Origin of the sequence: Collinsella aerofaciens (genome assembly GCF_025289055.1) — a bacterium.
In the GTDB taxonomy this organism is placed as follows: Bacteria; Actinomycetota; Coriobacteriia; order Coriobacteriales; family Coriobacteriaceae; genus Collinsella.
The window spans coordinates 1-53456 of the sequence record NZ_JAESIQ010000021.1 but is presented as its reverse complement, the minus strand read 5'-3'; the positions used below and the strand labels follow the sequence as shown (position 1 = coordinate 53456).

Genomic DNA, 53456 nt, shown 5'->3' with positions numbered 1-53456 from the left:
CGATTCTAGGCGATGGCCCTCCCTTGCTTCTTACACCACGACTGTGCGCGCTACCCTCATTTTTGAGAATCCGAGATGCCGCGGAAATCTTATCCCAGCTCAAAGGCCATTTCTGGGATGTATTTTCCGTCGAGTGCCTCATCGGGAAACTGCATCCCATTTCAAGCGTCGATTCTGGGACGCATTTTCCCCTTAGATCCTCAACCGGAAACCGCACCCCACTTTGAGCGCAAATTCCGGGACGCATTTTCCGCTTGAGCCTCATTGGGAAACGGCGTCCCACTTTGAGGGCTGATTGTGGGATGCATTTTCCGGTTTTGCTCTCATTGGGAAAATGCATCCCGTTTCTTGACCGAATAATGGGACGCAATTTCCCGTTGGAGCGCCTTTGGGAAAGTGTGTCCCACTTCGACCGCCCAGAGTGGGATGCACTTTCCGCAAAGCACCTCAACGGGAAACTACGTCCCATTCCAAAGGCAAATTCCGGGACGCATTTTTCGAAAGCCTGCCCATCCGGAAAGCCCGTCCCACTTTGGACGCATCCGGGCACGGAACCATCGACCTATCAGGCCTCCCATCAATAAAGAGGCGTCCTCCCGGACGGCGGGGCACGAAGTTCATCGCGAGTTCCGCACGCAAAGAAGGCCACTTAATGTGGCCTTCGTCTTGCGCAGGACTGTAGAGCAGGGAACTTCGTGCCCCGACGCCCGGGAGGACGTTTCATTTAGAAAGATGGACCGACCGCCGTCAGCGATGGGAGCTACTCCCCCAGCACGGCCTTTTTGGCGGCTGCAGCCATGTTGTCCAGATCTTCCTTGGTGGGGTGATCCTTTGCGGCGACCCAGTTATCGAGCAGCATCTTAAAGCGGACATTGTCGGGATCTTGCTCGAGCATGGCCTCGTAGCGCTGCTTGACCGCGGGGCCCATCTTGCCCTGGCACATCGCCCAGCCCGCAAGCTCGGCATCCCCAGCCAAATTGGAAGTTACGCGGTCGATAATCTGCTGGTAATAGCTCTGATCGGCCCCAAAGCCGCAGGTGCCAAACAGGAAGACGCGCTTGCCGTGCAAAGCGGAGAGCAACGCCGCGACCGAAGGCGTGCACGCGCCCTTGTCGCACCAAAAACCGACGAGCACCGTGTCGGCCGCGCAGGCGCCCTGCGCCTCGAGCGCAACCTGATCTGCATCCGCATCGTCGCTCAACGCCGCGGCATGGACAAACTCAACACCCGCAGCCTGCAGAGTGCGCTTGATCGCGCCCGAAACCATCCTGGTATTACCGCTCTTGCTGTTAACCACCAAAGAGCACGTCATAGTCACGTTGCCTCGTTTCCCCCAAAACTAAAGCCACTAATGCAATTTATTAGATGAATATCTTAGTACTAACGTGACAGATGTAAACCACCGTCTGTCGATTGATTAATTTGCCCCACTGGCTTGCTCACTGGGCAAACTGGCTGCGGTAGAGCTCGGCGTAGAAGCCGTCTGCCGCCAGCAGCTCGTCGTGCGTGCCGCGCTCGATAATCTCGCCGTCGCGCATCACCAGAATGCAGTCGGCGTTGCGGATGGTGCTCAGGCGGTGCGCCACGACAAAGCTTGTGCGGCCAGCCATGAGCTTGTCGAACGCCGCCTGCACCTGCAGCTCGGTGCGTGTGTCGATACTCGAGGTCGCCTCGTCCAGCAGCAGAATCGCCGGGTCGGTGAGCATGACGCGTGCGATGCACAGCAGCTGCTTTTGGCCCTGGCTAAACGTGCCGCCGTCCTCGCCGATGACCGTATCGTAGCCGCTTGGCAGCTGCACGATAAACTTGTGCGCGTGCGCGCGCTTGGCAGCTTCGATAACCTGCTCGCGCGTGGCGTCGGGACAGCCGTAGGCGATGTTTTCCGCCACCGTGCCCTCGAACAGCCAAGTGTCCTGCAACACCATGCCAAAGGCGCGGCGCAGGCTTGCGCGCGTGTAGTCACGCGAAGAACGACCATCGACCGTAATGCGACCGGCATCGATATCGTAAAAACGCAGCAGCAAATTGATGAGCGTTGTCTTTCCGCAGCCCGTGGGGCCGACCAGGGCAAAACGCATGCCGGGCTTGGCCTCGATGCAGATATCCTGCAGCAGCTTGCGGTCGGGCACATAGCTAAAGTCCACATGCTCAAACGAAACCTCGCCCTTCGGGGCGGCGAGCTCAATGGCATCCACAGCGTCGGGCTCCTGCTCGCGTGCATCGAGCAACGCGAACATGCGGCGCGCCGAGGCATACGCCGTCTGGATTTGCGTAATGACGTTGGTGACCTCGTTGAATGGCTTGGTGTACTGGTTAGCATAGGACAGAAAGATTTGCACGCCGCCCACCGTAAGCGCCGCAGGCACGCCCGTGATCACGCCCGCGCAGCCGATCACGGCAACCACGGCGTAGATGATGTTGTTGATAAAGCGCGTACCGGGGTTGGAGAGCGAGCCCATAAACTGCGCGCGCTCGCCCGCCGTATAGAGCTCGGCGTTAAGGGCATCAAAGCGCTGTTGAGCGTGCGGGCCGTAGGCGAAGGCGTCCACGAGCTTTTGCTCACCCACATACTCCTCGATATGACCGCCGAGTTGGCCCTGGATGCGCTGTTGAGCAGTGAAGCTCTTATTGGAAAGCTTGGCGATGGCACCGGCCGCAAAGATGGAAAGCGGCGTAACGAGCACCACCACGAGCGTCATGGTCAGGTTGATGGAGAGCATAAATGCGAGCGTGCCCACGATGGTGATGACGCCGGTAAAGAGCTGCGTAAAGCCCTGCAGCAGGCCATCGCCCACCTGGTCGACATCGTTGACCACGCGGCTCATGAGGTCGCCGTGGGCATGGCCGTCAATAAAGCTGAGCGGCATGCGGCTGAGCTTGTCGCTCGCCTCCACGCGCATGTCGCGCACCGTTTCGTAGGATAGACGGTTGACGCAGTAGCCCTGCAGCCACTGGAAGGCTGCCGCGCCCACCACGACGATTGCGAGCTTGGTAACAAGCGGCAGCAGCGACCCGAAGTCCACCTGCCCGGCGGCAACGATGAGGTCGATGCCCTCGCCGATGAGGATGGGCGTATAGAGTTGCAAGACCACCGAGATGGCGGCGCTCACAAACGACGCCGTAAACGAAATGCGATGCGGACGGACGTAGCCCAGCAGACGGCGGGTCACCGCGCCCACGGGGTAGCGCTCGGGGTCGCCGGGCTGACGCGGGCCGTCGCCCAGGTCGTTAAGGTTATCGTTGCCGGACACGTTGGCCGTCATCGTGGCGACCGAACCGGAAGAAGTATACGGATTCATTTAGCAGCCCTCCTTTGCGCAAGTGGATGCCGGGGCAGCCGGGGCGGACGCGGGCGTCGTGCTCCCCTGCTGACCCTCGAGCTCCTCGCGACGAAGCTGCGACTGGCAAATCTCGCGATAGAGTTGGCAGCTTGCGTACAGCTCTTCGTGCGTACCCAGGCCCGCGACCGAGCCGTGGTCGAGCACGCAGATCATGTCGGCATCGCGCACGGTCGAGACGCGCTGGCTCACGATCACCGTGGTTAGCGGGAGTCCGCCCGCGGCGGCACCGCGTACGCTGCGCTCGCGGATGGCGTGGCGAAGCGCTGCATCGGTCTTAAAGTCGAGCGCCGAGGCGGAGTCATCCATAATCAGAATCTGCGGCGAGCCCACCAGGGCACGCGCAATGGTCAGGCGCTGGCGCTGGCCACCGCTGAAGTTCTTGCCGCCCGCCTCGACCGGGGCGCCGAGCCCCTGCGGCTTGTTGCGCACGAACTCACTCGCTTGCGCCATGTCGAGTGCCGCCCAGAGTTCCTCGTCGGTTGCCGCCTCATCACGCCAGGTCAGGTTGCTGCGGATGGTGCCGCTCACCAGCGACGCGCGCTGTGGGACGGTCGCGACCACACGGCGCAGCTGGTCGAGCGGCCAGGCGCGCACGTCGGCGCCCATCACGCTCACGCTGCCGGTGCTCGCATCGTACAGGCGCGGGATAAGCGAGACGAGCGTCGACTTACCGCTGCCCGTGCCGCCGATAATGCCGAGCGTTTTGCCCAGCGGCAGCTCCAGGGTCACGTCATTGACGGCGTTGGCGGCGCCCGCGCCAAAGGAGAAGCTCGCATGGCTCAAGCTCAGCGCGGGGACCGGAACAGCGCCACCCGCCAGTGCGCCCGGCTCGGGCAGCGCAACCGGCTGGTTGCCCTCGTCGGTAATGCTCGGCACGCAATTGAGCACCTCGTTGAGACGCGACGCACTGGCGCTCGCCTTGGTAAAGACCACGACCAGGTTGGCGACATACACGATGGAGGTCAGGGTCTGCGTCATGTAGTTGACGAATGCCATGACCTGGCCCTGCGTGAGCTCGCCCACGTTGACCTGGATGCCGCCCACCCACAGGATGGCGCACACGCCCAGGTTCATCACCAAAAACGTGACGGGGTTGAGGATCGACGAGAGCTTGCCCACCGCGATTGCGACACGCGCCTGGTCATCGGCCGCCTGGGCAAAACGCTCACGTTCGTGACCCTCGCGCACAAACGCCCGGACCACGCGGGCGCCCGAAAGCCCCTCGCGGCAAATGAGCGCGATGCGGTCGAGCTTTGCCTGCAGCTGCTTGTAGTACGGGATGCAGCGCGCCATGACAAACCAAAACACCAGGCCGATGGCGGGCGTGCAAATCAAAAAGATGATGCCGAGCTTAAGGTCGATGGCAAGGGCCGCGACCATGGAACCCACCGCCAAGAAGGGCCAGCGGATGAGCATGCGCACGCCCAGCGCCACAGCAAGCTGCACCTGGTTGACGTCGTTGGTAATGCGCGTGATGAGCGACGGCGTGCCAAAGCGGTCAAGTTCGGCATAGCTCAGCTTGTTGATGTGCTGGCAGAGTGCGCCGCGAATGTCAGTACCCATGCCCTGCGAGGTGAGCGCCGCCATCTTTTGGCAGACGAGCGTAAACGAGATGCCGATCACGGCCATGGCGGCGAGCAATATACCGTAGTGGACGACAGCGTTCACATCGTGCACGCCGATGCCCCTATCAATCATCTGGGCAATCACCAGCGGCGTAAGCAGGTCAAAGATTACTTCGATCAACTTGCACGCAGGACCAATCACCATATACCGGCGATACTTACCACCAAAACGCCTGAGCAGCTCAATCATGTATAGGCGCTCCCTATCATCATCCACATTCAATTCGAACCATGATAGTACCGCCACCCCAAAAGAAGCGTAAACAACTCGTCATTTCTAACGGGATTCAGTTTTCAGAGGGGTATACGCGCACACCCAGCCAGTGTCGGGTCAACTAGCATGGTATATTTACATTAGTGCTACCAAGTTAGTCGCCGACCCTTGAAATGAGGTGCCGAGATGAACGACATTCTCGCAAGAAGAGCAAGACGAGCAACTGTGGGCATCGCCCTTTCCGCGGCACTTGTCGCGGGAATCGCCCCCGTAACGGCAATCGCGGCAGAAACGAGCTCCCCCATCGATGCAGTTGCCTTGCAGACGGAAGATGCGGCCGCCGCAAAAGAAAAGGCGTACGCGGCCATGCAGGAAGCGCTCAAAAACCTCGAAGCCGCAAAAGACGCCGCAAGTTCCGAGAAACTTGCGGGAATCGATGCTGACATTGCCGCTCTTCAAGAGATCTACGACAAGCTGGTGGCGGAAGCCGCCAAATGCAGGGGACCCCTTCCCGCCATGCAAGCGAACGTCGATGCAGCCCAAGCCAGATACGATGAGGCCCGCAACCGGACAAGCGGCCTTCAGGCAAAATTAGATAAGGTGCTTAAGGACCTCGGCGACGAGGAGCCTAGCAAAGCTATTAGCGAAACCATTAAGCAGTTGCGTTCGGAGATCATGGCGGCAAAACGGCAAGAAGAGTTTTGTGAAGAGGAGCTTGACCAAGTTCGGCATAGGCTCGAGAGCCAGGAAAGAGTGATTAATAACCTTGAAAGTGATGCGGAGAATGTCAAAGCCCATATCGACGAGGACATAGCCAAGCGAGATGCGCTCCTCGGCGATTTGGAAAAGGCACAAGCGGCCTATAACGACGCCTGCAAGGCATACGAAGAGGCAAAAGCCGCAGCAGATAAGGCCACCTCGCCCGAGATAACGAAACCCGCCGAGACGACAAAACCCTCCAGCTCAGTGCAACCGGCCGAGACGGCGCAGCCCGCCAGCTCGCCCGCGACCGGCAAAGACGCTCCATCGAGCTCCACCAAGCAAGCAAATACGACCACCGGCAAGCTCGCAAACACAGGCGACACAGCGCCGAGCGCAATCGCACTCGCAGCAGTCGCCGCCGCAGGCCTCGGAATAACCGCCACAGCCACACGCCGCATCAGGAACTCAAAATAGCTGCCAGAGCATACCACCTTCGCCAATCCACAAACCCAGAGAGAAAAGAGGCCCGTTTCCCCAACCCAGGGAAACGGGCCTCTTTAACTGCAAAAATTCAAGCAACAGCACCGCCGCCTCTTGAACCACATAGCCATCAATGCCCAGACAACACCAGCAAGCCGCATTCCACAAGGGATAGATTTAAATTAGATAAACGCGCCTTTACGGATGATTTTTGGACGACGGGGCCCGGTCGGCGGCGAGGTGTTTGGTAGTCGAGCGATCCCGCAGGCGAAGCCGAGGACCAGCGAGACACCAAACACCTCGCCGCCGGCCGGGCCATGTCGCGGCACCAAAAAACGCCCGTGCGCTCGATGGATTCGGATGCCCGACAGAGGCTCCTTATGGCTGCTTCCTTCCGGACCTGACCAGATTCGGAACATGTCGTCATCCGAACCCATCGAACGCGCTAGGCGCTCGGTATATCTTACCTGCTCCCGCCCGCCAGAGCAAGGTAGCTAATTTGGGACGGAGCTTTTTTGACTACTTTTGCAGCCCGATTGCCAGAGCAGCCAATGAGTAGTCAAAATAGTCCCATCCCAAAATGACCGGCTTGGTGCCGCACCACAGAAAGGACCCATCTACTACGTTTAGGCCACAGGGGTCGACCATAGCCGACTTTTTCGAAAATCGGCAAGCTTTCTACCTGCGGTTTTGTTTTGTAAATTCCGGGATGGTCGAGAGTGGCCGGTTTAACGTAGTAGATGGCCACGTTTCGTGGCAAACGGTCCGATCCAAGACCCAAGGCAGCCAACCTCGAATGGCCATTCTCGAAGTTGCGGTGGAATACGGACTGAATTGGCCCCTTTAAGGCAAAAACGCTCCGTATTTCACCGCAACTTATCGAGGGGATGGGTTTTAGATACGGCCAAGGTCGTAGGATCGAGCGGCCGCTTCGCCGGCGCAGATGAGGTTGGTTGTGGCTTCTTGCGGATCGAGTGCCTGTTCCAGGCCCATGGGCTTGCGGCAGATCGGAAGCACCAAGTCGATGCCCTGCACACACACCGCATCCAGGTTGTCAGCGCGACCGCCCACGACAGCGATCACCGGTTTGCCACACCGCTTGGCACGGCGCGCCACGCCCACCGGCGCCTTACCGGCGGCGGATTGCTCATCCATATTGCCCTCGCCTGTAATGACCAGGTCGACATCGCGCACGCGCTCGTCAAATCCCACGAGATCGAGCACCGTCTCCACGCCCGAACGCAGCTCCGCGCCGAGCGCCAACAGCGCGGCACCCAGGCCGCCGGCGGCACCGGCACCGGGCACACCGAGCACCGAACCAAATGTCCGCACACCCTCGGACGCGCGCAACAACCCTTGGGTCCGCGCCTCGAAAATCGCCGTATCGAGCAAGCGACCATAGCCGACCATCCAGCTGTCACACCTGCTCAGCGCCTCGGCATCATCCGCCGGCAGACCCTTCTGTCCGCCGAACACCGCAAGCGCGCCGCGGCGCCCTACGAGCGGATTCTCGACATCGGAGAGTACAACGATGCGAGCGCCATCCAAAGCCTGCAGCGCCGGCTCCAAATCAACGCTCGCCACCCGCTCAAGGCCAGCAAGACCGGGGGCGACATCGCAGCCCCGATCATCGACCACACGCGCGCCCAGCGCCTGCAGCATGCCGGCGCCACCGTCGTTGGTGGCACTGCCGCCCAAGCCAATATAGATAGTCTTTGCACCCGCGCGAACCGCATGAAGCATCAGTTCGCCCACGCCATAGGTTGTGGCCGCCAACGCCGCCGACTCCGTGCAAGGCGAATACCCGATGCCGGCCGCCTCGGCCATCTCAATTACAGCCGACTCGTGCTCGCCGTCCACCAGCATCCGGGCAGACACGCGGTCGCCCACGGGGCCTGCGACATCGCAGGTTGAGAGCTCGCCACCGCATGCGGCGATGGCATCGAGCGTTCCCTCGCCACCATCTGCCAGCGGCAATGCACGCACCTCGGCATCGGGCCAAACGCGGCGCACGCCTTCGGCAACCGCCGCCTCCGCCTGCGCGCTCGAAACGCTGCCCTTAAAGGAGTCGATCGCCAGCAACACGCGGCGGGGCCGGCGGCACGCAGGGCCAAAGTCAACCGCCGTGCCAGCATCCTCACCGGCACCTGCAAGCGCTGCGGCGTGAGCGGCGTGAGCTTCAAGATCGGCCCCACAGCCGCAATCAGCACCGCCCGCTCCGCGCAGACCGCCAAAATAGCTACTCAGCAGCTCGCGGCATTCATCTTCCAGGACCCCAGCCGTCATGTTAAACCGATGGTTCAGGCGCGAGTCGGCATTCAAATCGTATAGGGATCCCAACGCGCCCGCCTTGGCATCGGCCGCGCCATACACGCAGCGCCCCACGCGCGCGTTAACCATAAGACCCGCGCACATGCAGCAGGGCTCGAGCGTTACATAGATCGTACAGTCGGAAAGGCGCCAGCGACCGAGCGACCGAGCGGCAGCGCACAAGGCCGCGAACTCGGCATGAGCCGAAGGATCCTGGTCGAGCTCGCGACGATTATGCGCCCGCGCGACAATCTCGCCGTCGCGCACCACTACGGCTCCGATGGGCACCTCGCCCACCGCCGCGGCGGCTCGCGCCTCGGCCAGCGCCTCGCGCATGAACTTCTCGTCGATTTCGGTGATCGTCATCGTTCGCCTTCCCTGTTGCAAATTCAAAACGATGCTATCATTACGACTCACGGAGAGATGGCAGAGCGGTTGAATGCGGCGGTCTTGAAAACCGTTGAGCGCGAGAGCGTTCCGGGGGTTCGAATCCCCCTCTCTCCGCCACTTTAGTGATTCACCGGTGTCATGGTCCGCTCAAACAGCGCATCGACCACGTCGGCTATCTCGGGTCGACGCTCAAGATCGTGGCCCGATTCCCACCATATCGTGAAAAGTCGAATAATACCGCCGGCAACAAACTCAGACGTCGTCTCGAGTGACACGGGGGCCAGGGCATCCTCGGCAAGCACGTTCATCACACGCTCGCGGATGGAGCGGGCAATGCGGTCGCAAATAACATTGGTCAACATGCCCGACATGCTGCTTGCCAAAATGTTATCCATGAGCTGCTCGTGCGCAAGAATCAAATCCATGGCATCGTCCAAAATCGCGTGCCGAAGCGCGCGCACGTCCTCGGCAGACACTGCGCCGGCCTCATCGGGCTGTTTTTGCGGCAAGCCCGACATGAGCTCATCGATATAAAAGGCAAAGTAATCGTTTTTGTCGCGAAAGTGCTTGTAGAACGTCGTACGGCGAATCATGGCGCGGTCGCACAGCATGGCAACCGTCAGGTCCTCAAAACGATGCTCCTCGAGAAGCTCGGTGAAGGCATCGAACAGGGCGCGGTAGGTTTTCTTAATGCGAAGGTCCACTGGTATCGCCATCCTCAGGGCAAAGACAACACTCGTCAATCTGTCGCATATCGTACACCTGTACCTCGCGCGCTTTGCCCCGGTGCCGGCCCCGCCGAAAACACAACGCTTACCGGAAAGTTCGGCACGGCAAAACGTTGCGGGTATACTAGTAGCGTTATACCAACGGCAGCTGGCGCATGCCGCCGCGGCCATTCGAAACGGAGACATCATGCTTCCCGTCATCATCGGCATCGTTGTTGTCATTGTGATTGCCTGCGCCATCGCCGGCATCTACAACAACATGGTCACCAAGCGTAACCGCATCGATAACGCCTGGCAGAACATCGATACGCAGCTGCAGCGCCGCAACGACCTGATCCCCAACCTGGTCGAGACCGTCAAGGGCTACGCCAAGCACGAGCAGGAGACGCTCTCCGCCGTGATCAGCGCGCGTAACACCGCCGTCAAGGCCACCACGCCCGAGGCCAAGATGGAAGCCGACAACGTGCTGACCGGTGCGCTGCGCCAGCTCTTCGCCGTGGCCGAGGCCTATCCCGATCTTAAGGCAAACACCAACTTTACGCAGCTGCAGGCATCGCTCGAGGATACCGAAAACAAGATTAGCTATGCACGCCAGAGCTACAACGACTGCGTGCTCAGCTACAACAACGCCATTCAGACGTTCCCGGCTGTCATCTTTGCTGGCATCTTCCAGTTTAAGGAGCGCCAGGGCTTCGAGGCCGCCGAAGCAGCCCGCCAGGCCCCGACCGTCAAGTTCTAATAGTTTGACAGCGCATCCTTAATCGGCCAAATGTATAAACTGCCCCGTCGAATGCATACTTCGACGGGGCAGTTTCCTTTTCGCGAAGGTCCCCCTCTAAGCGCCGTGCATTTTTAGGAGTATTCAACATAACCGAGAGCTTCGGGTGCCACGATAAATGCCAAAGACCGCGAATATCCCTGCAAATCAACCGCTGTCAGCCCATAACCCCGCCCATCATCCGTAGAAAACATCGAGAAATCCCGATTTTTTGCCCGAGGTCGGTATGCAGGGGCCTTCGATTGCAGAATACTCGCAAAAATGCACGTCGCCACCGCCCCCACATGGCGCGAAGCAAAACAAAAGGGCGACCTTCCTTTCCGGCGCACTCCGCAGGACGCAAGAAGCCCTCGCCGCACGAAGTGCGCAGCGAGGGCTTCTTGCATGTCCGAGGACGCGCCGGGAGGGAACTTGCTCTCTGCCCGGATAGGTAAGACAAATTACGCGACGGTGTAAACCCAGTTGTGCTTGTCCTCAACAGCACCAGACTGGATGCCGGTCAGGGTCTCGCGGAGCTTCTTCATCACAGGACCGATCTCGGTGTAGCCAGCCGGGAAGGTCACGGTCTCGTCGGCGCCGTAAACCTTGTTGTCGATCTCGCCAACCGGGGAGATGACGGCAGCGGTGCCGCACAGGCCGCACTCAACAAAGGTGCCGGCCTTGACCTCGGCCCACTCGACGGGACGCTGATCGACGGTCATGCCCAGGTCCTGAGCAACCTGAACGAGCGAACGGCGGGTGATGGAGGGCAGGATGGAGTCGGTGTGCGACTGCGGAACGACGAGGGTGCCGTCCTCCTTCACGAACAGGACGTTGGCGCCGCCGGTCTCCTCGACATAGGTGCGGGACTCGGAGTCGAGATACAGGTTCTCGGCATAGCCCTCGCGATGGGCCTCCATCGTGGGCTTGAGGGACATGGCGTAGTTCAGGCCGGCCTTGATGTTGCCGGTGCCGTGCGGTGCGGCGCGGTCGTACTCGGAAACGCGCAGCTTGACGGGCTTGAGGCCACCCTTAAAGTACGGACCGACCGGGGTCACGAGAATGCGGAACGTGTACTCAGGAGCGGGAGCCACGCCGATCACGTCACCGGAACCGATCATAAACGGACGCACGTACAGGGTCGCGCCGGAACCGAAGGGCGGAACCCAGGCGGCGTTGGCAGAAACGACCTGCTTGACGGCCTCAACGAACTTGTCCTTGGGGAACGGGGGCATCTCGAGGCGCTGGGCAGAGTTGTACATACGCTCGGCGTTCATGTCGGGACGGAAGCAGACGATGCTGCCGTCCTCGGCGGTGTAGGCCTTCAGGCCCTCAAAGACCTCCTGGCAGTAATGGAAGATGCCGCCGCACTCGGAGACGTGCAGGGTGTGGTCGGTGGTCAGGCCGCCCTCGTCCCACTCGCCATCCTTCCAATGGGCCTCGTAGCTGTAATCGGTCTTCATGTAGCCAAAGCCGAGGCTACCCCAATCGATATCCTTCTTCTCGACAGTCATATGCCGCTCCTTACATACACAGTTGCAAACTCGCGAACCCGCACGCAAGGACCGAGGCCGACCGCGTCGCAACGTCACACGCCCGGAGCGTAGAGCCGGACGGGACACGCAAACGGCATCAAAGCCGATGGCACGTCGATTCGCATGCACGAGATTGTACTCCGCACGCGCGTCGGATAAAACGTTTTTTCTTTAACTAACTAAAGTATTTTCATTTGACCGAAGCTAAAGAGGCCCGCCACCGTAAGCGGTGACGGGCCTCAACTGTACGGTCTGCGCGCTGGCTCGAGCTAGGCGTTCTATTTACCCAGCTTGGCCTTAACCAGACCGACCACGGTCGGGATGATCGACACGGCAACGATGCCGATAATCAGCAGCTCAAAGTGCTCCTGCACAAAGGGAATGCCGCCAAAGAAGTAGCCCAGCAGCGTAAAGACCGTCGACCAGGTAATGCCGCCCAGCACGTTAAAGACGACAAAGTTGCGCCAGTGCATGCCGCCCATGCCAGCGATAAAGGGCACAAAGGTGCGGATAAACGGGAAGAAGCGACCCAGGAAGATGGCCAGGTGACCCCACTTGTCCAAGAAGTCCTCGGACTTTTTGATGCGCTCGGGCGTCATGGCCTTGACCTTGCCCGAAGCGATGATCTTGCGGCCAAAGAAGTGACCGATCATAAAGTTGCACTGATCGCCCAAAATGGCAGCGGCCCATGCGGTGGCCAGAAGCGCCACGATGTTAAAGCCGCCGTTGTGGGCAAAGAAACCCGAGGCGAACAGCAGCGAATCACCGGGAAGGAACGGGAAGAACACCACGCCCGTCTCGATAAAGATGATCAGGAACACGCAGCCGTAGGCCATAAGCGGGCCGGCGGCGATCCAGCTGGCGATCGCGGTGCGCGGGTCCTTAAGCAGCTCGGCGATAAAATTGATGAAACCCATGAAGTAAAACCTCTCAGTTGTGGGCGCGGATACGTCCAAGTTGACCAGTATACGGTTGCGGTGCCCCCTCGTGCGCAACCCCACAAAAGCATGACTCCATTACCAGCAAGTTTGCATAACTGACACTTGTAGCGCAAAGCCGCCAAGATTGTCCTTTTTAATCCCTAGCGAATCGCTATACTTTATTGAATCGCATTGCCATGGCGCTAAGGGAGGGCGGCCGGTGAGCTTTATCAATACCATTCGCGAGGACATCAAGACCGTCCAGGCGCAGGACCCCGCCGCGCAAAACGGTCTGGTCATCTTCCTTTCCTATCCTGGCCTGCACGCCAAGTGGAACCACGTGCCCGAGCACTGGCTGTGGGAGCACGGTCATCGCTCGCTCGCCCGCGTGCTCTCGCAAATCACCCGCCACATCACCGGCGTCGAGATTCACCCTGCCGCGCAGATTGGCAAGCACTTCTTTATCGATCACGCCATGGGCGTCGTCATCGGCGAGACCACCATTGTGGGCGACAACTGCGTGCTCTATCAGGGCGTCACGCTCGGCGGTACCGGCAACGAGACCGGCAAACGCCACCCCACCCTGGGCAACAACGTCACCGTGGGCACGGGTGCCAAGGTGCTCGGCAACATCCGCATCGGCAACAACGTCAAAATCGGCGGCAACTCGGTCGTCGTTAAGGACGTCCCCGACAACTGCACCGTCGTGGGCGTGCCGGGACGCATCATCAAGCGCAACGGCTGCCGCGTGTTCGAGGAGAGCTTCGATGCCAAGCAGCATCGCGAGTACATGCCCGACGACGCCGCCGAGCAGTCCGCGCTCAACCGCCAGGGCATCACCGAGAACGCCCGCCGCGTCAAGGAACTCGAGCGAGAGGTGGCCGAGCTCAAAGCCCTCGTCGCCAAGCTCGTGGACGAACGCTAGAGGCGGACGACCACCGACAACATTGACGCCAACGCAAAGGCGCGCCAGAGGATTCACCCCCGGCGCGCCTTATTTGTGATGTGACATGCGGGACTGTCCCTTTGTCACATTATGCGAACTGACTCAGATAGAGGTCGGCATAAGCGCCCTCGGCTGCGAGCAGCTCCTTATGCGTGCCCTGCTCGATAATGTTGCCGTGGTCCATGACCAAGATCAGGTCGGCGTCCACGATCGTCGACAGGCGATGCGCGATCACAAAGCTCGTGCGCCCGCGCATAAGCGCGTCCATGGCACGGCCGATGGCAAGCTCGGTACGCGTGTCCACGCTTGAGGTCGCCTCGTCCAGGATGAGAATCGCCGGGTTGTTGAGCAGCACGCGCGCGATGGTCAGCAACTGGCGCTGGCCTTGACTAATGCTCTCGGCATCGTTGGCCACGCGCGTGTCGTAGCCCTGCGGCATGGTGCGCACGAAGAAGTCGACCCGCGCGGCGCGCGCAGCCGCCACAATTTCGTCGTGCGTTGCCTCGGGGCAGCCGTAGGCGATGTTTTCGGCAATCGTGCCGTCGAACAGCCAGGCGTCCTGCAGCACCATGCCAAACTGCTGACGTAGCTCGCCACGGTTCATAAGGCGCGTATCCACGCCGTCGAGCGTAATGCGCCCGCCGTCGATCTCGTAGAAGCGCATGAGCAGGTTGATGAGCGTGGTCTTGCCCGCGCCCGTGGTTCCCACCACGGCAATCTTCTGGCCCGGCTCGGCGGTAAACGACACGTCGCGCATAAGCGGCTTTTCGGGCGTGTAGCCAAAGCGCACGTGCTCAAAGGCGACGCGGCCCTCCACGCGACCCGGTAGCCTGGCAGCCTCGCCCGGCTGCGGATCCACCTCCATCTCGGGCTCATCGAGCAGGTCGAACACGCGCTCCGCACTCGCCAGCGCGCTCTGCAGCGAGTTGAAGGTAAACGACAGCTGCGTCATGGGCTCAGATGCCTCGTAGATAAACTGGAAGAACGCCTGGAACACGCCGACAGTCATGTGGCCGGCAACCAGCATGCTGCAGCCCACAATCGCAATCACGATCTGTGCCAAGCGGCCGATAAAGCGCACCGCGGGGCCGACGGCGTTAATCATGAAGTCGGCCTTGGCACTCACACGTGCCAGCTCGCCCGAGGCCTCGTGCACCTCGGCAGAGCTCTGGCGCTCGCGGTTAAACGCGCGAATCACCAGACGGCCCGAGTAGCCTTCCTCGACCGCGCTCGTAATCTTGGACACCCACTCTTGGCGCTCACCGGTTACGTCATGCGTGCGGCGCGAGACCACCTTGGTCACCAGCAGCGACAACGCCGTAAAGAACAAAAAGACCAGCGTAAGTGGCACGCTAAACACGAACATCACGCTCACGGCGCCCACCACGGTGCCAATCGACACCAGCAGCTGCAGCAAGCCGCGCTGCATGCTCTCGGACATCTTGTCCAAGTCGTTGGTCGCACGGCTGACGACCTCACCGGGACGATGCGCGTCAAAAAAGGCAAGCGGCAGACGGTTGAGCTTTTGTGCGATGCGGTTGCGTAGGCACAGGTTGAGGCGCTCGGCAACGCTCGACATCAAAAAGCTCTGGAGCGCGTAGAACGAGGCGGCGGCCGTCCAAATCATAAAGTAGATGAAGATGGTCCTGCCGCAGTTCTCCCAGGTGATGTTGAAGGTGGCGTTGTTGGCAAACGCCACCTGAATGTGGCCCCACAGCTCATCGATCACGCGGGCGCTATATGCCGGCGCGGCGGTGTTAAAGATGGCATAGAACACAATGCTCGCGAACACGATATAGAAGCGCCAATGGTCGCCGGCAGCCTCGCTCCACAGGCGGCGCACCGTCGCCCAGGTGTCGCGGGGTTTCTCGTCCTCGTCCTCGTCGTCCACGTCGCGCATACGCTCTGCCTCGGCGCGGGCGCGCTCGTCCTCGGCACGTTCGTTTTCCTCGTAGAGCGCTTGGCGGCGAGCCTCGCACTCGGCTGCAGCCTTGGCGGCGTCATCCAGCTCGGGTGCCACGGCAGCCTGCTCGACCGCTTCCTCGACCGCGCCCGCAGCGGCGGCATCGACAAGGCCGCCCTGTTTCTTGAGCTCCTTGGTCATGCTACTCACCTCCCTTCATTTGCGATTCCGCGATGGCGCGGTACACCTCGCAGGTTTCCATAAGCTCGCCATGCGTGCCCAAGCCCACGACCTCGCCGTCCTTGAGCACAACGATCTGGTCGGCATGCAAAATAGTCGAGATGCGCTGCGCGATGATGAGCACCGCGGCGTCGCGCGTCTCGTCCTGCAGCGCATGGCGCAGGGCCGCATCGGTCTTAAAGTCCAGGGCCGAAAAACTATCGTCGAAGATATACAGGTCGGCGCGCTTCATGAGCGCGCGAGCAATGGCCAGGCGCTGGCGCTGGCCGCCCGAAAAGTTCGTACCGCCCTGGGCAACCGGGGTATCGAGCCCCTGCGGTTGGTCGAGTACAAAGGTGCTCTGGGCAACCTCAAGCGCGTGAAGCATGTCGCCCTCGGTCGCGCCTTCGTTACCAAAGCGAAGGTTGCTCGCCACCGTGCCCGAGAACAGCCACGCCTTCTGCGGCACATAGGCGATGCATCCACGGATCTCATCTTGCGGAAGCTCGCGCAGATCGACGCCGACCAATCGAATGGCGCCCTTCGTGGCATCGTGAAAACGCAGCAAAAGCTTTGCCACCGTCGACTTGCCCGAACCCGTCGAGCCGACGATTGCGGTCGTCTGACCGCGACGACAGGCAAAGCTCAGGTCGCACAGGGTGTCCTCGTCGGCATCGTCAAAGCGAAACGACATATGATCGAACACGGCAACAGCATCCGCATCGTCCTCGGAGGCAGGCGCCCCGTCACCCAGCGTGCGCTCGCCATCGACGATGCTCGGCTCAATCTCCAGCACTTGCTGCGCACGGCTTAGGCATGCCGCGGCGCGTGGCAGCGTTAGCACCACCATCTGCGCCATCATCACAAAGAACAGGATCAGGATTGCATACTCCAGCACCGCAGAGATGCTCGCAATCTGCATCGCATGGGCGCCCACGCGGTTGCCGCCCACCCACAGCACCGCCACCTCGGCGATGTTCATCAAAAAGAAGCTGGAGCTGTCGAGGCCCACAAACAGGTGGTTGACCTTGATGGCGTTGGCGGCGTAATCGCTAAACACCTCGTCTAGGCGTTGCTCCTCATGGCGTTCCTTGTTAAACGCACGGATGACGCGCACGCCCACAATGTTTTCGCGCAGCACCACGTTCATGCGGTCGATAAAGCTCTGCAAGCGCATAAAGATCGGAGCCGCGTTGGCAACCGTAAAGACCGCCGCCACCAGCACAATCGCAACGACTACGCCCAGAAGCGTGCCCATGGCAGGATCGATAAACCAGGCGAAGATGATGCCTGCCACAGCCAAAAACGGCACGGGCAGCACCAGCTGAATCGTCTGCAGAATCGCCTGCTGAATCACGTTGATGTCGTTGAGCGAGCGCGTGATCATCGATCCGGTGCCAAAGCGCTCAAAATCGCTGGCCGCGAGTTCGAGCGACTTGTCGTACACGGCATTGCGGATATCGCAAGCCACGTTGGCGGCCAGGCGCGCCGAAAGATAGCAGCCCAGCACCGTGCCGCCGCTAGCCATGCTGGTCGCGATAAACATGTATAGGCCGTTGCGTAAAATGTAGTCGACATCGCCCGTGGTAATACCGGTGTTGACCATGTTCGCCAGCATCGTGGGAACCAACAGCGTACCGACGTTATCCACCAGCAGCACCAGCAGCGTCACTGCGACAAGCCCTCGATATGGCTTCATAAACCTCATTAACAGTCGCACGACTCCCCCTCACCTTGATTCTCGGCCTGGCTCTCGGCAGCGATATGCTGCTTAAAGGCATCGCACTCATCGCCGAGCGCATGGGAAAATTTTCCGATTAGGCGCATGATTTCGCGCTGCTCACACGGCTCAAGCGCGCCAAAGGCTCGCTGCTCGGCCTTGAGTGCCGGCAGCGCATAACGCTCGGCAAATCGCCTGCCCTCTTCGGTCAGGCTCACAACCTTGTTCTTACGACTGCCTTCGGCAAACTCCAACGTTGCGAAGCCCCGCGCCGTCAAGGTTTTAATTGCCGAGTTGATGGTCTGCTTGCTGTAGAACCATTCGCTTGTCAGACGGCTTACGGCAATACTGCCGCCCGCCGTGCTGGTATCGACGAGCATCCAGTAAGCGCAGTCCGAAAGGCCGCAGGCACGCGAGAACTCCGAATAGATATGGTCGAGTCCATTGAGCAACCGGTCGAAGTCGACCAGTTTAACCGCACCATTCATCTATCCCACCATTCGATTGTCCGATTTTTGACCAATTTTATGTCTCTAGATTAGTCCGAGTTTTGACTATCGTCAACAGCCTCTCCGCAAATGCGTGCACTTTTATGGCCTATCGGCAGAAAAAGACCGCCGGCGCGGGGGCGGCGCCAGCGGTCACGTGAAAATCGGGTTTTATTGCCTGTTAAGCGGCGACGGCCTCATAGACCGTAGCGCCCGAGAAGCTGTCATGCAGGCTCTTGCCGGCAATCCACGGCAGCTCGACGACCTCGCAGACCGTGTTGACCAACTCAGAACAGTCAGTAAAGTGGCCCTTGTCGTTGAGGGCCTCGCAATCCTGAACACGCCAATAGCCATCGGTGTGCGTGATGTAGTACTCGTGATCGTTGATCGACACGAAAGCGCGCGTCTTGGAACGCAGCAGCTTCAGAAATCCTTCGAAATCGGTCTCGACGACATCTCCAGCCTGGAACATGATGTTACCTCCTGGCCCGGCGCCACCACGGCGCATTGATAAACGTTGGTACTCCTTTAGTAAAACCTTTATCAGAGGTTATGCGTTCGTCATTTAGGCAAGTGGTAAAAAACCGCAGGGTAGACGGGATAAAACGTTTAACCATCCCATTTGTTTGTCACATTCTGAAGGTACTTTTATGCAAACCTACTTTCCCAATTGGAATCTATCCTTTTGGCCGGGCAATTGACCGTCTATCGTTTGAGCCCGACGGGTATGAACGGGGCATCTGCAACGCCACCGCAAGGAGACACCATGGAGACTATCGAAGCACTCATTCACCGCCGCAGCTGCCGCAACTACAGCGATCGTCCCGTCGAGGCCGAAAAGCTTGCACGTATTATCGAAGCCGGCCAATATGCACCGAGCGGCATGGGCCGCCAGCCGGTGACGTTTGTCGCCGTCACCGACCCCGCGACCGTCGAGCGTCTCTCGCAGCTCAACGCGCAAGTCATGGGCAGCAACAGCGACCCCTTCTATGGCGCCAAGACCGTTGTGGTGGTGCTGGTTGACCGCAGCGTGCCCACACATCTGGAAGACGGCTCGCTCGCCATGGGCAACCTGCTCAACGCCGCCTATGCACTGGGTGTCGATTCGTGCTGGATTCACCGCGCGCATGAGGTCTTTGACTCGCCCGAGGGCCTGGAGCTGCTGGCCAGCTGGGGCCTGCCCGCCGACGGCAGCCTGCGCGGTGTCGGTAACTGCATTCTTGGCTACGCCGAGGACACGCTACCCGAGGCAAAGCCGCGCCGCGACAACGTGGTATACGTCAAGTAGCGCAGGAGTGTCCCAAACTGCCGGCACAGACGATATGAGCAGGACATAAAAACATTGAGAGCCCCTGCTGCATGAAAGACCGCGGATTAGGCCGACAATGGTGAGTGTCTAATCCAACCGTGGCGGCCACGCCGCATTCATGGAAGGGGCTCCCATGCTCGATACTACCACCTTCATCGGCCTCGACGTCCACGCCCGCTCGATAAAGGCCGTCTCCCTCGACGTCATGACCGGGGAGGTACGTGCCGCGACCTTCGGCTACGACGCCGGCGCCGTCGCGGAGTGGGTCCGTTCCGTGGACCCCAGGGCCAGGTGCGTGTACGAGTCCGGGGTCACGGGCTTCGACCTGCAGAAGAGGCTTTCCGGCCTGGGGGTCGACTGCGTGGTCGGCGCCGTCTCGAAGATGATCAAGCCCAGCGCGGACAGGCGCAGGAAGAACGACCGCAACGACGCCGAGTTCCTCGCCCGCATGCTGTCGGTCGGCAACGTGGTCGAGGTGTGGGTCCCCGACGACGAGTGCGAGGCCGCCCGCGACCTGACCAGGGCGCTCGAGGACGCGAGGGACGACCTCTCGCGCTCGAAGCAGCGGCTCTCCAAGTTCCTGCTCAGGCACGGGCTCGTCTTCGTCGAGAGGACGCCCACCGGCCGCAGGAAGGGCAACTGGACCCGGGCGCACTGGTCCTGGATCGAGTCGATAAGGTTCGCGGAGAGGGCCGACAACGACGTGCTCGCCTACTACGTCGACGCGGTCAGGCGGGCGGCGGAGGAGAAGGCGAGGCTCGAGGGGCTCGTCGAGGCCGAGGCCCGCAAGCCCAGGTGGAGGAAGAGGGTCGACTCCCTCCGCTGCCTCAAGGGCGTAGACACCGCGTCCGCCGCCGACCTCGTGTTCGAGGCCGGCGAGTTCTCGAGGTTCAGGAATGCCCGCTCGTTCGCGGCGTGGGTCGGCCTGACGCCCTCCGAGCACTCCAGCGGGGAGAGCGACCGCAGGGGCGCGATCACCAAGGCTGGCAACAAGCACCTGAGGAAGACGCTGGTTGAGGCCGCGTGGCACTACCTGACGTGCTCGGGGCGGCCGAAGGGCCTCGCCAAGGGCCAGGCCCCGGACCGGGGCGCCCGGAGGCATGCCGCCAAGGGCGTGCGGAGGCTGGTCGAGAGGCGGGAGGCGCTGCTCGCGCGCGGGGTCCACGGCAACAAGGCGAACGTGGCCACGGCGCGCGAGCTCGCCTGCTGGGTATGGGCGGTCGGCCTCATGGCCGAGGAGGCGTAGGGGGGGGCGGTCCCCCGCACATAAGCCAGTCACCCCGGAAGCGGTTCGATCCGAAGCCGTTGAGGCGAACCTCAGGTCCCTTTTCTGCGAGCGCCCAGGGCGCCACACGCGTGCACAGACTGTCGGTTCGACGTAGAAGCCTCAGCCGTAGCAACGGATTGCCCAGCGAGAGATCGCCGCGGGCGGATATTAAACTGCAAAGACGAGCGTCGGTAAGACACGCCGAGGTCGCCGCGGACGGGCTGATATAGGGAGAGGGCCTGACCCCATATCGTTGGGGCCAGGCCCGATTTTGCCTCTTGACAATGTCCTGCTCATATTAAAAGGAACGTCCCCTTCTGCCGGCAAGCTATGTTGATATTTGAGTTGTCGTCGTTTCGTTCGTCTGGGCCGTTTCGGCTTCGCTGCCTTGTTCGTCTTCGTCCTTTTGCGCATCGGCGATGGTGGAGGCCGCCGCGACGATACCGCGCTGGGGCGCAACGCCCGTCTGGGTCTGAGCGCCCTCGATAACTTCTGTGCCTGCATGCGCGAGCTCGGGCGATTTAAACACTGCGTCCAAGTTGGCGCCACCGCCGGCGTAGCCGAGCGCGGCGAGTGCGATGACGATCACTGCAACGACGGCCACGATCGGCACATAACGATGCCAACCAGCCGGGTTGAGCCCGCTGCGGCGAGCCGCCCCGCGACTGATGTAACCAAGCGTGCCGTCGTGCTTGAGCTTTGAGCCCACCACGCGTTTGCGGCCCCACAGCGAGGACTCTGCCTGCATTGCCAAGCGGGCGCTTGCCGAAGGATAGCCGTATTTAGTGCGCTTGAACGAGCCATCAAACCCCGAGGCGTGTTTACCCCACGTCACCGATGTCGTGCGTCGGTTGACCGGCGCGGCACTCCGCCTTCTGCGGCTCGGTTTTGAAGTCTCAGCCATATACCCTCGCACGCCGTAACCAAATCGAAACAATAACGCTTTGGACTGTAGCACACGCGTCGCGCGCGGTCACGGGCGCCTCGCTCAACGGTCATCGTCCTTCAGCAAGCGCCACAGCGTTGTACGGCTTATGTCCAGTACCTCCGCCGCACGGGTTCGGTTGCCGTGGAGATGGTCTACAACCAGATGCGCGATATCTCGCTCGGTATCGGCCAGCGGTCGCAGGATATACAGGTCGCTTTCGAGCGTCGGGGCGCCAAAGGTTGCGGTCTTAATCACGTCCTCTTGGGCGAGCACTTCCTCCGCCACAGCGCGGTCCACCGTGCCCGTCCCCACCAATATATACAGTCGTTCCGAGACCTCGCGGAGCTGCAGATAATTGCGCGGCCAGCGGTAAGCATCGAGCGTCTTCGTCGCCGCGGCAGACAGCGTGGGCGCTGCCGTCCCAAATGCATCAGCGAGATATTCCAAATAGCGCGCAACCTTCGTCGACGCGGCTCCCTGCTCGGCGATTGCCGGCGCCACGCTCACCGCACAGGCGAAGCGCTCGGTCACAAAGGCGGCTTGATCACTTTCGCCGCCGCCCGGGATGTCATTCGCCGTCAGCACCACATGGCAGCGCGTCGCCAACGCGGTGTCGGTCATCGTGGAGACCAGCTCGCGGAGGCGCTGGGGGCCAACCGCGTTCCAGCCCTCAATGCAAAGGGTCAGCCCCGTTTGGAACAGCGGCGATTCGGCGCTTTTGAGCACATGGCGCCAACCGCGCTCGGTGAGCTCATCGAGCGCAACGGAAACAAAGGGCTGACCGGCAAAAGGACCGTCCAGATAGAGGCGCTTGGCGATCTCGACCTGGCCCGCTCCCAGCTCACCCTCGAGCATAAGGGGCACACCGCGCGCGTAACTCTCTGCAACCGGCGCAGCCACCGAGGTCGCCCCCTCAACGATGCCGTACGCACTCGATTCGTAGCGGGCCTCAACCTCGTCGGCGTTGAGCCACTCGATACCCGCATGCGCCGCGGCGCCGCGCACCTTGCGGACCACGACGACCCAAAGGCCCCCGCCCTCTTTGTCGGTGGGGCGAACGGTCAGGCTCAGGCGCGCACCCGCACGCCCCATAACCAGACGCGCACCGTCTCCTATACGGTCGAGGCGCTCAGCGACAAAAACCGCCACATCCCGCTCAAGCGCCGCGTCATTCATGGTCGAGATCGCGACGTCCCCACGCGCATCGATTGCCAATGCCGATGCCCCGGCAGCAGCCAGGGCATCGGTCAAGATGTTCAGCTTGGCATCGCTATCCATGATTTGCCCCCGTCCTCGGCGCCACGCCGCCGGCGACGGCCGCGCGGGCGAGTGTTTCAAAATTGAACGATATTGCTCACCAAACACTATAGGGCAGAAGCCGCCGTCCTGCGAGTATATGAGTTGCCCCGCATCGCCATCCTGGCGGGGCGATAAGAGCTCTTCGGGACCTATCAACCTGCGGACAAGCCATACCCGCAAGAGCTCCTATCGCTCCACCGCGGACATGCGCTCGCCAGCACGCAGCACGCAAATATGCTACTCTCTACCAGATTCCCAGCACGTGCTGCATTCCCAAACTCATGCACGCAATGCCAATCCAGCAGCAAAAGCCCAATGCGATGGGCTTGCCGCCCTTTTTGACCAGCTCGACGATATCGGTATTAAAGCCAATAGCAGCCATGGCCATCACGATAAAGAACTTCGACAGCTCCTTGATGGGCGCCGTAATGGATGCAGGAAGCTGAAGCACCGTGGTGATCACGCTCGCCAGCACAAAGAACAGCACGAACATGGGAAACGCGCGTTTAAGCGAGAACGTGCTTTTGGCGTCGCCGCCGGCCTTGCGCGCCAGATGCATCTGCCAGCATGCGAGAACCAACGTAATGGGAATAATGGCCAGCGTCCTGGTGAGCTTGACCACCGTGGCGCTTTCGAGCACATTGGCGCCGGGATGCATACTGTCCCAGGCGCTCGCCGCAGCCGTTACCGACGAGGTGTCGTTGATGGCAGTGCCGGCAAACAAGCCAAAGCCCTCGTTGGTCAGCCCGAGCATGCCGCCGAGCGTCGGAAACACGAGCGCCGCGATAACGTTAAACAGGAAGATGACCGAAATAGCCTGGGCAATCTCGCGATCGTCGGCATCGATGACGGGCGCGGTCGCGGCGATGGCAGAACCGCCGCAAATCGACGAACCCACGCCCACAAGCGTCGCGATCTTGCCCGGCACGTTCATAACGCGGCAGAGCACGAAGGCAATGACGAGCGAGGTCGAGATCGTTGCCACGATAATCGGCAGCGACTGAGCGCCTTTGGACAGAATCTGCGAGAGGTTCATGCCAAAGCCAAGCAGGATTACCGCGTACTGCAAGACTTTTTTAGACGTATAGGTGACACCGGCGGCGAGCTGTTCGCGACGATTCTTGGGAAAGACGAGCGCCAGAACCATACCAAAGAGGATGGCAAACACCGGCCCGCCGACCACCTCAACCTGTTTGCCGAGCAACGTCGCGGGGATGGCGATGATCAGGCAGAACAAGACACCCTTCCAGCGCTCGCGTACGATATTCGCCAATTGCATATGGGATTCCTTCTTTCTATTTCACGTTTGCGACGGCTTATGATACGGCAATATTGAGCACAGCCCTGCGCAAACAAAGGCTAAGATGCCGCAATAGTTCTCGGACGACAGCCGAATTACCCACCACGGAGAGCTGATTCGCGGCATAATTAACAGCTGATATATGAGTGTGATAGAACGGTTGCGAGGCACTATGGAAGAATCGATGCACGTCGGCGAGCAGGAAACGAGCCTGCAGGACCAGTCCTACCACACCATTCGACGCAAAATCGTCTACCTGGACTACAAGCCGGGCGAAAAGCTGGGCGTCAAGCAGCTTTGCGACGACCTGGATATGGGGCGCACCCCTGTGCGCGAGGCACTGGTGCGTCTGGCGCAAGAGGGCCTGGTGCGCACCGTGCCCCAAAGCGGCACCTACGTCTCACCCATCAACCTCACCCTTGCCGAAAGCGCCTGCTACATTCGCGAGCACCTGGAAAAGCAGGTGATCGTGGAGTGCTGCGCCCGTGCCACCTCGGCAGGCATCGAGCAGCTCGACCGAGCCATCGCGCTGCAGGAAAAGACCATGGCCGAAGAGGATCGCATCGGCTTCTTTTTAAGCGACAACCTCATGCACCGCATGATCTTTAGCATCGCGTGCCGCAGCACCGTGTGGTCGTGGCTCGAAGAGACCAATGCCGACCTGGAGCGCTTCCGCTGGCTGCGCGCCGCCACGCAGACGCTCGACAATCAGGAGATTGTTAACGAGCACAAGCAAATCCGCCGCGCCATCGCCGGCCGCGACCCCATCGAGGCGAGCTTTTTGGTCAGCAAGCACCTGCATATGATGTTCCGCAACCAAACCGAGGTCCTGGACCAGTTCCCCGAGTACTTCGAGACCAGCAAGCTCCGCTAACCTGCCAAAACCACCACAAAGGGGACAGGCACCTTTGTGGTGGTTTTTCCGCACAACTAAGGCCCGGCTCCGTCTGATGACGCGGAACCGGGCCTTAGTTGTTAGGATGGCGGAACCAACTATTCCACGGTCACGCTCTTAGCGAGGTTACGGGGCTGGTCGACGTCGCAGCCGCGCAGGATGGCGACCTCACGGGCGAGCAGCTGCAGCGGGACGCTCGCCGTAATGGGACTGAACACGTCGCGGACGGCCGGCACGCGGATGATACAGTCAGCGATCTTGTTGATCTCCTCGTCGCCCTCGGTGGCAACGACGATGACCTTGGCACCGCGCGCCTTGCACTCCATAAGGTTCGACACGGTCTTGTCGTAGGTGGCGCTCTTGGTGGCCACGGCGATGACGGGGAAACCCGGATCGATCAGCGCGATGGGACCGTGCTTCATCTCGCCGGCAGCATACGCCTCGGCATGCAGGTAGCTGACTTCCTTGAGCTTGAGTGCGCCCTCGTAGGAGATGGCAGCGCCCATACCGCGGCCCACGAACAGCGCCGACTGCGCGTCCTTGCACAGCAGGGCGGCCTCGTGCACGGCCTCGGTCTGGGTATCCAAAATCCACTGGATCTGCTCGGCCGTATCGGAAAGTTCGCGGAACAGCATGCGCGCCTGCTTGGTGGTCAGACGGTACTTAACCTGCGCCAGCAGCAGAGCAAGCAGCGTCAGGCTCACAACCTGGCCGATGAAGCTCTTGGTCGAGGCGACCGCGATCTCCTTGTTGGCCTTGGTATAGATGACGCCGTCGCTCTCGCGCGCCACGGGGCTGCCCACTACGTTGGTGATGCCAAAGACCTTGGCGCCCTTGATGCGCGCATCGCGAATGGCGGCGAGGGTATCGGCCGTCTCGCCCGACTGGGACACGGCAACGACGAGCGTCGTCGGCGTGATGATGGGGTTGCGATAGCGGAACTCGCTGGCAGCCTCAACCTCGGTGGGAATGCGAGCCCAGCCCTCAATAAGGTTCTTTGCGATGAGGCCGGCATGATAGCTGGTGCCGCAGGCGATCACGTAGACACGGTCGATGTCGTTGAGCTCCTCGAGGGACAGGCCCAACTCATCGATGTCGAGCTCGCCGGCGGGGGTCATACGGCCAACCAGCGTGTCGCGCACGACGCGCGGCTGCTCGTGGATCTCCTTGAGCATAAAGTCGGGATAGCCGCCCTTTTCGGCCATGTCCAGATCCCAATCGATATGGGTGACCTTGGGCTCGATGGCATTGCCGGCCTCGTCGGTGTACTCGACGCCCGCAGGCGTAAGCTTGGCAAACTGACCGTCCTCGAGCACCACGACATCGCGGGTGGCGTCGATGAGCGCGATGACGTCGGAGGCAACGTAGGAGCCGGTCTCGCCCACGCCGACCACAATCGGGGAGTCCTTGCGGGCAACGGCGATTACGCCAGGCTCGTCGGCGCACACGGCGGCCAGGCCGTAGGCGCCCACCACGTGGGTGCAGGCCTCGCGCACAGAGGCCATCAGGTCGTGCGTCTCGGCATAGGCTTCTTCGATCAGATGAGCGAAGACCTCCGTATCGGTCTCGCTCTTAAAGTGATGGCCGCGGCCCTCCAGCTCCTCGCGCAGTTCGGCGAAGTTCTCGATAATGCCGTTGTGGACGATGGCGATGCGACCATCGCAGCTGGTGTGGGGATGAGCGTTAACGACGGAAGGCTTGCCGTGGGTGGCCCAACGGGTGTGGCCGATACCGCAGGTAGCGTCGCTATCGATATTGGAAAGCTCGCTCTCCAGACCCGCGACCTTACCCACGCGGCGGATAACGTCGAGATGCGCCGCGGCGCCCTCGCCCACCTCAAGCGCGACGCCCGAGGAGTCATAGCCGCGATACTCCATGCGCTTAAGGCCTGTGACCAGGATGTTCTTTGCAATATCAGAGCCGGTGTAGCCGACAATTCCGCACATAGGATAAATCCCTTCGTCCGCGTGACTGCAAAACGTCCACGCACATGGGCGCTGAGACGCATAACGTTCGAGTATTGTACTCACGCAAGCGCAAGCTGATATACCAGAAGTGGTACCTCAACTTGGATACCACTCGATACACACACGTCCAGCCGGTCCAAACCACCACAATGGGGACAGGCACCTTTGTGGTGGCCTGGGCTCCAGCGTTTACCCAGATAAAACCTGCCAAAATAAACCTGTCCCTAATTGGCAGGTTTTGACACCCTAGGGGCGGGCGATGCTACAATCTGGCTTGTACTTGAAACGCATCAAAGGGGCCGCTATGGCAAAGGTAAAAATCAGCGACGTCGCGCGCGAGGCCGGGGTTTCGTTGGGCACGGTTTCCAACGCGCTCAACCATCCCGAAAAGCTGCGCCCCGAGACCCTCAAGCTCATTAACGAGACCATCAATCGCCTTGGCTACCTGCCCAACCAAAGCGCTCGTCAGCTCGCGGGCGGCGCCACCAAGTCCTTTGGCTTGGTGCTCCCCCGTCTCGACCACGGTTTTTCGCTCCAAATTGCCAGCGGCGCCCATAACGAGGCCCGCAAGCACGGTTACGACCTACTCATCGCCAACGCCGATAACGACGATATTCTCCAGGACCATTACCTGCGCTACTTTATGGGCACGCAAATGTCCGGCGTCATGGTTCAGCCCATGGCATCCCCCGACTGGCACCCCGCTATGACCAAGATGCCCGTGCCGATCGTCCATCTGGACATCCATTGCTCCGAGCCCGGTTACTACGTAGCGGCCGACAACGAGGCACAGGGGCGCATTATCGCCGAGCTCGCCATCGCCCGCGGCGCGCATCATATTGTCGTCGTCGGCCGAGCAGCATTTATGCAGCTCACCCTGCGCGTACTTGGCATTCACAAGGCCCTCGCCCTGCATCCCGATATCAAAATTGAGGTCATTGACGCCGGAGAGTGGAATACCGCAGCCGACGGCTACAGCATTGGCGCTCAGATTGCCGGGCGCCCTGCCGACGAACGCCCCGATTTTGTCGTCGGCCTAACCGACGTGTTAGCCTCGGGCGTTATCTCGGCATTGGTCGACAAAGGCATCTCCGTCCCCGAGCAGGTTCGCGTGGCCGGATGCGACGGCAACCCACTCGCTTGGAGCGGATCGGTCCCGCTCACTACGGTAGCGCCCCCGGGCTACGAGATTGGCCGCAAGGGCGTTCAATTGCTCATGGAGCAAATCGAGAACAAGACCCCGGCAAAGACCAAGCACGTCCACATCGGCTCTGCAGCGCGCACCGTCACCGCGGTCACGACCATCGAGGACATCAACCGCCAAGAACTCGTGCGGCCGTTCCTGCTGGAACGCGCCAGCACCCAGGCAAGCAGCCAGACCGACGCCACGGCCATCAACCTCGGTGCATATCTATAGCCTTTTCAGCTCACCTCAAACTCCGCTAAGCAGAAGGGCCCGGCAAGCAAAACGCTTGTCGGGCCCTTCTGTCTCTATCGTTTCAGCAGGGAAAATCATCGAGTCGTCCAAACGAAGCGAGCGGACCTCGAGTGCCGCAGGTTGTCGCGAAAGCGTAGCGCTGCGTACTTCATGTACGCAAGCGATGACTTAAGCGGCAAGATACGGCGCTCGAGACCCGCACAGCGTTCAACGAGTCCGCCGTTCGTCAGGACGACGGAACACCATTAGCGGCAGACAACGTCCACGGGCACGTTCAGGATCTTGGCGACCTTGAGAATCGTGTCGGTCTGGCTGCCTAGGCAGGCGGCCATGTGGTGAGTCGGGCCGGTCTCGTTCCAGCGATCCATGAACTCGCGGGCGCCGATCGAGAACTTCATGCGCATATTGGTGTCGCCGAAGGTAAAGATCGGACCGTTAACGTTCTCGCCCTCGGCAACCACGAACTTAAAGTTGCCGTCGCCGTCCTGAGTGATACCAAGGAAGGTGATGGTGCCGTGGCCGGGATAGAACTGGGTGAGGTAGCCGCCACCGGTCTTGCCGTGGAACACGGGAACAACCTTGAGCGTCGGCTTCTTGGCGGTCGAGATGTCGGCATCGCCGGAGCCGGAGTGGCCGATGATGACAATGTCCTCGGGAAAGTCGATGGAATACATCTCGGAAAGCTGGCCGGTGCCAGAGATGGTCTTGAGGATGCTCATGGCGATGGCGACCTTCATATCGCCCTCGACCGCGCAGCTCGTGCCCTGCTTGATGAGCATGGAGAACGCCGGGATGAGCATGGAGTCGAGCACGCCGGCCTGGCCCTTGGCATAGCCGTCGTAGTGGCTGGCGACCAGACCGATCTCCTCGTCCTTAACCCACTGCTCAAAGGCGACGACGTACTTGGCCATCTCCTGGATAGGCTCGTCGGTGACCTTGGCGCCGCCCTCGACGTCGAAGGTGTCGAGAATCTCGGCGGCCTTAGCGTCCACGGCAGCCTGGTCATCGATGTTGTCGGCGATAGCCCACATCTTCTCCCAATCGAACTGCTTGGTGTAGAGACCCAGACGGTTGTAGAGGTTGGTCTCGTCGATGTAGAGGTCCATCATGCCCGGATACGGACGGCCGATCTGGGCGATATTGGTGCGACGCAGACGACGGCGCACCTGGGCGGCACGGCACCACTGCTCGAGCTGCTCGGCCACGGCCGGGTCGCCGCCCTCGACAACACCGGTCACCACGGCGTGACGCTTGCCGGCACGGTTAAGGTCGGCTACGACCTCACCGGGAGCACCGCAGGCGTACAGATCGCCCAGCCACGTGGGGATATCGGTGTTGGCGTAGTCGGGCTGGGCCTTCTTTTGCACGTTGACCACGACGACGGGCACGTCCAGGTCGCGTACGACCGGCAGCACGTTGTAGCTCGTGGCATAGGTGAGCATCTGCAGGATGACCAAGTCGACATCCTCGGCGCGGAACTTGTCGCCCGCGACCTGAGCCTGTTCCTTGGTGGTCACCATACCGCCGTCGATAAGCTCGACGGTCGTAGGCAGCGTGGCCTTAAAGTCCTCGTACTGCTGCTCAAAGTTGGGAACGAGCTGCGGGAACTGCGGAAGATAGGCACCGAGGGCGATAGAAAAGACGCCAACCTTGGCCTTGGTGTTAACGAGCATGATTTCCTCCAATGAGAAAAGTTGATGATTGCAAGCAAGCGGACGCGGCGGTTATCAGATCAGCGCAACAGACATGTTTCTACCGCGTCCGCCTGCAGTTGCGCAGAGGGTGGGGCGAGGGTATGGGACTAAGCCTTCGCCCCAGAGGTTGCCGCGACAAGGCGGCGGGATAAAGCAAATTACTCGGCGTCGTCGAACGCGTTGTAGCGCTCGCCATGGAAGGCCCAGATAGCGGCGGCAAAGCCAATCAGGCACAGCAGCGACAGAACCAGGAAGGCGGCCTTGTAGCCGGCCACGGCGATGAACGTGGCAGTGAAGGAGCCGGCGACGGCGCACAGGAAACGCGAGGAGAACACGATGGCGCCGTTAGCAGTGGTGCGCAGCAGCGTCGGGAAGCACTCCTGCATCCAGACCTTCAGGATGCCCTCGAAGGCAAAGGCGGCACCGATGCAGTAGAGCAGCTGCGTGGCAACGTAGGTGACCGTCGAAGCACCAAAGAGCGGGAACATGAGGAAGCCGAGCAAGTAGAGTGCGGCACCCATGTAGAACAGCGGCATACGCTTGTCGGTATCGACAAACTTCATAAAGACGAAGTCGAGGATGGCGCGAATCGGGTAGCAGATCAGGCCGATGGTAGACACGACGGAGATAGGCAGCGACACGACGTTGGCGCCGATCCACGTGGAGAACTGACCGAGAGAGTTGGCTGGGATGTTGGTACCAATGTAGAAGATGGCAAGGGCGATGAACGGCTTGGCGTAGGGGCTCTTGAACAGGTCGGAAATCTTACCCTGGGCCTGCTCGCTCACCTTGCCTGCCAGACGGTCCTCGTGCGCCTTAATCCAAACCGGAGACTCCGGGATGGTCTGGCGGGCGATAAGCACCAGGATGGAGACAACGGCAAGCTGGGTGAACATGATCTGGCCGCCCAGGTAACCCCAGTCACCGACAACGGCGCCAATGCCCTGGGCAACGACAATACCGACAACCCACAGGATGTCCGAGAACAGCAGCATCTTGCCGCGTTTGTCATCGGGCGCCTCCTCGGCGATGGTCGCCAGTGAAACCGGCAGGTCGGCGCCGACACCCAGACCCATCAGAATCTCGCCCAACAGCAGCAGCGGGAAGGTCTGAGCAAAGATCATAGTGACGGCACCGATGATGAGCATGCCCATGGTGACCGAGAAGACCGGCTTGCGGCCAAAGCGGTCGCCCAGGCTGCCGCCCAGGATGGAACCGATGGCGATGCAGAAGGTGAGCGCCGCGGAAATCAGACCGAACTGACCGTTATCGAGGCCAAAGGTCTGCTGGTAAATGACCAGCGCCGTACCAGAAGAGATGATCGCGCACGAATCGATGTAGGATGCCATGCCCGAGACGACGGCTACCCACCAAGGGTTCACGTGGCGGTTGCGAGTGTTTCCCATTCTATTTCCCCTTACAATGTTTCCAAGCTGCCCAAACAGCAGCGATAAGACGGCGGTTTCCACGAGCTCCCCAGCAACCGGAACCGCCGGCTTTTCTTACCTACTAATCAACAAATGCTTCGTTGATCTTGATGCCAAAGTCACGGCAGGTATCCTTGAGGCCCTTGTCGCTAATCTTGTTGAGGAAGTCATCCGAACCGCCGTTGGCAGCACGCGCGGCCAGGTAAATCTCGGCGGCCTTCTCGACGGTGTGCGCCAGGCCAAAGGTCGTGTCGAAGTCAGGACCAGCGGCGAACAGGCCGTGGTGCGCCCAGACGATGGTGTCGTAGGTCTTCATGAGCTCGGAGCTTGCCTCGGCGATGGCCGGGCCACCTGGGACCATCCAGGGCACAACGCCCACGCCGGTCGGGAAAACGACGACGCATTCGGTCATCATCTGCCACAGGATACGGGTAAAAGCGCGGTCCTCCAGCGGCACCACGAAGGACATCTCGATGATGCCGGGGGTATGAGCGTGGTAAATCACACGGTCGGCGCCATCGGTACGGGCGGCGGCGACGCAGTGGTTCATGTAATGGCTCTCGAACTCACTGGTCGGGCGGGCGCCGTTGGCAAGACCCCACACAACGCGGAAGGCGTCGCCGGTCTCGTTGATCTCGACGATGCCGATGTTGGCATGCGGATCCTCCAGGACATTACGCATATACTTGCCCGAGCCGGTGCTCACGAAGTACTGGCCGGCAAGATTCTCGCCACGCACGCCCATCTTGACCCACTCGCGAGGCTCCTCAAAGAACGGTTTGGCCTCGGCGACCTCGTCGTCGGTCATGCGGTAGGTAAGGTTGCCGCCGTTGCGCTCATGCCAGCCCTGCCTAAAGCCGTCATCGCACAAGCGGCAGAAGCCCTTGATAAACGCCAGATCTTCCATTGCCATTGTCTGTCTCCTCTCCGGGACCCGCAGGTCCAATTGAAAAACGTGAAAAGCCGATTGACGGCGGCGCGGAGCATGGTGTCATGTAGGGCCTCCGCGCCGTATGTCATCGGAGAGAGCCACTCGTGCCCGGCAGGAGTCACTTGCCGCACGCGGGGCTGGGGGTAGGTGAAAGGTGAGTCGGGGGGGGGCAAGCCCCACTCTCGGTTAGGCCTGGACGCCCTTGGGGTCAATGCGCTTGACATCGAAGGAGCGGGCAACGCAGGCGCGGGCATCGGCCAGGTCGGCAAAATCGCCGCCGGCGATCATCTGCACGATAAAGTTGCCGATGCAGGTACCCTCGATGGGGCCGGCGAACACGGGGAGCCCGCAGGTGTCGGCCGTCATCTGGTTGAGGTAGTAATCCTGGCAACCGCCGCCCACGATGTTGATGCTCGTGTAGTCGTGACCCGAAAGCTCGCGCAGGCCCTCGATGGCCTTAGCATACGAACGGGACAGGCTGCAGTAGTTGGTGCGCATGATCTCGCCCACGGTGCGCGGAACCGGTTCGCCACCCTCGGCGCAGGCCTGCTTAATCTCCTGGATCATGGAGTCGGGAGCCAGGAAACGATCGTCATCGACATCGACATAGGCCTCGAAGGGCTCGGCCTCGCGACAGAGCGCACGGAGCTCGTCAAAGCCGACCTTGTGATCCATGAGCGCCTTGTGCGAGGTCTTGCCCTCGACATAGTCGACGCCGTTGATCTCGCGGCGAACGGACTGGTTCATCCACAAGCCCATGATGTTCTTGAGGAAGCGGTAGCGCTTGAGGTAGCCGCCCTCGTTGGTAAAGTTCTGCTTGCGGGCGAGCTCGTTGGTGATGGCGTGCTGGTTCTCAACGCCCAGCAGGCTCCACGTACCGCTCGAGATATAGACGGCGTTGTCATCCTTGGCGGGAACGGCCAGGAAGGCGGAGCCGGTGTCGTGCGTAGCGGGCAGCACGACAGTCGCGGAATAGCCGATCTTCTCGGAGATGTCGGCCGTAAGCTCGCCGAGCACGGCACCAGGCATCGTCGGCTCCAAGAAGATGCCCTGGGGAATACCAAAGCGCGAGAGGATCTCGGTGTCCCACGTGCACTTCTCGGCGTCGAGCATGCCGGTGGTGCTCGCGTTGGTGTACTCGTTGGCCTTAATGCCGGTCAGACGCCAGTTGAGATAATCCGGAATCATCAGGAAGGTTCGGGCTGCCTCGAGTTGCTCGGGATGCTCGTTCTTAAGGGCGAGCAGCTGGTAGAGCGTATTGAAAGGCTGACGTTGAATACCGGTACGGGCATAGACCTCGGCCGGATCCATAATTTGGTCGGCAACTTCGTAGATGCCGTCAGTGCGGGCATCACGGTAGGCGACCGTGTCACCGACGATCTTGTTATGCTCATCGAGCAGCACGAAGTCAACGCCCCAGGTATCAATACCGATGGTGGCCGGAGCCTGTCCGGTCTGATCCTTGACGGCACGCAGGCCTGCGACAACATGGTCGAACAGAGCCTCAACGTCCCAGCAGTCGTGATCGCCTATGCGCTTCTGCTCGTTATCGAAGCGGTAAACCTCCTGGTAGGACATCTTGCCCTCCTCGACCCAGCCAGCAAGGACGCGACCGCTCGAAGCACCGATATCGACTGCTGCGTAATGCTTGGACTCGATGCGACTCTCCATGTGCTCTCCCTTTTTGAAGCGATTCATTTACGGTTTTCATTATTATTTGAACCGTTTCAATTTCAATATGAGTCATATCCAGTCCGGTGAGCGGTTGTTTTCAATCGGTAAACGGTAGTCTTTTTTGGTTTGAACCCTATAGATACAAAGATGCGGCCACCCGTGTTAAGCGGATGGCCGCATCTTTAAAATGCTATTGAAATGGCTTACATGCAGACGCTAGCGCACGGCCTTGACCGCCGCCGTAAGGTCGAACAGCGTATCGAGCACGGCCTCGCAGCCATCCACCACGTCCTGCGGCAGCGGCACGATATCGGGGACGGCAAAGACGTGGCAGCCGGCCGTAATGCCCGAGACGCAGCCGTTGCGCGAATCCTCGACCACGGCACATTCCTCGGGAGCAAAGCCCGCGCGCTCGCAGGCGAGCAGGTACATCTCGGGGTCAGGCTTGCCGTGCACGACGTCCTCGCCACACGTTACCGTTTCAAACTTGTCAAAGAGGCCAACCATCTTAAGGTTGCGCTCGGCCGTAACGAGGCGCGACGACGTCGCTAGACCAACGTGATAGCCTGCAGCCAGCAGCTCGTCTAGGCACTCGGCGGCGCCGGCCTTAAGCTCCAGTTCGGTCTTGACCATCTCATCGCGAATCTCCTTGTGGCGGGCATAGACCGCCTCGGTGGTTTCGTGGCTGCCGTAATGCTTATCAAGGATGTCCATGACATCGGGTAGGGTGCGACCGATAAACTGATGGATCAGCGCTTCATCAATCGCGACCCCCAGCTCGGCAGCGCCCGCCTTCCATGCCTTAATGCCCAAACGCTCGGTATCGACCAGCGTTCCGTCCATGTCAAAAATTACAGCCTTGATCATATCGGCCCCCTCACCGGATTGCATTACTGACACTCTACCGCACTTTACAAACTTGTATATAACGTATATAGCATATTGTGCCTTCGTTACATAGATAGAAGTCTTATGACAAGCAGCCCGATAGGATTATAGTTTTCGACCGAGCACATATTGGTAAGGAACGTTTCATGCTTTCAAACATCACCGCACCTGCAGAGGAGCTTCAGGACAAACTCGCAGCGCTCGAACAGCTGCTTTTGGCATATGGACGCGTCGCCATCGGCTTTTCCGGCGGCGTCGACAGCAGCTTTTTAGCCGCGGTCTGCGCCCGCATCATGCCTGCCAGCACGCTTCTCGTTCACCTCACCACGCCGCTCATCGGCACGCCTGAACAGGCTTCGTTTGAGCGCTCCGTTGACGGGCAAGCCAATGAGGAGCCGCACTTTAAGCTCCCCGTGCTCAATCTTTCGGTCGATCAGTTGCAGCTCCCCCAAGTAGCCTGCAACGATGCTAATCGCTGCTACCACTGCAAGCACGCCGGCTTTACCGCTATCGTCAACCACGCCAAGTCGCTCGGCTTTCCCACCGTCATCGATGGCAGCAATGCAAGCGATCGCGGCGACTACCGCCCTGGCATGCGCGCGGCAGAAGAGCTCGGCGTACGCTCCCCTCTTATGGAGGTTGGATTTACCAAGGATGAGGAGCGCGAGTTGCTGCGCGCATGGGGCTATCCCGTTTGGAACCTGCCGGCGGGAGCCTGTCTTGCCACGCGCGTCCCCACGGGCGAGGAGCTTACGCGCGAGAAGGTCGATTTAATCCGCGTCTGCGAGGACTACCTGCACGATCTTGGTCTGACGCAGGTTCGCGCGCGCTTGGTCGGCGGCTGCATGCATATCGAGGCCGCGCCCGCAGATGTCGCCAAGATTGCCGCCCTCGGCGGTACCGCCGTCGATGCCGAAGGCAAGACCCCGCTGCCCGCCGCCATCGAGTCCGCGCTGCGAGAGCTGGGCTGCGGCCATATCTCCCCCAAGGTCACCCCCTACATCCACGGCAACATGAACCTTTAGGTTACGCCGTTTTACAAACGGCGTAACTGCTCGGCGCTGCGCGGGCTCCGGGCACGGCAATCTGACGTTCAACTTCACGGGCGCGACCAAAAGGTCAGCGCCCGCTTGTTTCACATCACCTTACCGCACCCGAAGCCCGCTCGCTCGCATATGCTCAACCTGGACTGCGTTAACTGACCTGCCAAAAAGGGACAGGTTTATTTTGGCGGGTTTTATCTGGGGAAACGCAAAATAGCCCCACATACACAACCACCGCAGCTCCATATGAGGCAAATGAATCAGTAGCGTCTATCCCAAATCTTGAGTATTTGTTCGACAGAACGGCCCCTGCCGGCTCCTGCTAGACTGGTAGATTCCCAACCGTCCATCCAGGAGCCGCAATGTCGCGCAAGTCCGCCTACAAGCAAGTACTTTCCATCGGCGCCGCCGTGGTGCTGGGGTTTGCGCTGTTCACAGGGTCGCTCGACGGAGCGCCCAAGTTGTTGTCGCCGCAAAGTGATGAACAGGCGGCAGCTCTGGCCGAAAAACAAAACGAAAGTCCCAGCCGCACCGACGACGAGGCGGACCTGGTCGATCGGCTCGAATCAGGAACGGCGAGCTCCCCGGACCCTCAAAACAGCCAGGACTCTGGCGATGGCTCCGATTCCGCCACAACCGACACCGGCGACGGCGCTTCCGCGGACAGCGCCGCCACCCCCATCGACGAGGTCGAAAACCCCGACCTCAACCGCGCCCGCGGTGTTTATCTCAGCAGCATTCCCGACTACGCCGGCAACCCCTACGTTGCCCTGCGCGCCGACAGCACGCACCCGCTCGGCACACCATCATTCACGCTCGATGAATACGAGCGCGCTACAGAAGAGGGTTGCTTTAAGAAGTTCTCCAAGCTTGACAGCCTGGGCCGCACCCGCAAAGCGCTCGCCTGCGTGGGCCCCGAATCACTCGGTCAAGGCGAGCGCGGCGATATCTCGCGTATCCATCCCGCTGGATGGCGCCAGCAGCGCTACGACTTTATTCCGGGCCAGAGCCTCTACAACCGCTGCCATCTCATCGCCTGGTCGCTCTGCGGCGAAAACGCCAACCGCAAGAATCTCCTCACCGGCACGCGTTATCTCAACGAGACAGGCATGCTGCCGTTTGAGGAGCAGATTCTCGGCTACATCCTCGAGACGGGCAACCACGTGCTCTATCGCGTCACACCCATGTATAACGAAGAGGAACTTGTCTGCCGCGGCGTGCGCCTTGAGGCGCAATCGGTCGAGGACCACGGCAAGACCCTCTGCTTCCACGTGTACTGCTACAACCTGCAGCCGCACGTGCAGATCGACTACGCCACCGGCCGCAACCAGGCATCCGGAGACTAGTGCCGACCGCACCGCCCGTAACCCAAAAATGATTCGTTTTCCTCCATCCCCATGGGATCAAAAAAGGCCGCCCAGGATTACCCAGGGCGGCCTTTTCGTCAGCGTCCACATTGCAGGCAAAACCACACGCTACTTGGCGCGGCCCTCCTCATAGCGCTCGACCAGCTTGGCCTGAACATCGTAGGGAACCTGCTCGTAGCCAGCGGGCTTCATGGTAAAGTCACCCGTGCCGCGCGTGATAGAGCGCAGGCGCGTCGAATAATCCGTCAGCTCTGCCAGCGGCGCCTGGGCAATGACCACGGTGTCGCCGCGCTCATCGGTCTCCATACCCGTCACGCGACCGCGCGATGCCGAGATGTCGCCCATCACAGCGCCGGCGTAGCTTTCGGGAATAGTCACCGTGATTTCCTCGATGGGCTCCAGCACCACCGGGTCGGCATCGGCGCACGCCTTGCGCAGGCCGATGCGAGCCGCCGCGCGGAACGCCATCTCGTTGGAGTCGACGCTGTGATACGAGCCGTCGTACACAGCCACGCGAATGCCCGTGAGCGGGTAGCCGGCAATGATGCCGTCCTTCATGGTCTCCTGGACACCCTTGTCCACGGCGGGGATGAGCGAGCGCGGGATGCGGCCACCCACGACCTCGTCTACAAACTCATAGCCATCGCTCGTGCCGTCGGGCCCAATGAGCGGCTCAACGCGCAGCCAGCAGTCGCCATACTGACCGGCACCGCCAGTCTGTTTCTTGTGGCGGCCCTGCGCGCTTGCCGTACGGCGAATGGTCTCGCGATACGGAATGCGGATCGGCACGCTCTTGGCCACGACCTTGGTGCGATCCTCCAAACGGTTGAGCAGCACCGAAACCTGCGCCTCACCAACGGCGGAGATAATGGTCTGGCCCGTCTCCTCGTCACGATCGATGCTCATGGTCGGATCGGCCTTGCAGGCCTTCTCGATAAACGTGTAGAGCTTCTCTTCGTCGCCGCGATTCTCGGCCTCGATGGCGATGCGGTACTGCGAGTTGGGGAACTTAAACGCCGCAGCCTCGACCTTGCCGGTAATCGAGAGCGTATCGCCCGTCTCGGCCGCCAGCTTGGGTGCCACGATAATGTCGCCGGCATAGGCGTGACCGACCTCGGTCATGTCGCGGCCGCACATCACATACAGGTGAGCCAGACGGTCGCCCTTGCGCGTGCGCGCGTTGACCAGCTCAAGGCCCGGCTCAAGCGTACCCGTCAGCACCTTAATAAAGCTGATGCGACCCTGCTGCGGATCGGCCAGGGTCTTAAACACAAACGCCACCGGACGATCATCGTCGCTTGAAATCTTGAGCGAATCGCCGTCGATAAGCGGCATCTCGCCGTAGTCGGTCGGCGCCGGGAAGTATGTGGCGATGTCGTCCATCAGCGAGTTGACGCCCTGCTCCTTAATGCAATCGCCCGCAAAGACCGGCACAAAGATGCGCTCGGCGATCGCCTTCGACAGCAGGCCTTCAAGCTCCTCCTGCGTCAGCGTCTCCTCGCCTTCCAAGTACTTCATCATCAGTTCATCGTCAGCCTCGGCCACCAGCTCGCACAGATGGTCATGGGCTTCCTCGGCCTGGGCACGATACTCCTCGGGAATCTCCGACTCAACGGCTTCGGTGCCGTTGCAATGGCGCGCCTTCATGCGCACCAGGTCGATGATGCCGTCAAAGTCCTCGCCCTCGCCCCAGGGAAGGGTCACGGCGCCCAGGCGCGTGCCAAAGCGCTCTTGCAGCAGGTCCATCGTGGTCGCAAAGCTGGCCTCGGAGCGCGACAGGCGGTTTACGAACACCGCACGCGCCAGTCGCAGGTCCTCGGCGGCATACCAGAGCTTAACCGTCGTAGGCTGCGGGCCGGCCTCGGCGTCGACCACAAACAGAGCCGTCTCGCAGACGCTCATCGCGGCAAAGGCGTCGCCGATAAAATCGGGGTAGCACGGGGCATCGAGCACATTGATGCGCGCGCCCTTCCAGTCGATCGGCGCGATGGTCGTCGAGATGGAAAATGCACGCTTGACCTCTTCGGGGTCATAGTCGAGCGTGGGCTTGGTGCCGTCGTGGCCGCCCAGGCGGGCGGTCTTGCCGGAAAGGTGGAGCATGGCCTCGGCGAGTGAAGTCTTGCCCACCCCGCCTTGGCCTACGAGCACCACGTTCCTTACGTTACCGGTCTTGGGAGCACCCATGATGACCTCCTTGCAGGGCCGCGCGCAATGCGCGACGCCAACGGGGAGAGTTCGCGGTCGGTGCCATCCCGGGAGCAGCATGGTCGGCAGCCGAGCCGACTCACCCTCCAAATGTCCTATGCCACCACCCTACCCTCACGGGCGGCTGTCCATGCATACCTTTCGGCGCACGTATGAATACAGGCGGCGAGAGGACAGAGCAAGTATGCCAGGCGATTATTAAACCCCATCGATACAAATAAAAGCCGCCGCAGTCCATAAGACCCGCGGCGGCTTCTTCTCAATACATAGCTGAGCTTAGCCCTCGATACGGCTCAAGAACTCACGGGTGCGCTGCTCACGCGGATGGTCGATGACCTGCTCGGCAGGACCCTCCTCGACAATGCGGCCGCCATCCATAAAGACCACGCGGTCGGCAACATCGCGCGCAAACTGCATTGCGTGGGTCACAATCACCATCGTCATATTCTGCGCGGCAAGGTCTTTAATGACACGCAGCACCTCGGCCGTCAGCTCGGGATCGAGTGCCGAGGTCGGCTCGTCAAAGAACAGGATCTCCGGATCGAGCGCCAAGGCGCGGGCGATACTCACACGCTGTTGCTGGCCACCCGAAAGCTCACACGGCACCTTGTTCTCGTTGCCCGTCAGCCCCATTTGCGCAATCAGCTCGTGAGCGCGGGCTTCCGCCTGCTCGCGCGGGCGCTTAAGCACGCGGATCGGCGCGTCAATGATGTTTTTCATCACGGTATAGTGCGGGAACAGGTTGTAATTTTGGAACACCAGGCCGAATCGCGAGCGCGCCTGCTTGGGCACATCGCCCTTCGCATAGACCGCGCCCGAACCCGCATCCGTCGCAACGGTAAGGTCGCCAAACGAGAGCGAGCCTCCGTCGAGTGTCTCGAGCAGCGTGGCACACCGCAGCAGCGTGGACTTGCCGCCGCCCGAAGGCCCGATAATCGCCACGACCTCGCCACGCTTCACCTCAAGCGAGATATCCTTGAGCACCTCATTGCCGCCAAACGCCTTGCGCGCGTTTTCGATTTTCATCACTGAGCTAGTCATGATAATAGTCCAGCTTCTTTTCGGCGGCGCCCAGCAGCATCTCGACCACAAAGTTAAAGACCCAGTAGATCAGCGCCGCGATCGCAAACGGCACCATGCTCACCTGCGAGGCGACCAGCGCCTTGGCCGTCGAGAACATCTCACCCACGCCAATGGCAAACGCCAGCGACGTGTCCTTGACCAGCGTGATGATCTCGTTGCCCATCGCCGGCAGAATACGCTTGGCGACCTGCGGCATCACGATATACAGAAACGTCTGCACGCGCGAATAGCCCAGCACCTCGGCAGCCTCGTATTGACCGCGCGGAATGGACTGCAAGCCCGAGCGATAGATCTCGGCAAAGTAACCGGCGTAGTTGATGATGAACGCCACGATGCACGCCGTCCACTTGGAATCGGGCGTGAGCGAAATGCCAAACACGTAGTACGGGGCAAAGTAGATGGCAAACATCTGCAGCATGAGCGGCGTACCGCGCATGACCGAGATATAGATGCGCGCAATCCAGCGAAGCGGCGCGATTTTGCTCATGCGCATAAACGCCACGGGAATTCCCAGCGGAATCGACCCCAGCAGCGTCAGCACAAACAGCTGCAAACTGACCAAGAATCCCTGGCCAAGCATCTGCATCATGACCTGAATAGACAACCTACCTTCTCCTTCGCAGCAACAGAACGGCTAATCTTATTCTCAAATAGGCACAGTGCCCAAGATTGCGAGCGACAAGCCCGACGAAGCGTACTTTGGTACGCGAGGAGGGTTGGAGCCGCAAGGTTGGGTGCTGCGGCTATTTGAGAGCCCAGTTGTCGAAGGACAGGCCGTAGCTTGCATACTTGTCGCACAGGTCCTGAACCGTGCCGTCCTCATAGAGTGCCTTGAGCGACTCGGTCACGGCGTCGGCCGACTTGGTGTCGCCCTTCTTAAAGCCGACGGCGTAGTGCTCGCTGGACAGCGGCTCATCAAGCTGCGTATAAGCATCGGGCTTGGCGGCAAGCTGATACTGGGCAATCGAAAGGTCGCACGCCACGGCATCGACCGCGCCGCTCTCGAGCTGCATAAAGGCCGTGTTGTACTCGCCGATCGTGTCGAGCGTGGCAAACGTCGCTGCCAGATCCTTCTGGTCACCCTCAAGCACGTCCTGCGCAGCGGAATCAGTCTGGGTAATCACAGTCTTGCCGGCAAGATCGTCCCAGCCCTTGATGCCCGCATCCTTCTTGACCACCAGCACCTGCTCGTTGAGCATGTACGGCTCGGAGAACGTGTAGTCGTCCTCACGGCCCTCCATGGTAAAGCCGTTCCAGATGCAGTTGATGGCGCCCGAGTTAAGCAGCGTATCCTTGGCGTCCCAGTCGATGGCCTCGTATTTGACCTCCCAGCCCTGCTTATCGGCAACAGCCTTGGCCAGATCGAGATCAAAGCCGGTGTACTCGCCATCGTCGCCCACAAAGCCGTACGGAGGATAGGACTTATCGAAGCCCACCACGAGCTTCTTGGACTCCGCAGCACCCTTCACATCCTTGGCCGCGGCAGAGCCAGCAGCGGAGCCCTTGCCGGCACCACCGCCGCAACCGACAAGACCAAGGCCAAGCACCGTGGCGAGCGAGCCGGCTAGACCAACAAACTGACGACGAGACATATCGGTGTTCATGGTATTCCCCCTTGATGGCACTTTAGTTAAGTAAAGTGAGTCGTGTAACGTCCAGAATCATACACTTTAGCGTGATAGAGCACAAGGCGAGTTTGCCCGCCGCGTGAGGGGTGTGGGGGTTAAGTTTCCTGCTCTACAGTCCTGCTCACGACGGAGGCCACATTAAGTGGCCTCCTGTTCGTGCGGAACTCGCGATAAACTTAACCCCCACACCCCTCACGCGGCGGGCAACCGTCGTTGGGCTTATCGCTGACACGATTAAACCGCTTGCATATCGTCTGCTGGCTTGGCACGGTACAATACTTGCAGCTTTAATTCATGAATTAGTGGAGTTATTGATGGCAGAATCTCGTGCGGAGCGTAGGGCTCGTCGTGCTTTGGTGGAGGCGGTTGAGGGGTCGAAGGAGGAGAAATCTTCTACGAAATCCAAGTCTTCTAAAGCTGCAAAAAGCAAATCGGCTAAGGGCAAGGCTAAGGCCAAGCGTCCCGGCTCTCGTCGGAGCGAGGACAAGGCGTCTCAGACTCGCTCCAAGCGCTTGCATAAAGATCCGGCTTCGTCTGCGCGTAAGGCTGTGGACCCCAAGTCTCCCTGTTCGATTATGAAGGCTTGCGGTGGATGCACGGCGCTCAATCGTCCTTATAAAAAGCAGTTGGCAGCCAAGCAGGCCGCCATGGAGGAGCTTTTTGCTTCGCTTTGCGAGCGCGAGGGCATTAGCGTCGACCCCATTCGCGGTATGGGCGTCTCCCTGGGCGACCCGGGCAAATATCCTGCGCCGCGCGGTTTTCGCCATAAGGCCGCCACTCCCTTTGCTCCCGGTAAGGAGGGTGCTGTCCGTTGCGGTTTCTTTGAGCGCGGCACGCACAAGATCGTTGCCGTACCCGAGTGTCCTGTCGAGGCACCGGGTGCCCGTCAGATTCTCAACGGCATCGCACGCGAAGCTGAGCGGCTGCATATTCCCGCCTTTAATGAGGACAAGCATCTTGGTTTGCTTCGCTATGCCGTCGTCCGCTGCGGTTGGCGTACCGACCAGGTCATGGTCACGCTCGTGACCGCTCAGCGCGACTTGCCGCATGCGCAGGAGTTCTTTGAGGCTGTCGCCGCGCTCAATCCGCACATCGTCACCGTCGCCCAAAACATCAACGGACGTCCCGGCAACGCCATCCTCGGCGAGGAAACCCGCATTGTATATGGCGCCGAGTGCATGCGCGACCAGCTGCTCGGCTGCGAGTTCGATATCTCCCCCACCGCGTTCTACCAGACCAACCCGCAGCAGACCGAGCTGCTCTATCAGCTCGCGATTGACGGCATGGACCTGCAGCAGGGCGACGTACTCATGGATGCCTATTGCGGTAGCGGAACTATCGGCCTGTGCGCAGCCAAAGCCGCCCAGGACAAGGGCGTCGGCATTATGCTGCTTGGCGTGGAGCGCAACCACGCCGGCATTGCCGACGCACGTCGTAATGCCGAGCTCAACGGCCTCACCCGCAGCGCTTGGTTTATGGCTGACGATGCCACCGACTACATCCTAGATGCCGCCGACAACAACGAGCGGGTCGATGTCCTTTCCATCGATCCGCCGCGCGCCGGCTCTACCCCCGAGTTCCTCGAAGCTGCCTGCGCGCTTAAGCCGCGCCGCATCACCTATATCAGCTGCAACCCCGTGACTCAAGAGCGCGACCTGCATCAGCTTCTCGACGGAGGCTATCGCCTGCTCAAGATCACGCCCGTCGACATGTTTCCTCACACCGACCACACCGAAACCGCAGCGGTCCTCGAACGCCGCTAACCAACCTCAGTAGATTTTTGGGACAAGAAAGGGGGCGACCCGTCTGGGCCGCCCCCTTCGCTTGGTTTATAAATTCCGCTACATCCCCTTGCGCAGATCGCACACGCCGGCTGCCGCCATCTCGCGCAGCAGCGTCTCGCGGTCGCGCGTCACGATCAAATCCAGCGGGAAGTGAATCTCGTCGAGCATCTTGCGCGCGTGATCGAGCTTGCCAATGGCCATGCCAATGTGGGCATCGGTTGACACGCCAATGCCCACGCCCAGCTCGGCGCAGCACTCGGCGATCTTGCGGCATACGGCCCAATGCTCAGTGTCGACACCGTGTTCAAGACTATGGTTGTTGATCTCGATAATCTTGTGCTTGGCCTTAGCTGCCAACAGCACCTCGTCGATATCGAACGGCACGCCCGAACGCCCCGTGTGACCCAGCATGAACACCTTGGGGTGCTCCAGGGCATTGATATACATCTCGGTCGTCTGGGCCAGCGTCGCGCCTTCAGCAATCTGCGGATTATGCACGCTCGCAACCAAATAATCCAAATTTCGCGTAACCAAATCGAACAGCGAATGCTGACGGCTGTACGAATCGCCGGCAATATCGAGCGTGACAGGAGTGTCCTCGCCAAACAGGCTTCCGTCCAGCGAAACGATATCGGCCTCGGCACCACGCAGCACCAGCACGCCGCTCCAAATGCGCGGCCAGATATCCTGGTTGATAAAGAATTGGTAACTGCGCAGGTCATTGGGGCAAGCCGTAACCATAGAGCTCAGATGGTCGGCAGATCCGAGCACCTGCAGGCCACGCTCTGCCGCCCAGTACACATTCTCCTCAATGGTCGAATATGCATGCGCAGAGAATATCGTATGGGTATGAATGTCACAAGAAAGCAGGTAGGGCATCAGGTCTCCTTATCTGGCACGGCCGTCGCTTATATTCATTGTACGCATAGCCTTCGATAGTCGTAAAACCACTCCATCCCAAAGACACAACGTCCATGACAACGGGGTCTGGCTTAACACCAAACCCCGTTTCACGTAAAACATTGTAGGCAGAGCGCTTTACTTTTAACGATACTCGTCCGCCAACTGTTTCCAAGCGGGTAGCGAATTGATAATCGTTTCGTAACTCACGCAATAGCCCAGGCGGAACCAACCCGGCATACCAAAGCTGTCCGAGGGAACCGCAAGCAACTCATACTTCTTTGCACGCTCGCAAAACGCATTCGCATCGGGTTCCAGCGCCTTCACCCACAGGTAGAATGCACCATCCGGCTCAACATAGGTGTAGCCGTACTCCGCTAGTGCGTCGGTAAGCGCGGTGCGGTTGCGCGCATAGGCCTCGACATCACTCGGCTCATCGATGCAATCGATGATTACGCGCTGGAAGAGTGCCGGTGCGCATACAAAACCTAGCGTACGGGCAGCACCCGCAACAGCCGGCATCAGACGGGCAGCCTGCGGATTGGTGTTGGGAACCAAGATCCACCCCACGCGCTCGCCCGGCAGCGACAGCGACTTGGAATACGAGTAGCACACGATGGTGTGCTCGTAGATCGAGGGCACCCAAGGCACCTCGGCACCGTACACAATCTCGCGGTACGGCTCATCCGAGATGAGCATAATCGGATTCTCGGGATCGCGCTGAGCGTTGGCCTCGCGCAGAACATTGGCCAGTCGCGTCAGCGTGTCGCATGTATATACGGCACCGGTCGGATTGTTGGGAGAGTCAATGATGACGGCCGCCGTCTTATCGCTGATCGCCTTGAGCACGTTGTCCACGCTCAGCTGGAACGTATCTTCATCGGCGAGCGCCTCAACACACGTACAGCCGGCCTTCTCAATCCAAACGCGATACTCCGGAAAGTACGGGGCGATAACAATAACCTCGTCGCCCGGGTTCGTAACGGCGTTGAGCGTGCAGGTGAGCGAAGCCGCGGCACCCACCGTCATAAATACGTCTTTGCCCTCATAGCTCGTGCCAAAGCGGCGGTTGAGCGATTCGGCCACAGCGGCACGACATTGCGGCAGGCCCGGTGCGGGCGTGTAGCCGTGCAGCTGGTCGCTCGGCAGCTCCAGGGCCTTCTTAATCGACTCAGTCACAGCAGCGGGCGCCGGAACGCTCGGATTGCCCAGCGAAAAATCGAATACGTTTTCCGCACCGATCTGCGCCTTGCGCTCAAGGCCATAGCTAAAAATCTCACGGATGATGGAGCTTTCCGCGCCGCGAGCATACATAGTTTCGTTGATCATCTGTTCCCCTTTCGCATATGCGCTATTGTACGCTTTAGCCGAGCAAAGTGCCGCAGCAATGGAAATTGGGGGCAGACTTAAATGCGTGAAAACGCTCATTTAAGTCTGTCCCCAATCAACAGACGGCCCCATATCGCTCAAAAGAAAAAGCCTCCGCAGGTTTCCCCGCAGAGGCTTTCGCCACAAAGACTATTTGTCGGCGTCGGCGTCGGTATCGGTATCGGCATCGACGACGGCATGGTCATCGTCAGCATCATCGGATGCGGCTTCGGCATCCTCCTGCATGGCCGCCTGCGCAAAGGCCGCGGCATCAGCCGCCAGCTCCTCCTCGCTCATACGAGGCGCGCGCTTCTTGGTCGGCATGCCGGCCGCCTTGGCATTGCGCTCCTCCTTGGCCGCCAGGATATCACCCTCGCGCTCAAGGTAGGCATCCCACTCGTTGTCGAGCAGGGCGTTCACGGCGTCGCCTTCGACGGTCTCGCGCTCAAGCAGCACCTTCGCCATCAGATCGAGCTGATCGCGACGGGCGTCCAGGATCTCGACCGCACGACGATGGGCCTCACGCATAATGCGCTGAACCTCGATATCGATGCGGCGCGCCGTCTCCTCGGAGTAATCCTGGTGATCGGCGTAATCGCGACCAAGGAACACCTGATGTTGCGCCTCGCCAAACACTTGCGTGCCCAGCTCCTCGCTCATGCCCAAGCGCGTGACCATCTCGCGCGCCATCTTGGTTGCGCGCTCCAGATCGTTGCTCGCGCCCGACGTGATGTCATCGCACATGAGCTCCTCGGCAACGCGGCCGCCCAAGAACACGGCGAGCTCGTCGAGCATCTCGTTCTTGGTCTTGAGGAAGTGGTCCTCCTGCGGAAGCTGCAGCGTGTAGCCCAGAGCCTGACCGCGGCTGACGATCGAGATCTTGTGGACCGGATCGGAGTGCTCCAGGATGTGGCCCACCAAAGCGTGACCGCTCTCGTGGTAGGCAATCGTGGTGCGCTCGGCCTCGGTCATCACGCGACCCTTGCGCTGCGGTCCGGCAATCACACGCTCCATCGATTCCTCGACCTCGTCCATCGAGATCACGGAACGATGACGGCGAGCAGCCAGCAGCGCAGACTCGTTGAGCAGGTTCGCCAAATCGGCGCCAGTAAAGCCAACGGTCATCTGGGCGAGCTTCTCAAACTTAACGTCCTCGTCCATCGGCTTGTTCTCGGCATGCACGCGCAAGATCTGCTCGCGGCCCTTCACATCCGGACGGTCGACCGTAACCTGACGGTCAAAACGGCCGGGACGCAGCAATGCCGGATCCAGGATGTCAGGACGGTTGGTCGCAGCGATCAGGATGACCGACTCGCTTTCCTCAAAGCCGTCCATCTCGACCAGCAGCTGGTTGAGCGTCTGCTCGCGCTCGTCGTGACCGCCGCCCAAGCCAGCTCCACGCTGACGTCCCACGGCATCGATCTCATCGATGAAGATGATCGACGGGGCCTGGGACTTGGCCTCCTTAAAGAGGTCACGCACACGGCTGGCGCCGACACCTACGAACATCTCGACAAAGTCGGAACCCGAGATGCTAAAGAACGGCACGCCCGCCTCGCCGGCAACGGCCTTGGCCAGCAGCGTTTTACCGGTGCCCGGAGGGCCAACCAGCAACACGCCACGCGGGATCTTGGCGCCCAGCTTGCGATAGCGATCCGGATCGCTCAAAAAGTCACGGATCTCCTCGAGCTCCTCGACTGCCTCGTCCACTCCGGCAACGTCTTCAAACTTGACCTTGGGGCGTGTGGCCTCGTTGGTCTTGGCGTTGGTCTTGCCAAACTGCATGTTCCTGTTGTTGGCGCCCATCATCTGGCGCATAAAGTAGAACATGATGGCGATAAGGGCGATCGTCGGAAGCACACTCATTGCCAAGTCGCCCCAAAAATCGGGATCGTTGGTGTTGACGATGTACTTGGTATCGGGGTGCTCCGCCATGAGCTCGGCAAGCGAATCGGAGCCGACATAGGTCGAAGAGAAGCTCTTGAGCTCGCTCGTATCGCCCTTGTCCTTCTTCGTCTTCCAGTAATGACCCGTCACGCTTCCGTCTTGAACCGTATAGGTCAGATCTTCGACGCGATCCTGCTTGATGGCGCTGACCATCTCGCTCGTCGCGAGCTTAACGGTATTGCTGGAGCTGGCAAAGCCGGAACCCATATTAAAGAAGGCATAGCCCAGAAGCGCGCAAGCCAAAAGAAAATACAGCCAGCCCGTACGCGTGGGCTTCTTGCTTCCGGGCATCCCCGGTATCTTTGGGTCCCGGGGAGTCTGGGAATTGTTGTCGTTACGGTCGTCGGGCATCTTACGAATAAACCTCCGGTTTCAAAATGCCCAGATACGGAAGGTTGCGATAGCGCTCGGCATAGTCGAGGCCGTAGCCCACCACAAAGGCATCGGGGCAATGGGTTCCAACATACTTGGGCGTGATGGCCGAGACGCGGTCCTCAACGTCCTTCCACAGGAAGGCGGCGACCTCCAGAGAAGCGGGCTTGCGGCTCTCGAGGTTCTTCATCAGATACTTGAGCGTCAGGCCCGAGTCCAGAATGTCCTCGACGATCAGCACGTCGCGACCGCGGATGTCGATATCCAGGTCCTTAATGATACGCACGATACCCGAGGACTTCACACCGTCGCCGTAGCTCGAAACAGCCATGAAATCGATGTTGGTCGGCAGCTCGATCTTACGCATCAGGTCGCCCATAAAGACCACGGCGCCGCGCAGGACCGCAATCAGCACCAGATCCTTACCCGCGTAGTCGCGCGTAATCTCCTCGCCCAGGCGAGAGACGATACCGTCGATATCCTCCTGCGTAAACAGAACCTTCTCGATATCCGGATGTTGAGAAGCCATGACAACCCTTTCTTGTGCTTATCGCCCACACACCGCCGTATGGACGCGAACTACACATTCTAGCAGCGCACGGGGTAAATTTACCAGCCCGTGCGCCATCAGCGCGGGAATACCGTCAACGTCGCACAGAATAGCAGGCGTGGGACGCTATTCCGCATCGACCACGCGGAGCAGATATGCCACGCGCGTTGCGGCCGTGCACTTAAAACGCTCGTCCGCGCGAACTCCGGCGACCCACACCACGGCACCCCCCGGCGCCGTCCTCACCATGGGCACGCCGGCGCGCTCGGAAACGGGAATGCGAGCCTCACCTAGCAAATCGGATACCTTCTTGCTTCGGCCACTCATCCCTAACGGGCACATCACGTCTCCCGGCGCGGGACCGTCCACCCACAGGCGCGCCAATCGCGCCTCGGCAGGGATCTCGCCACGCGAGCCCGCCAGGATCCGCTCACTATCGCTGTCGGCAAAACCCAGGGCAGCCGCGTCTACCAAAGCTGTCACTTCCCCGGCAGCCGCAAGCTCACGGGCGCGGCGCACGATATCGCATCCCGGCTCAACAGCCATCGGTTCTGTGACCAGCATACGTCCCCCGCCCAACGGCAAACGACCGGGTACGGTAACCCAGCCCGCGACCAGGCCCTCGCGAGCCGCCGGCGCCTTAAACGCCAGCATGCCAAACTCAATGCGTGCGTCAATCCCCGCCGGAAGCGTGACCGAGCCGGTGCCCTCGGCAACGCAGGAAAGGACTCGCTCCACATGTCGCATCTCGGGACGAGCGTCCGGATCGATGCGCTTAATCGCCAGTCGCACGATGCGCCGCGCGATTACCACCTCGGCCGCAGCCAGGCGCCTGGCATCGAGCACCAGCGCACCCGCTGCCTCTTTGCGCAAACAGCTTCGAAACGCCTGTGCCGAAAGCTGAGACAAAAACGCGTCCTCATCGCCTAAGATCTCGCAGGCGGCGCCAATCGTCTTGCAGACGCTCGCGTTGCGCTGCGCCACCACTGGCATTACTCGATGGCGCACGTAGTTTCGCAGATACGAGATATCCTCATTGCTCTCGTCTTCACGCCACGGCTGACCATGTACCTGTAGATAGCCCACGAGCTCGCCATGAGTTAGGTCGAGCAAGGGACGTACCACGATATTCCTCCGGCGAGGAATGCTCGATAGGCCAGCGGGGCCCGAACCCTTAATCGCGTTCATCAAAAACGTTTCCGCGCGATCCGAAGACGTGTGCGCGGTGCAGATACGAGCCGCCGTTCGCGGTGCCCCCGTCTGGGCGCAGAGCTCGCGAACATACCTCCGCGCCGCGGCATAGCGCACTTCGCGGGCCGCGGCCTCAATATTGCCCGACTCCCCATCAAAATAAGCGTGCTCCACGCACAGCGGTAAACCATATTTCGCGCAGAGCTCACGCACAAAGGCCTCGTCGCCATCGGACGCCTTGCCGCGCAGATGATGGTTTACATGCAGCACATGCAGGCGCTCGCGAGCAATGGGGGCAACACCGCGCCCGTCTTGGATATCCAGCTTGGATGTGCACGCCATAAGAAGCAGTGCCGTCGAGTCCGCGCCGCCTGATACCATGAGCACGACAGGAGCAGCCTGCTGCCTCGTTCGGGTCTCATCGACTGCCCCGGGCACGGCATGGTGTCCGTAATGCTGTGATACCGTAGGCATTTGCTTCCTCCTCTATTCGTCCGCACCCATTGTATCCTTTGGAATCTTATGTCTCGTCTGCACCTTCATATCCTTGGCAGCGGCTCAAAAGGCAACTGCGCGCTCATCGAAGGCCCCCGGGGGCTCATCATGATTGACGACGGTCTTTCTCGCCGCGAGACATTAAAGCGCATGGCAGAACTGGGACTCTCGGCAGACAACGTCTCGGCTCTTCTCATTACTCATGAGCATAGCGATCACATCAAGGGTCTCGATGTCTGGTGCAAGCACTGGCACGGTCCCCTCTTTGCCAGTAGGGGCACCCTTTCGAGCAAAGAAAATCTTTCGCATCTGCCTGTCGAGGAATTCGACCCCGGTGACACCCTATCCATTGCCGGCATCCACGCGCAAACCTACTCAACATCACACGATGTCATAAATCCAATCGGCTTTCGATTCGACGCCCTCGATGATTCCATCGGCTTTGCTACCGACACCGGAGAGCTATCGAGCCAAGCCATGAACACCCTCAAAGATTGTCGAGTCCTCGCGCTCGAAAGCAACCACGATGTGACCATGCTGCGCGAGGGAGAATATCCCCGCTTTCTTCAGGAGCGCATCCTGTCTGCAAGGGGACACCTCTCCAACGGCCAAGCCGCCGAAGCCGCGCGCGAACTTGTTACCGATCGCACCGAACAGCTCATTGCCATGCATATCAGCCAAGACAACAATCGTCCGAGCCTTACCGTCAAAAGCTATGCCAAAGCTCTAGCCGCAACCCTGGATGACGAGCTCGGCAGCTCCGCCACCCTTCTCCAAGGATCGCGAAAACTCTCGATACGCCCCGCAAGCCAGTATCGGCCAGCAACCATTCAATAGACTGTCCTAAACAGCAAAAGGGGCCGGGAATCGCTTCCCAGCCCCTTTTGTTGTCTTTTAATAGCGAAGAACACCAACGAAGTTATTCAATGGAGATCTTCGTAACGTTCTTCTTCTCGACGATCTTGGGAACCGTAACGGTCAGGATGCCGTCAGCGTACTTAGCCGAGAGGCCCTCGCTCGAAGCGTCCTTAAGATACACGCCACGCGTCGCGCTGTACGAGCTGAACTCCTTCTGCAGGAAGTTCTTGCCCTCGTTCTCCTCGTCTTCCTCGACATTCACGCTAATGGACAGACGGCCCTCGTTAAGCTCGACATCGATATCGTCCTTGGCGACGCCGGTCAGATAAGCCTTGACCTCATAGCCATCGCCCTTATCCTCAACGTCAACGGGGAACGCCTTAGAGGCAATCGAGCTGTTCGCTAGGTCGCTCATATCATCAAACAGATCGAACAGCGAGCTTGCAGAGGGACGAACGCCAAAAACCGAACGATAAGGAACCATGCTTGCCATGTTTACCACTCCTTTATAGGACTGCCGAGTCATCTTCCAGGTGACTGGGACTTCTTTTGACGCTCTTATATATGCCCACCCAGTGCTCATATATACATCGACTATAAAGTTTTTTGAGTCCAGTACTATAAGCATATCTAAGTGCGTATGACTTAGGTTTTAGGAAGGTTAAGGTTTTTTGAACCAGAGCTTAAATACCGAGTATGTCCCCAGCTACAAATAACAAGGGGCTTACAATGAGCGCGTACACGTTGTTGGTAACGAGCTAAAGGGCATCATGGACGACCAAAACCAGAACAAAATGTTTATGCCGACGCAGGGGGAAGATACTTCCACGCAGCCGCCACGGTTCCATCGCCCCCACATCTCGCAAGAGCCCATTAATGATCCGGAGCCCGAGTATGTGACGAGAAATCGATATCAAACACTCGAGGATGCCCAAACGGGGCGTAAACATATGGGCGTCGCCTCGGGAGACCCTGTACATCTGAAAGACGCACCATTATCTAAAAACAGCGCAGCTAGTGATGAGCCGATGAAAGCATCCGCCACTCATCTACAAAGAGGTCCTCGACCAAAGCAAACCTTGACGCATTCGGCTCGCTATCTCGAAACGCCAAAACAGGGAAAATCAATCTTCGTTTCATCAAGTAAACGACGCAAGCAGCATCGACTGACAATCCTGCTTTTGATCATTGTGGCCATAGCAGTTGCCCTTGTTATTCGATTTATCTTCTTTAAATAAAGGCTCAATACCAAAAACGATAAGATCGTCTGGTGTAATAGAGTCATTTACGCCCCATAAACGCAAAAAGGGGGAGGCCGCGAGGCCTCCCCCTTCTCAGTTCAAGCGCACGGCTCGGTGCCGTCCACCGGT

The 53456-nt window shown here is 60.1% G+C and carries 42 protein-coding genes, 1 tRNA gene and 1 other RNA gene; 13 read left to right on the top strand and 31 right to left on the bottom strand.

Going from position 1 to position 53456, the window contains the following annotated elements; genetic code table 11:
- Positions 1–760: 760 nt before the first annotated feature.
- The 3 genes from bilS to JMJ97_RS07375 form a co-directional block, all read right to left on the bottom strand.
- Entirely contained in the window at positions 761–1312 is a 552-nt protein-coding gene (gene bilS, locus JMJ97_RS07385; protein ID WP_260699742.1) for a flavodoxin family protein BilS, read from the bottom strand.
- A 127-nt stretch (positions 1313–1439) separates the two neighbouring features.
- A complete protein-coding gene (locus JMJ97_RS07380; RefSeq protein ID WP_260699740.1) occupies positions 1440–3299 on the bottom strand; it encodes an ABC transporter ATP-binding protein in 1860 nt (619 codons plus the stop codon).
- Positions 3300–5156 (bottom strand): ABC transporter ATP-binding protein, encoded by a 1857-nt coding sequence (locus tag JMJ97_RS07375; protein WP_260699739.1) that lies wholly within the window; start codon positions 5154–5156, stop codon positions 3300–3302.
- 210 nt (positions 5157–5366) lie between these two features.
- On the opposite strand from JMJ97_RS07375, the gene JMJ97_RS07370 reads away from it, so the two are divergent.
- Positions 5367–6356, top strand: a complete 990-nt coding sequence (locus tag JMJ97_RS07370) for a coiled-coil domain-containing protein (RefSeq protein WP_260699737.1) — start codon at positions 5367–5369, stop codon at positions 6354–6356.
- Between the two features lie 350 nt (positions 6357–6706).
- Here JMJ97_RS07370 and ffs read toward each other — a convergent pair.
- Together ffs and tadA are read right to left on the bottom strand one after the other, a co-directional pair.
- Positions 6707–6802: signal recognition particle sRNA small type (gene ffs, locus JMJ97_RS07365), an RNA gene on the bottom strand.
- Between the two features lie 454 nt (positions 6803–7256).
- A complete protein-coding gene (tadA, locus tag JMJ97_RS07360) occupies positions 7257–9038 on the bottom strand; it encodes a tRNA adenosine(34) deaminase TadA (RefSeq protein ID WP_260699736.1) in 1782 nt (593 codons plus the stop codon).
- A gap of 51 nt (positions 9039–9089) precedes the next feature.
- Between tadA and JMJ97_RS07355 the strand changes: the two genes are divergently transcribed.
- Positions 9090–9179 (top strand) — tRNA-Ser (locus JMJ97_RS07355).
- Between the two features lie 2 nt (positions 9180–9181).
- Here the strand turns inward: JMJ97_RS07355 and JMJ97_RS07350 are convergent.
- On the bottom strand, positions 9182–9766 hold the full coding sequence (locus JMJ97_RS07350) for a TetR/AcrR family transcriptional regulator (protein ID WP_158566281.1): 585 nt from the start codon (positions 9764–9766) through the stop codon (positions 9182–9184).
- Between the two features lie 211 nt (positions 9767–9977).
- Here JMJ97_RS07350 and JMJ97_RS07345 point away from each other — a divergent pair, with 211 nt between their 5' ends.
- Positions 9978–10529, top strand: a complete 552-nt coding sequence (locus JMJ97_RS07345; protein WP_171021549.1) for a LemA family protein — start codon at positions 9978–9980, stop codon at positions 10527–10529.
- Positions 10530–11008: 479 nt separating this feature from the next.
- On the opposite strand, the gene JMJ97_RS07340 is transcribed toward JMJ97_RS07345, so the two are convergent.
- Together JMJ97_RS07340 and JMJ97_RS07335 are read right to left on the bottom strand one after the other, a co-directional pair.
- Complete coding sequence (locus JMJ97_RS07340; RefSeq protein ID WP_035138743.1) at positions 11009–12061, bottom strand: branched-chain amino acid aminotransferase; 1053 nt, start codon at positions 12059–12061, stop codon at positions 11009–11011.
- Positions 12062–12360: 299 nt separating this feature from the next.
- Complete coding sequence (locus tag JMJ97_RS07335) at positions 12361–12999, bottom strand: DedA family protein (RefSeq protein ID WP_138113555.1); 639 nt, start codon at positions 12997–12999, stop codon at positions 12361–12363.
- Positions 13000–13222: 223 nt separating this feature from the next.
- Here JMJ97_RS07335 and cysE point away from each other — a divergent pair, with 223 nt between their 5' ends.
- Positions 13223–13927 (top strand): serine O-acetyltransferase, encoded by a 705-nt coding sequence (gene cysE / locus JMJ97_RS07330; protein ID WP_035138740.1) that lies wholly within the window; start codon positions 13223–13225, stop codon positions 13925–13927.
- Between the two features lie 109 nt (positions 13928–14036).
- Here cysE and JMJ97_RS07325 read toward each other — a convergent pair whose 3' ends face one another.
- From JMJ97_RS07325 to JMJ97_RS07310, 4 genes are all read right to left on the bottom strand, one after another.
- Positions 14037–16052 carry an ABC transporter ATP-binding protein gene (locus JMJ97_RS07325; RefSeq protein ID WP_260699733.1) on the bottom strand — a complete coding sequence of 672 codons (2016 nt, stop codon included), beginning with the start codon at positions 16050–16052 and terminating at the stop codon, positions 14037–14039.
- Position 16053: 1 nt separating this feature from the next.
- Positions 16054–17778, bottom strand: a complete 1725-nt coding sequence (locus JMJ97_RS07320) for an ABC transporter ATP-binding protein (protein ID WP_422110717.1) — start codon at positions 17776–17778, stop codon at positions 16054–16056.
- Positions 17778–18278, bottom strand: a complete 501-nt coding sequence (locus JMJ97_RS07315; protein WP_260699731.1) for a MarR family winged helix-turn-helix transcriptional regulator — start codon at positions 18276–18278, stop codon at positions 17778–17780. The genes JMJ97_RS07320 and JMJ97_RS07315 overlap by 1 nt, the downstream gene beginning before the upstream one ends.
- Before the next feature lie 181 nt (positions 18279–18459).
- Positions 18460–18750 (bottom strand): hypothetical protein, encoded by a 291-nt coding sequence (locus JMJ97_RS07310; RefSeq protein WP_006235631.1) that lies wholly within the window; start codon positions 18748–18750, stop codon positions 18460–18462.
- Positions 18751–19044: 294 nt separating this feature from the next.
- Between JMJ97_RS07310 and JMJ97_RS07305 the strand changes: the two genes are divergently transcribed.
- A complete protein-coding gene (locus tag JMJ97_RS07305) occupies positions 19045–19566 on the top strand; it encodes a nitroreductase family protein (RefSeq protein WP_022094369.1) in 522 nt (173 codons plus the stop codon).
- Positions 19567–19720: 154 nt separating this feature from the next.
- The gene (locus JMJ97_RS07300; protein WP_260699730.1) at positions 19721–20833 is read left to right on the top strand and encodes an IS110 family RNA-guided transposase; all 1113 of its coding nucleotides are present in this window, start codon (positions 19721–19723) and stop codon (positions 20831–20833) included.
- Positions 20834–21182: 349 nt separating this feature from the next.
- On the opposite strand, the gene JMJ97_RS07295 is transcribed toward JMJ97_RS07300, so the two are convergent.
- The 3 genes from JMJ97_RS07295 to JMJ97_RS07285 form a co-directional block, all read right to left on the bottom strand.
- Positions 21183–21758, bottom strand: a complete 576-nt coding sequence (locus tag JMJ97_RS07295; RefSeq protein ID WP_260699729.1) for a hypothetical protein — start codon at positions 21756–21758, stop codon at positions 21183–21185.
- A gap of 84 nt (positions 21759–21842) precedes the next feature.
- A complete protein-coding gene (locus JMJ97_RS07290; RefSeq protein WP_260699728.1) occupies positions 21843–23060 on the bottom strand; it encodes a helix-turn-helix domain-containing protein in 1218 nt (405 codons plus the stop codon).
- 265 nt (positions 23061–23325) lie between these two features.
- Positions 23326–24360: a YeiH family protein gene (locus JMJ97_RS07285; RefSeq protein ID WP_215693544.1), complete on the bottom strand. Its 1035-nt coding sequence runs from the start codon at positions 24358–24360 to the stop codon at positions 23326–23328.
- A gap of 193 nt (positions 24361–24553) precedes the next feature.
- On the opposite strand from JMJ97_RS07285, the gene JMJ97_RS07280 reads away from it, so the two are divergent.
- Entirely contained in the window at positions 24554–25255 is a 702-nt protein-coding gene (locus tag JMJ97_RS07280; protein WP_260699726.1) for a GntR family transcriptional regulator, read from the top strand.
- Positions 25256–25374: 119 nt separating this feature from the next.
- On the opposite strand, the gene glmS is transcribed toward JMJ97_RS07280, so the two are convergent.
- Positions 25375–27222: a glutamine--fructose-6-phosphate transaminase (isomerizing) gene (gene glmS / locus JMJ97_RS07275; RefSeq protein WP_260699724.1), complete on the bottom strand. Its 1848-nt coding sequence runs from the start codon at positions 27220–27222 to the stop codon at positions 25375–25377.
- A gap of 325 nt (positions 27223–27547) precedes the next feature.
- Between glmS and JMJ97_RS07270 the strand changes: the two genes are divergently transcribed.
- Positions 27548–28660, top strand: coding sequence for a LacI family DNA-binding transcriptional regulator (locus JMJ97_RS07270; protein ID WP_260699722.1), 1113 nt, complete (start codon positions 27548–27550; stop codon positions 28658–28660).
- A gap of 266 nt (positions 28661–28926) precedes the next feature.
- Here JMJ97_RS07270 and JMJ97_RS07265 read toward each other — a convergent pair whose 3' ends face one another.
- From JMJ97_RS07265 to JMJ97_RS07245, 5 genes are all read right to left on the bottom strand, one after another.
- Positions 28927–30354 carry an arabinose isomerase gene (locus JMJ97_RS07265; RefSeq protein ID WP_260699721.1) on the bottom strand — a complete coding sequence of 476 codons (1428 nt, stop codon included), beginning with the start codon at positions 30352–30354 and terminating at the stop codon, positions 28927–28929.
- A 179-nt stretch (positions 30355–30533) separates the two neighbouring features.
- Positions 30534–31781 (bottom strand): MFS transporter, encoded by a 1248-nt coding sequence (locus JMJ97_RS07260; protein ID WP_260699720.1) that lies wholly within the window; start codon positions 31779–31781, stop codon positions 30534–30536.
- A 103-nt stretch (positions 31782–31884) separates the two neighbouring features.
- Entirely contained in the window at positions 31885–32715 is an 831-nt protein-coding gene (gene rhaD / locus JMJ97_RS07255; protein WP_260699719.1) for a rhamnulose-1-phosphate aldolase, read from the bottom strand.
- A 204-nt stretch (positions 32716–32919) separates the two neighbouring features.
- Positions 32920–34404: a rhamnulokinase gene (locus JMJ97_RS07250; protein ID WP_260699718.1), complete on the bottom strand. Its 1485-nt coding sequence runs from the start codon at positions 34402–34404 to the stop codon at positions 32920–32922.
- A 219-nt stretch (positions 34405–34623) separates the two neighbouring features.
- Entirely contained in the window at positions 34624–35274 is a 651-nt protein-coding gene (locus JMJ97_RS07245; RefSeq protein ID WP_260699717.1) for an HAD family hydrolase, read from the bottom strand.
- Positions 35275–35441: 167 nt separating this feature from the next.
- On the opposite strand from JMJ97_RS07245, the gene larE reads away from it, so the two are divergent.
- Both larE and JMJ97_RS07235 read left to right on the top strand, forming a co-directional pair.
- Positions 35442–36320, top strand: coding sequence for an ATP-dependent sacrificial sulfur transferase LarE (gene larE / locus JMJ97_RS07240; protein ID WP_260699716.1), 879 nt, complete (start codon positions 35442–35444; stop codon positions 36318–36320).
- A gap of 380 nt (positions 36321–36700) precedes the next feature.
- Entirely contained in the window at positions 36701–37684 is a 984-nt protein-coding gene (locus JMJ97_RS07235) for a DNA/RNA non-specific endonuclease (protein WP_260699715.1), read from the top strand.
- A 129-nt stretch (positions 37685–37813) separates the two neighbouring features.
- Here JMJ97_RS07235 and JMJ97_RS07230 read toward each other — a convergent pair whose 3' ends face one another.
- The 4 genes from JMJ97_RS07230 to JMJ97_RS07215 form a co-directional block, all read right to left on the bottom strand.
- Positions 37814–39889, bottom strand: a complete 2076-nt coding sequence (locus JMJ97_RS07230; RefSeq protein ID WP_022093945.1) for an elongation factor G — start codon at positions 39887–39889, stop codon at positions 37814–37816.
- A gap of 297 nt (positions 39890–40186) precedes the next feature.
- Positions 40187–40951 (bottom strand): amino acid ABC transporter ATP-binding protein, encoded by a 765-nt coding sequence (locus JMJ97_RS07225; RefSeq protein ID WP_276550587.1) that lies wholly within the window; start codon positions 40949–40951, stop codon positions 40187–40189.
- Positions 40944–41582 carry an amino acid ABC transporter permease gene (locus tag JMJ97_RS07220; RefSeq protein ID WP_260699743.1) on the bottom strand — a complete coding sequence of 213 codons (639 nt, stop codon included), beginning with the start codon at positions 41580–41582 and terminating at the stop codon, positions 40944–40946. The genes JMJ97_RS07225 and JMJ97_RS07220 overlap by 8 nt, the downstream gene beginning before the upstream one ends.
- 154 nt (positions 41583–41736) lie before the next feature.
- Entirely contained in the window at positions 41737–42597 is an 861-nt protein-coding gene (locus tag JMJ97_RS07215; protein WP_260699714.1) for a transporter substrate-binding domain-containing protein, read from the bottom strand.
- Positions 42598–42935: 338 nt separating this feature from the next.
- Between JMJ97_RS07215 and rlmD the strand changes: the two genes are divergently transcribed.
- Positions 42936–44384 carry a 23S rRNA (uracil(1939)-C(5))-methyltransferase RlmD gene (gene rlmD, locus JMJ97_RS07210; RefSeq protein ID WP_260699713.1) on the top strand — a complete coding sequence of 483 codons (1449 nt, stop codon included), beginning with the start codon at positions 42936–42938 and terminating at the stop codon, positions 44382–44384.
- A 78-nt stretch (positions 44385–44462) separates the two neighbouring features.
- Here rlmD and JMJ97_RS07205 read toward each other — a convergent pair whose 3' ends face one another.
- From JMJ97_RS07205 to tilS, 5 genes are all read right to left on the bottom strand, one after another.
- Complete coding sequence (locus tag JMJ97_RS07205) at positions 44463–45284, bottom strand: phosphatase (RefSeq protein ID WP_260699712.1); 822 nt, start codon at positions 45282–45284, stop codon at positions 44463–44465.
- 165 nt (positions 45285–45449) lie between these two features.
- Positions 45450–46634, bottom strand: coding sequence for a pyridoxal phosphate-dependent aminotransferase (locus JMJ97_RS07200; protein ID WP_260699711.1), 1185 nt, complete (start codon positions 46632–46634; stop codon positions 45450–45452).
- A gap of 189 nt (positions 46635–46823) precedes the next feature.
- Positions 46824–48911: an ATP-dependent zinc metalloprotease FtsH gene (gene ftsH / locus JMJ97_RS07195; protein ID WP_260699710.1), complete on the bottom strand. Its 2088-nt coding sequence runs from the start codon at positions 48909–48911 to the stop codon at positions 46824–46826.
- Positions 48912–48972: 61 nt separating this feature from the next.
- Positions 48973–49521: a hypoxanthine phosphoribosyltransferase gene (gene hpt, locus JMJ97_RS07190; protein ID WP_022093938.1), complete on the bottom strand. Its 549-nt coding sequence runs from the start codon at positions 49519–49521 to the stop codon at positions 48973–48975.
- A gap of 147 nt (positions 49522–49668) precedes the next feature.
- On the bottom strand, positions 49669–51207 hold the full coding sequence (gene tilS / locus JMJ97_RS07185) for a tRNA lysidine(34) synthetase TilS (RefSeq protein ID WP_260699708.1): 1539 nt from the start codon (positions 51205–51207) through the stop codon (positions 49669–49671).
- Positions 51208–51255: 48 nt separating this feature from the next.
- On the opposite strand from tilS, the gene JMJ97_RS07180 reads away from it, so the two are divergent.
- Positions 51256–52065: an MBL fold metallo-hydrolase gene (locus JMJ97_RS07180; RefSeq protein WP_055310181.1), complete on the top strand. Its 810-nt coding sequence runs from the start codon at positions 51256–51258 to the stop codon at positions 52063–52065.
- 82 nt (positions 52066–52147) lie between these two features.
- Here JMJ97_RS07180 and JMJ97_RS07175 read toward each other — a convergent pair whose 3' ends face one another.
- The gene (locus tag JMJ97_RS07175) at positions 52148–52579 is read right to left on the bottom strand and encodes an Hsp20/alpha crystallin family protein (protein WP_055310182.1); all 432 of its coding nucleotides are present in this window, start codon (positions 52577–52579) and stop codon (positions 52148–52150) included.
- Between the two features lie 277 nt (positions 52580–52856).
- Between JMJ97_RS07175 and JMJ97_RS07170 the strand changes: the two genes are divergently transcribed.
- Positions 52857–53324, top strand: coding sequence for a hypothetical protein (locus JMJ97_RS07170; RefSeq protein ID WP_260699706.1), 468 nt, complete (start codon positions 52857–52859; stop codon positions 53322–53324).
- The last annotated feature ends 132 nt before the right edge of the window (positions 53325–53456 follow it).

Bases quoted from the DNA above. Each gene is read 5' to 3' on its own strand.
- JMJ97_RS07230 (WP_022093945.1), bottom strand. From the start codon at position 39,889: ATGGGTGCTCCCAAGACCGGTAACGTAAGGAACGTGGTGCTCGTAGGC.
- JMJ97_RS07325 (WP_260699733.1), bottom strand. From the start codon at position 16,052: ATGACCAAGGAGCTCAAGAAACAGGGCGGCCTTGTCGATGCCGCCGCT.
- JMJ97_RS07215 (WP_260699714.1), bottom strand. From the start codon at position 42,597: ATGAACACCGATATGTCTCGTCGTCAGTTTGTTGGTCTAGCCGGCTCG.
- JMJ97_RS07200 (WP_260699711.1), bottom strand. From the start codon at position 46,634: ATGATCAACGAAACTATGTATGCTCGCGGCGCGGAAAGCTCCATCATC.
- ftsH (WP_260699710.1), bottom strand. From the start codon at position 48,911: ATGCCCGGAAGCAAGAAGCCCACGCGTACGGGCTGGCTGTATTTTCTT.
- larE (WP_260699716.1), top strand. From the start codon at position 35,442: ATGCTTTCAAACATCACCGCACCTGCAGAGGAGCTTCAGGACAAACTC.
- JMJ97_RS07375 (WP_260699739.1), bottom strand. From the start codon at position 5,156: ATGATTGAGCTGCTCAGGCGTTTTGGTGGTAAGTATCGCCGGTATATG.
- JMJ97_RS07315 (WP_260699731.1), bottom strand. From the start codon at position 18,278: ATGAATGGTGCGGTTAAACTGGTCGACTTCGACCGGTTGCTCAATGGA.
- JMJ97_RS07250 (WP_260699718.1), bottom strand. From the start codon at position 34,404: ATGGAGAGTCGCATCGAGTCCAAGCATTACGCAGCAGTCGATATCGGT.
- JMJ97_RS07235 (WP_260699715.1), top strand. From the start codon at position 36,701: ATGTCGCGCAAGTCCGCCTACAAGCAAGTACTTTCCATCGGCGCCGCC.
- bilS (WP_260699742.1), bottom strand. From the start codon at position 1,312: ATGACGTGCTCTTTGGTGGTTAACAGCAAGAGCGGTAATACCAGGATG.
- JMJ97_RS07285 (WP_215693544.1), bottom strand. From the start codon at position 24,360: ATGCAATTGGCGAATATCGTACGCGAGCGCTGGAAGGGTGTCTTGTTC.
- JMJ97_RS07290 (WP_260699728.1), bottom strand. From the start codon at position 23,060: ATGGATAGCGATGCCAAGCTGAACATCTTGACCGATGCCCTGGCTGCT.
- JMJ97_RS07270 (WP_260699722.1), top strand. From the start codon at position 27,548: ATGGCAAAGGTAAAAATCAGCGACGTCGCGCGCGAGGCCGGGGTTTCG.
- JMJ97_RS07320 (WP_422110717.1), bottom strand. From the start codon at position 17,778: ATGAGGTTTATGAAGCCATATCGAGGGCTTGTCGCAGTGACGCTGCTG.
- JMJ97_RS07245 (WP_260699717.1), bottom strand. From the start codon at position 35,274: ATGATCAAGGCTGTAATTTTTGACATGGACGGAACGCTGGTCGATACC.
- JMJ97_RS07300 (WP_260699730.1), top strand. From the start codon at position 19,721: ATGCTCGATACTACCACCTTCATCGGCCTCGACGTCCACGCCCGCTCG.
- JMJ97_RS07170 (WP_260699706.1), top strand. From the start codon at position 52,857: ATGGACGACCAAAACCAGAACAAAATGTTTATGCCGACGCAGGGGGAA.
- JMJ97_RS07265 (WP_260699721.1), bottom strand. From the start codon at position 30,354: ATGCTCGTTAACACCAAGGCCAAGGTTGGCGTCTTTTCTATCGCCCTC.
- JMJ97_RS07175 (WP_055310182.1), bottom strand. From the start codon at position 52,579: ATGGCAAGCATGGTTCCTTATCGTTCGGTTTTTGGCGTTCGTCCCTCT.
- JMJ97_RS07380 (WP_260699740.1), bottom strand. From the start codon at position 3,299: ATGAATCCGTATACTTCTTCCGGTTCGGTCGCCACGATGACGGCCAAC.
- JMJ97_RS07370 (WP_260699737.1), top strand. From the start codon at position 5,367: ATGAACGACATTCTCGCAAGAAGAGCAAGACGAGCAACTGTGGGCATC.
- JMJ97_RS07310 (WP_006235631.1), bottom strand. From the start codon at position 18,750: ATGTTCCAGGCTGGAGATGTCGTCGAGACCGATTTCGAAGGATTTCTG.
- JMJ97_RS07225 (WP_276550587.1), bottom strand. From the start codon at position 40,951: ATGACTAGCTCAGTGATGAAAATCGAAAACGCGCGCAAGGCGTTTGGC.
- JMJ97_RS07205 (WP_260699712.1), bottom strand. From the start codon at position 45,284: ATGCCCTACCTGCTTTCTTGTGACATTCATACCCATACGATATTCTCT.
- JMJ97_RS07180 (WP_055310181.1), top strand. From the start codon at position 51,256: ATGTCTCGTCTGCACCTTCATATCCTTGGCAGCGGCTCAAAAGGCAAC.
- JMJ97_RS07295 (WP_260699729.1), bottom strand. From the start codon at position 21,758: ATGGCTGAGACTTCAAAACCGAGCCGCAGAAGGCGGAGTGCCGCGCCG.
- JMJ97_RS07335 (WP_138113555.1), bottom strand. From the start codon at position 12,999: ATGGGTTTCATCAATTTTATCGCCGAGCTGCTTAAGGACCCGCGCACC.
- JMJ97_RS07345 (WP_171021549.1), top strand. From the start codon at position 9,978: ATGCTTCCCGTCATCATCGGCATCGTTGTTGTCATTGTGATTGCCTGC.
- JMJ97_RS07220 (WP_260699743.1), bottom strand. From the start codon at position 41,582: ATGATGCAGATGCTTGGCCAGGGATTCTTGGTCAGTTTGCAGCTGTTT.
- rhaD (WP_260699719.1), bottom strand. From the start codon at position 32,715: ATGGCAATGGAAGATCTGGCGTTTATCAAGGGCTTCTGCCGCTTGTGC.
- JMJ97_RS07260 (WP_260699720.1), bottom strand. From the start codon at position 31,781: ATGGGAAACACTCGCAACCGCCACGTGAACCCTTGGTGGGTAGCCGTC.
- JMJ97_RS07305 (WP_022094369.1), top strand. From the start codon at position 19,045: ATGGAGACTATCGAAGCACTCATTCACCGCCGCAGCTGCCGCAACTAC.
- glmS (WP_260699724.1), bottom strand. From the start codon at position 27,222: ATGTGCGGAATTGTCGGCTACACCGGCTCTGATATTGCAAAGAACATC.
- JMJ97_RS07280 (WP_260699726.1), top strand. From the start codon at position 24,554: ATGGAAGAATCGATGCACGTCGGCGAGCAGGAAACGAGCCTGCAGGAC.
- hpt (WP_022093938.1), bottom strand. From the start codon at position 49,521: ATGGCTTCTCAACATCCGGATATCGAGAAGGTTCTGTTTACGCAGGAG.
- tilS (WP_260699708.1), bottom strand. From the start codon at position 51,207: ATGCCTACGGTATCACAGCATTACGGACACCATGCCGTGCCCGGGGCA.
- rlmD (WP_260699713.1), top strand. From the start codon at position 42,936: ATGGCAGAATCTCGTGCGGAGCGTAGGGCTCGTCGTGCTTTGGTGGAG.
- JMJ97_RS07340 (WP_035138743.1), bottom strand. From the start codon at position 12,061: ATGACTGTCGAGAAGAAGGATATCGATTGGGGTAGCCTCGGCTTTGGC.
- tadA (WP_260699736.1), bottom strand. From the start codon at position 9,038: ATGACGATCACCGAAATCGACGAGAAGTTCATGCGCGAGGCGCTGGCC.